This is a genomic window from Acidovorax temperans (assembly GCF_028596105.1).
Classification (GTDB): Bacteria; Pseudomonadota; Gammaproteobacteria; order Burkholderiales; family Burkholderiaceae_C; genus Acidovorax; species Acidovorax temperans.
Genome location: NZ_CP117193.1, coordinates 3,556,005 through 3,611,914, shown reverse-complemented (window position 1 = coordinate 3,611,914; position 55,910 = coordinate 3,556,005). Strand labels below are relative to the sequence as shown.

Annotated in this window: 50 protein-coding genes and 1 pseudogene (1 of these 51 only partly in view); 25 read left to right on the top strand and 26 right to left on the bottom strand. The window is 64.2% G+C overall.

The genetic code is table 11. The features are described from left to right. Positions 1–29 precede the first annotated feature (29 nt). Positions 30–635: a DUF1569 domain-containing protein gene (locus tag PQV96_RS16895; RefSeq protein ID WP_273623666.1), complete on the top strand. Its 606-nt coding sequence runs from the start codon at positions 30–32 to the stop codon at positions 633–635. 90 nt (positions 636–725) lie between these two features. Here PQV96_RS16895 and zwf read toward each other — a convergent pair whose 3' ends face one another. Further along, positions 726–2,180: a glucose-6-phosphate dehydrogenase gene (gene zwf / locus PQV96_RS16890; RefSeq protein ID WP_066788521.1), complete on the bottom strand. Its 1,455-nt coding sequence runs from the start codon at positions 2,178–2,180 to the stop codon at positions 726–728. A gap of 174 nt (positions 2,181–2,354) precedes the next feature. On the opposite strand from zwf, the gene pgi reads away from it, so the two are divergent. Then, a complete protein-coding gene (gene pgi / locus PQV96_RS16885) occupies positions 2,355–3,926 on the top strand; it encodes a glucose-6-phosphate isomerase (protein ID WP_273623665.1) in 1,572 nt (523 codons plus the stop codon). Between the two features lie 17 nt (positions 3,927–3,943). Here pgi and PQV96_RS16880 read toward each other — a convergent pair whose 3' ends face one another. Next, entirely contained in the window at positions 3,944–4,873 is a 930-nt protein-coding gene (locus tag PQV96_RS16880; RefSeq protein ID WP_142081987.1) for an SMP-30/gluconolactonase/LRE family protein, read from the bottom strand. Between the two features lie 99 nt (positions 4,874–4,972). Here PQV96_RS16880 and edd point away from each other — a divergent pair, with 99 nt between their 5' ends. Then, positions 4,973–6,742 (top strand): phosphogluconate dehydratase, encoded by a 1,770-nt coding sequence (gene edd, locus PQV96_RS16875; RefSeq protein WP_273623664.1) that lies wholly within the window; start codon positions 4,973–4,975, stop codon positions 6,740–6,742. A 173-nt stretch (positions 6,743–6,915) separates the two neighbouring features. After that, the gene (eda, locus tag PQV96_RS16870) at positions 6,916–7,545 is read left to right on the top strand and encodes a bifunctional 4-hydroxy-2-oxoglutarate aldolase/2-dehydro-3-deoxy-phosphogluconate aldolase (protein WP_273623663.1); all 630 of its coding nucleotides are present in this window, start codon (positions 6,916–6,918) and stop codon (positions 7,543–7,545) included. Positions 7,546–7,573: 28 nt separating this feature from the next. Here eda and PQV96_RS16865 read toward each other — a convergent pair whose 3' ends face one another. The 8 genes and pseudogenes from PQV96_RS16865 to argC all read right to left on the bottom strand — a co-directional run bounded on the left by PQV96_RS16865 (position 7,574) and on the right by argC (position 14,479). Beyond that, entirely contained in the window at positions 7,574–8,926 is a 1,353-nt protein-coding gene (locus PQV96_RS16865) for an ATP-binding protein (RefSeq protein WP_273623662.1), read from the bottom strand. After that, positions 8,923–9,588 (bottom strand): winged helix-turn-helix domain-containing protein, encoded by a 666-nt coding sequence (locus tag PQV96_RS16860; RefSeq protein ID WP_066696793.1) that lies wholly within the window; start codon positions 9,586–9,588, stop codon positions 8,923–8,925. Before PQV96_RS16860 ends, PQV96_RS16865 begins: the two co-directional genes overlap by 4 nt. A 13-nt stretch (positions 9,589–9,601) precedes the next feature. Continuing rightward, complete coding sequence (locus PQV96_RS16855) at positions 9,602–10,378, bottom strand: cytochrome b/b6 domain-containing protein (RefSeq protein ID WP_273623661.1); 777 nt, start codon at positions 10,376–10,378, stop codon at positions 9,602–9,604. Between the two features lie 8 nt (positions 10,379–10,386). Then, positions 10,387–10,674: a hypothetical protein gene (locus PQV96_RS16850; RefSeq protein WP_420482156.1), complete on the bottom strand. Its 288-nt coding sequence runs from the start codon at positions 10,672–10,674 to the stop codon at positions 10,387–10,389. A gap of 67 nt (positions 10,675–10,741) precedes the next feature. Then, positions 10,742–10,825: pseudogene (locus PQV96_RS16845) on the bottom strand (DUF1924 domain-containing protein); the annotation flags it as partial. 406 nt (positions 10,826–11,231) lie between these two features. Next, positions 11,232–12,878 (bottom strand): chaperonin GroEL, encoded by a 1,647-nt coding sequence (gene groL / locus PQV96_RS16840; RefSeq protein WP_273623660.1) that lies wholly within the window; start codon positions 12,876–12,878, stop codon positions 11,232–11,234. Positions 12,879–13,048: 170 nt separating this feature from the next. Then, positions 13,049–13,339: a co-chaperone GroES gene (locus tag PQV96_RS16835; protein ID WP_015012625.1), complete on the bottom strand. Its 291-nt coding sequence runs from the start codon at positions 13,337–13,339 to the stop codon at positions 13,049–13,051. Between the two features lie 204 nt (positions 13,340–13,543). Further along, positions 13,544–14,479: an N-acetyl-gamma-glutamyl-phosphate reductase gene (gene argC, locus PQV96_RS16830; protein WP_207374781.1), complete on the bottom strand. Its 936-nt coding sequence runs from the start codon at positions 14,477–14,479 to the stop codon at positions 13,544–13,546. Positions 14,480–14,580: 101 nt separating this feature from the next. Between argC and PQV96_RS16825 the strand changes: the two genes are divergently transcribed. After that, positions 14,581–15,468 (top strand): LysR family transcriptional regulator, encoded by an 888-nt coding sequence (locus PQV96_RS16825; RefSeq protein ID WP_207374780.1) that lies wholly within the window; start codon positions 14,581–14,583, stop codon positions 15,466–15,468. Between the two features lie 46 nt (positions 15,469–15,514). Here the strand turns inward: PQV96_RS16825 and petA are convergent, their stop codons facing one another. Then, entirely contained in the window at positions 15,515–16,141 is a 627-nt protein-coding gene (petA, locus tag PQV96_RS16820; RefSeq protein WP_273623656.1) for a ubiquinol-cytochrome c reductase iron-sulfur subunit, read from the bottom strand. Between the two features lie 361 nt (positions 16,142–16,502). On the opposite strand from petA, the gene PQV96_RS16815 reads away from it, so the two are divergent. Then, the gene (locus tag PQV96_RS16815) at positions 16,503–17,882 is read left to right on the top strand and encodes a sigma-54 interaction domain-containing protein (RefSeq protein ID WP_273623655.1); all 1,380 of its coding nucleotides are present in this window, start codon (positions 16,503–16,505) and stop codon (positions 17,880–17,882) included. An 89-nt stretch (positions 17,883–17,971) separates the two neighbouring features. Here PQV96_RS16815 and PQV96_RS16810 read toward each other — a convergent pair whose 3' ends face one another. Beyond that, positions 17,972–18,679, bottom strand: a complete 708-nt coding sequence (locus tag PQV96_RS16810; protein ID WP_207374777.1) for a TetR/AcrR family transcriptional regulator — start codon at positions 18,677–18,679, stop codon at positions 17,972–17,974. A 182-nt stretch (positions 18,680–18,861) separates the two neighbouring features. On the opposite strand from PQV96_RS16810, the gene PQV96_RS16805 reads away from it, so the two are divergent. From PQV96_RS16805 to PQV96_RS16780, 6 genes are all read left to right on the top strand, one after another. Continuing rightward, on the top strand, positions 18,862–19,011 hold the full coding sequence (locus tag PQV96_RS16805; protein WP_207374776.1) for a hypothetical protein: 150 nt from the start codon (positions 18,862–18,864) through the stop codon (positions 19,009–19,011). Further along, entirely contained in the window at positions 19,011–20,360 is a 1,350-nt protein-coding gene (locus PQV96_RS16800) for an NAD(P)-dependent oxidoreductase (protein ID WP_207374775.1), read from the top strand. Before PQV96_RS16805 ends, PQV96_RS16800 begins: the two co-directional genes overlap by 1 nt. A gap of 33 nt (positions 20,361–20,393) precedes the next feature. Then, complete coding sequence (gene preA / locus PQV96_RS16795) at positions 20,394–21,707, top strand: NAD-dependent dihydropyrimidine dehydrogenase subunit PreA (protein WP_273623653.1); 1,314 nt, start codon at positions 20,394–20,396, stop codon at positions 21,705–21,707. A 220-nt stretch (positions 21,708–21,927) separates the two neighbouring features. After that, positions 21,928–23,385 (top strand): NCS1 family nucleobase:cation symporter-1, encoded by a 1,458-nt coding sequence (locus tag PQV96_RS16790; protein ID WP_273623651.1) that lies wholly within the window; start codon positions 21,928–21,930, stop codon positions 23,383–23,385. A gap of 80 nt (positions 23,386–23,465) precedes the next feature. Beyond that, positions 23,466–24,917 carry a dihydropyrimidinase gene (hydA, locus tag PQV96_RS16785; RefSeq protein WP_273623649.1) on the top strand — a complete coding sequence of 484 codons (1,452 nt, stop codon included), beginning with the start codon at positions 23,466–23,468 and terminating at the stop codon, positions 24,915–24,917. A gap of 19 nt (positions 24,918–24,936) precedes the next feature. Beyond that, entirely contained in the window at positions 24,937–26,193 is a 1,257-nt protein-coding gene (locus PQV96_RS16780) for a Zn-dependent hydrolase (protein WP_207374167.1), read from the top strand. A 77-nt stretch (positions 26,194–26,270) separates the two neighbouring features. On the opposite strand, the gene PQV96_RS16775 is transcribed toward PQV96_RS16780, so the two are convergent. The 4 genes from PQV96_RS16775 to metK all read right to left on the bottom strand — a co-directional run bounded on the left by PQV96_RS16775 (position 26,271) and on the right by metK (position 29,691). Next, positions 26,271–27,308: a bifunctional nicotinamide-nucleotide adenylyltransferase/Nudix hydroxylase gene (locus PQV96_RS16775; RefSeq protein ID WP_207374166.1), complete on the bottom strand. Its 1,038-nt coding sequence runs from the start codon at positions 27,306–27,308 to the stop codon at positions 26,271–26,273. A 194-nt stretch (positions 27,309–27,502) separates the two neighbouring features. Further along, positions 27,503–27,988 carry a hemerythrin domain-containing protein gene (locus PQV96_RS16770; RefSeq protein WP_207374165.1) on the bottom strand — a complete coding sequence of 162 codons (486 nt, stop codon included), beginning with the start codon at positions 27,986–27,988 and terminating at the stop codon, positions 27,503–27,505. Next, positions 27,988–28,173 (bottom strand): DUF1328 domain-containing protein, encoded by a 186-nt coding sequence (locus PQV96_RS16765; protein WP_060987675.1) that lies wholly within the window; start codon positions 28,171–28,173, stop codon positions 27,988–27,990. The genes PQV96_RS16770 and PQV96_RS16765 overlap by 1 nt, the downstream gene beginning before the upstream one ends. A gap of 336 nt (positions 28,174–28,509) precedes the next feature. Beyond that, positions 28,510–29,691, bottom strand: a complete 1,182-nt coding sequence (gene metK / locus PQV96_RS16760; protein ID WP_066698278.1) for a methionine adenosyltransferase — start codon at positions 29,689–29,691, stop codon at positions 28,510–28,512. A gap of 131 nt (positions 29,692–29,822) precedes the next feature. Here metK and PQV96_RS16755 point away from each other — a divergent pair, with 131 nt between their 5' ends. Together PQV96_RS16755 and PQV96_RS16750 are read left to right on the top strand one after the other, a co-directional pair. Further along, positions 29,823–30,674, top strand: a complete 852-nt coding sequence (locus PQV96_RS16755) for a lysophospholipid acyltransferase family protein (protein ID WP_273623648.1) — start codon at positions 29,823–29,825, stop codon at positions 30,672–30,674. Then, positions 30,671–31,540: a lysophospholipid acyltransferase family protein gene (locus PQV96_RS16750; RefSeq protein WP_207374163.1), complete on the top strand. Its 870-nt coding sequence runs from the start codon at positions 30,671–30,673 to the stop codon at positions 31,538–31,540. Before PQV96_RS16755 ends, PQV96_RS16750 begins: the two co-directional genes overlap by 4 nt. Positions 31,541–31,623: 83 nt before the next feature. On the opposite strand, the gene PQV96_RS16745 is transcribed toward PQV96_RS16750, so the two are convergent. Both PQV96_RS16745 and yihA read right to left on the bottom strand, forming a co-directional pair. After that, the gene (locus PQV96_RS16745; protein WP_207374162.1) at positions 31,624–32,529 is read right to left on the bottom strand and encodes an alpha/beta fold hydrolase; all 906 of its coding nucleotides are present in this window, start codon (positions 32,527–32,529) and stop codon (positions 31,624–31,626) included. 57 nt (positions 32,530–32,586) lie between these two features. Further along, positions 32,587–33,348 carry a ribosome biogenesis GTP-binding protein YihA/YsxC gene (gene yihA, locus PQV96_RS16740; RefSeq protein WP_242638156.1) on the bottom strand — a complete coding sequence of 254 codons (762 nt, stop codon included), beginning with the start codon at positions 33,346–33,348 and terminating at the stop codon, positions 32,587–32,589. A gap of 73 nt (positions 33,349–33,421) precedes the next feature. On the opposite strand from yihA, the gene PQV96_RS16735 reads away from it, so the two are divergent. From PQV96_RS16735 to hisA, 11 genes are all read left to right on the top strand, one after another. Continuing rightward, the gene (locus tag PQV96_RS16735) at positions 33,422–34,051 is read left to right on the top strand and encodes a c-type cytochrome (protein ID WP_142081953.1); all 630 of its coding nucleotides are present in this window, start codon (positions 33,422–33,424) and stop codon (positions 34,049–34,051) included. Between the two features lie 133 nt (positions 34,052–34,184). Next, positions 34,185–36,338 carry a cytochrome c biogenesis protein ResB gene (locus tag PQV96_RS16730; RefSeq protein ID WP_207374161.1) on the top strand — a complete coding sequence of 718 codons (2,154 nt, stop codon included), beginning with the start codon at positions 34,185–34,187 and terminating at the stop codon, positions 36,336–36,338. Beyond that, positions 36,335–37,669 (top strand): c-type cytochrome biogenesis protein CcsB, encoded by a 1,335-nt coding sequence (gene ccsB / locus PQV96_RS16725; protein WP_207374160.1) that lies wholly within the window; start codon positions 36,335–36,337, stop codon positions 37,667–37,669. The genes PQV96_RS16730 and ccsB overlap by 4 nt, the downstream gene beginning before the upstream one ends. Before the next feature lie 151 nt (positions 37,670–37,820). Further along, positions 37,821–38,819 carry a protein-methionine-sulfoxide reductase catalytic subunit MsrP gene (msrP, locus tag PQV96_RS16720; RefSeq protein WP_207374159.1) on the top strand — a complete coding sequence of 333 codons (999 nt, stop codon included), beginning with the start codon at positions 37,821–37,823 and terminating at the stop codon, positions 38,817–38,819. A 1-nt stretch (position 38,820) separates the two neighbouring features. After that, positions 38,821–39,465, top strand: coding sequence for a protein-methionine-sulfoxide reductase heme-binding subunit MsrQ (locus tag PQV96_RS16715; protein ID WP_273623645.1), 645 nt, complete (start codon positions 38,821–38,823; stop codon positions 39,463–39,465). Between the two features lie 194 nt (positions 39,466–39,659). Further along, positions 39,660–39,884, top strand: a complete 225-nt coding sequence (locus PQV96_RS16710) for a CopG family transcriptional regulator (protein ID WP_273623641.1) — start codon at positions 39,660–39,662, stop codon at positions 39,882–39,884. After that, complete coding sequence (locus PQV96_RS16705; protein WP_273623640.1) at positions 39,881–40,333, top strand: PIN domain-containing protein; 453 nt, start codon at positions 39,881–39,883, stop codon at positions 40,331–40,333. Before PQV96_RS16710 ends, PQV96_RS16705 begins: the two co-directional genes overlap by 4 nt. After that, on the top strand, positions 40,330–41,460 hold the full coding sequence (hisC, locus tag PQV96_RS16700; RefSeq protein ID WP_273623639.1) for a histidinol-phosphate transaminase: 1,131 nt from the start codon (positions 40,330–40,332) through the stop codon (positions 41,458–41,460). The genes PQV96_RS16705 and hisC overlap by 4 nt, the downstream gene beginning before the upstream one ends. Next, positions 41,457–42,092: an imidazoleglycerol-phosphate dehydratase HisB gene (hisB, locus tag PQV96_RS16695; RefSeq protein ID WP_273623638.1), complete on the top strand. Its 636-nt coding sequence runs from the start codon at positions 41,457–41,459 to the stop codon at positions 42,090–42,092. The genes hisC and hisB overlap by 4 nt, the downstream gene beginning before the upstream one ends. A gap of 50 nt (positions 42,093–42,142) precedes the next feature. Next, the gene (hisH, locus tag PQV96_RS16690) at positions 42,143–42,811 is read left to right on the top strand and encodes an imidazole glycerol phosphate synthase subunit HisH (RefSeq protein WP_273623636.1); all 669 of its coding nucleotides are present in this window, start codon (positions 42,143–42,145) and stop codon (positions 42,809–42,811) included. A 56-nt stretch (positions 42,812–42,867) separates the two neighbouring features. Next, a complete protein-coding gene (gene hisA / locus PQV96_RS16685) occupies positions 42,868–43,611 on the top strand; it encodes a 1-(5-phosphoribosyl)-5-[(5-phosphoribosylamino)methylideneamino]imidazole-4-carboxamide isomerase (protein WP_044400271.1) in 744 nt (247 codons plus the stop codon). Between the two features lie 90 nt (positions 43,612–43,701). On the opposite strand, the gene PQV96_RS16680 is transcribed toward hisA, so the two are convergent. From PQV96_RS16680 to PQV96_RS16645, 8 genes are all read right to left on the bottom strand, one after another. Then, the gene (locus tag PQV96_RS16680; RefSeq protein ID WP_337930819.1) at positions 43,702–44,763 is read right to left on the bottom strand and encodes a spherulation-specific family 4 protein; all 1,062 of its coding nucleotides are present in this window, start codon (positions 44,761–44,763) and stop codon (positions 43,702–43,704) included. Positions 44,764–44,990: 227 nt separating this feature from the next. Beyond that, positions 44,991–46,364, bottom strand: coding sequence for an exopolysaccharide Pel transporter PelG (pelG, locus tag PQV96_RS16675; RefSeq protein ID WP_273623632.1), 1,374 nt, complete (start codon positions 46,362–46,364; stop codon positions 44,991–44,993). A 1-nt stretch (position 46,365) separates the two neighbouring features. After that, positions 46,366–47,907: a GT4 family glycosyltransferase PelF gene (gene pelF, locus PQV96_RS16670; protein ID WP_207374153.1), complete on the bottom strand. Its 1,542-nt coding sequence runs from the start codon at positions 47,905–47,907 to the stop codon at positions 46,366–46,368. Continuing rightward, positions 47,904–48,920 carry a tetratricopeptide repeat protein gene (locus tag PQV96_RS16665; protein WP_207374152.1) on the bottom strand — a complete coding sequence of 339 codons (1,017 nt, stop codon included), beginning with the start codon at positions 48,918–48,920 and terminating at the stop codon, positions 47,904–47,906. The genes pelF and PQV96_RS16665 overlap by 4 nt, the downstream gene beginning before the upstream one ends. Beyond that, positions 48,913–50,289 (bottom strand): PelD GGDEF domain-containing protein, encoded by a 1,377-nt coding sequence (locus PQV96_RS16660; RefSeq protein ID WP_273623631.1) that lies wholly within the window; start codon positions 50,287–50,289, stop codon positions 48,913–48,915. Before PQV96_RS16660 ends, PQV96_RS16665 begins: the two co-directional genes overlap by 8 nt. Before the next feature lie 14 nt (positions 50,290–50,303). Continuing rightward, positions 50,304–50,852 carry a penicillin-binding protein activator LpoB gene (locus PQV96_RS16655; protein ID WP_273623630.1) on the bottom strand — a complete coding sequence of 183 codons (549 nt, stop codon included), beginning with the start codon at positions 50,850–50,852 and terminating at the stop codon, positions 50,304–50,306. A gap of 35 nt (positions 50,853–50,887) precedes the next feature. Continuing rightward, positions 50,888–54,787: a tetratricopeptide repeat protein gene (locus PQV96_RS16650; RefSeq protein WP_273623628.1), complete on the bottom strand. Its 3,900-nt coding sequence runs from the start codon at positions 54,785–54,787 to the stop codon at positions 50,888–50,890. Then, positions 54,747–55,910: the 3' end of a bifunctional glycoside hydrolase/polysaccharide deacetylase family protein gene (locus tag PQV96_RS16645; RefSeq protein ID WP_273623626.1), read on the bottom strand. Its footprint extends 1,680 nt past the window's final position; the window shows 1,164 of its 2,844 coding nt (coding positions 1,681–2,844); its start codon lies off the right edge, out of view; its stop codon occupies positions 54,747–54,749. The genes PQV96_RS16650 and PQV96_RS16645 overlap by 41 nt, the downstream gene beginning before the upstream one ends.

Sequence of the window (55,910 nt, the reverse complement as noted above, 5' to 3'; positions counted from 1 at the left end):
CGCCAGTTGCCATCACCGCGACTGCGCCCATGTCTCACCAGCCTGCACCCTCCAGCTCTGCCTCCAACCCACGCCCCAGCCCAGCCCGCTGGCGGCGGAGATCCGTGCTGGTGGCTTCAGCGGGCGGCGCCGCTGCCATCGGGTGGGGCGTGTCCCGCTTGACGGCAGGCCAACATCCACCACCATGGCATTCACTGGAGCAGGCCCTGGAAGGCATGCGGCAGTTGCAGGCGCATTCCCAAGTGCAGCCGTCGTCGGCCGCTGCGCGGTGGTCGTGGTCCCAAACGCTGGAGCACTGTGCGCAGAGCATTGAATATTCGCTGCAGGGCTATCCGCAGCTGTATTCACCTCTGTTCCAGCACACGGCCGGTGCGGCTGCGTTTGCTGTGTTCCGTGCGCGCGGCTACATGCAGCACGACATCAACGAGCCCATTCCATCGGCCGCCCCGCTGCCGGCGCCAGCGCAGGACCCAGCCTCTGCACTTCAGCGCCTGGAAGCCGCAGTTCAGGCTTTTCTGCAGCATTCCGGCCCGCTGCGTCCGCACTTCGCTTACGGTGCCTTGGAGCGCCGCGACTATGAGCAGGCCCACGCGATGCATCTGGCGGAGCATGCGCTGGCGTTTACTTCAGCCTGAGTTCAATATGCTTGCAGTCGTGCGCTGCAGCTGACAATCGCAGGCCTTGTGGATTGGACGAGGCGATGCTTGCGTCGCCTCTGCCCCGAATCACATCTCTTCGCTCCAGCAATTCCCATCGCGCGCAATCATCGCGCTGGCGGCCCGTGGGCCCCAGCTGCCTGCGGCATAGGGGCGGGGGCCTGCAGGATCGTTCTTCCAGTACTGCAGGATGGGTTCGACCCAGCGCCAGGCTTCTTCCTGCTCGTCGCTGCGCACGAACAGATTCAGGCGGCCGGCAATCACGTCCAGCAGCAGGCGTTCGTACGCGCCCACGCGCTCTGCGCCGAAGCGCTGGTCAAAGTCCAGGTTCAGGTGTACCTGCGAGAGGGCTGGCTCGGTCTGGTGCTGTGCTGCGCCTTGCGCCATCAGGTGCAACTCCAGGCCGTCCTTGGGTTGCAGGTTGATCACCAGGCGGTTGGCTGCGCCAATGGGCGTCTTGAAAATCGGGTGGGGCACAGGGCGGAAGTTGATGACGATGTGCGCATCGCGCCCTGCCAGCCGCTTGCCGGTGCGAATGTAAAAAGGCACGCCCGCCCAGCGCCAGTTCAGGATCTCGGTGCGCAGTGCAACAAAGGTTTCCGTGGTGCTGTCGGGGGCTACCCCTTTTTCCTGCGCGTATCCGGGCACGGCCTGGCCCTGGTGGGTACCTGCCGCGTACTGGCCGCGGATGACATGCTGGCCGATGCTCTCCAGCGTCCAGGGCTTGAGCGACTGCAGCACCTTGAGCTTTTCGTCGCGAATCGCGTTGGCGCTGGAGTTGATGGGTGGCTCCATGCCGATGGCGCACAGCAATTGCAGCGCATGGTTCTGCACCATGTCACGCAGCGCGCCGGTCTGGTCGTAGAAGGCACCGCGCGACTCGACGCCGAGTTCTTCGGCGATGGTGATCTGGATGTTGGCAATCGTCTCGCGGCGCCACAGGGGCTCGAACAGGGCGTTGCCAAAGCGCAGCGCAAACAGGTTCTGGACGGATGGCTTGCCCAGGTAGTGATCGATGCGGAAAACCTGTTCTTCCTTGAGCACGCGGCGCAGCGTGTCGTTGATGGCCTGGTTCGACTGCAGGTCATGTCCCAGGGGTTTTTCCAGCACCACGCGGGTGGTGGGGCCGTTGAGGCCCACGGCGGCGATCTGTTCGCACACGTTGGTGAACAGGCTGGGGGCCGTGGCCACATACATCACCACCGAGTCCGCTCCACGCGCGTTCAGCAACTCGGCCAGGCGCTGGTAATCTTCGGTCTTGGAAAGATCCATGCGCAGGTACTGCAGCAGCGCTGCAAACTGTGCAAATTCTTCTGCACTGGGGCGTTTGGCCAGGTCCACACTGTCAAAGCGTGACTGGATCAGGCTGCGGTACTGTTCGTCGCTCAGGTCATCCCGCGCCACGGCAATGATGCGCCCTCCTGTGGGCAGCGTTCCATGCCGAAAGGCCTGAAACAATGCGGGCATGAGCTTGCGCCAGGCAAGGTCGCCAGTGCCGCCGAACAGGACGAGGTCAAAACTCATGGTGTCTCCGTGAAGTGTGGATCGTTTTGTGGTGAAAATTGTAATCTCGTTACATGAAAATTCCTCTTTGAATTGAGATTTGCAGTGTTTTGTAACCAGAAAGAATCCAGGTATTCGTTGTTGTTTGTGTAATCAAGTTACGATTTCAGCCGATTGAGAACCCTGTCCATCCAAATGTTCATGCCCCTCCGTTGCGACCAAACTACCCCCTGGCCCTTGCTGCAGGCGCACTATGCAGACCGGGGCCGTCACCTGGACATGCGGCGGGCGTTTGAGCAGGATGCGGACCGCTTTGCGCATTTCAGCCAGTCGGCCCCCCATGTGTTCGCTGATCTGTCCAAGAATCTGTGGGATCGCGACTCGGAAGCGCTGCTGCTGGATCTGGCCCGCGCCACGGGCCTGGAAGCGCACCGCAACGCCATGTTTGCGGGCGAGGCCATCAACACCACAGAGAACCGTGCCGTGCTGCACACCTTGCTGCGCAGGCCTGCGAATGTGGCTCTGCCCGGCGATGTGCCCGAAACAGCTCAGCGCCTGGCCGATGTACACAGCACACTGAACGCGATGCTGGCCTTTGCTGAAGAGGTGCGCAGCGATACCGCCATCACCGATGTGGTGAACATTGGTATTGGTGGTTCAGATCTTGGCCCCCACATGGCGGTGCGGGCATTGGAAGAGTTCCGCATTCCTTCCAAGCGTTTCCATTTCGTCTCGAACGTCGATGGCCATGAACTGCACCATGTGCTTCAAGGGCTCAAGGCCGAGAGCACCTTGTTCATCATTGCGTCCAAGACGTTCACCACGGCCGAGACCATGATGAACGCGCGCTCAGCGCTGGCCTGGTTTGCTGCGCAGGGTGGTCAGGATGTGGCGGGGCACTTCGTGGCCTTGTCCACCAACCTCGAAGCCACGCGCGCACTGGGCATCACCACCACCTTTGGTTTTTGGGACTGGGTGGGTGGGCGCTATTCGCTGTGGTCGGCCATTGGTTTGCCGATGGCCATCGCCATTGGCGAGCAAGGCTTCCGTGAGTTCCTGGCCGGTGGCCATGCCATGGACGAGCACTTTCGCACCGCACCGCTGGCGCAGAACCTGCCTGTGCGCCTGGGGCTGCTGGATGTGTGGTACCGCAACTTTTACGGCTTTACCAGCCGCTGCGTGGCGCCGTACCACGCATCCATGTGCCGCTACGCGGCCTACCTGCAGCAGTTGGAGATGGAGAGCAACGGCAAGCGCGTGGCGCTGGATGGCAGCACACTGACTTGCGCCACGTCGCCTGCCATCTGGGGCGAGCCCGGCACCAATGGCCAGCATGCGTTCTTTCAGATGCTGCACCAGGGCGCAGATGTGCTTCCGCTGGAGATCGTGGCCGTGCGCAAGGCATCGCACCCGCTGCCGGGCCACCAGCAAAAGCTGCTGGCCAACGCGCTGGCGCAGACGCAGGCGCTGATGGTGGGCAAGGCCAGCGACGACGGGCACCGGCACTTTCCGGGCAACCGCCCCAGCACGCTGATGCTGCTGGACGCCCTGACACCCACCACGTTGGGTGCCTTGATTGCGCTGCAAGAGCACCGTGTGTTTGTCAGCGGCAGCCTGTGGGGTATCAACAGCTTTGACCAGTGGGGGGTGGAACTGGGCAAGGTACTGGCCAAGGACCTGGAAACGCGCTGGGAGAGCGGCGACCTGGCAGGCCTCGACGGTTCAACCGCCGGGCTGCTGCAAATGTTGCGCACCCCTGCGGGGTGAGGCAACGCGCTGCCCAGTCAGCAGCGAAAGAAGTTCACCGGTAACCCTGGCACGCCCACTTCGATGCTGAACAAGCTGCCTGCGGGCACGAGGGCTTCGCACTCCTGCTGGGGTCGTCCGGCGCGTGCAGAGGTGATGTAGAGCGTGCGCAAATCGTCACCGCCGAAGCACACCATCGTCGGGCACTGTACTGGCACTGCAATGCGCTGCAGGACCTTGCCCGCTGGTGAGAGCTGTAGCACACACGCCCCCTCATACATCGCGACCCAGTAGTTCCCCTCCACATCCACTGCCGCGCCATCGGGTCGGCCGCCATAAGGCTGGCCGTCCACCTTGCGGTCAAACTGCACCCAGGGGCGACGGTTGGTGATTGCGCCCGTGGTCACATCAAAGTCAAACTGGTCAATGCGGTGTTCCGGCGTGTTCGACCAATACAGGGTGCAGTTGTCAGGGCTGAAGGCCAGGCCGTTGGCGGTGAAGTTATCGCCCGCCATGTGGCGCACGCTGTAGCCGGTGGCGCTGCTGGCATCGGCCTGCAGGCACCACAGTGCGGCATTGGGTGCCGTGCGGGGCGTGATGACTGAGCCCGCCCAAAAGCGGCCCGCGGTATCGCAGCGGCCATCGTTCAGGCGCAGCACGGCGGTGTCGTGCTGCTCCGGCGGTAGCAGGGCCAGGCAGGTGAGGGCGGTGGGGTCGGCGCTGTCCTTGGCCGTGTCCAGAAGATAGAAACCGTTTCGTAACCCGATTACCAATCGACCCGCCGCCACTGGCGCGCAGCAACCGGGCTCGCTGGGCATGCGCCACTGCCGGTGTTTGCCGCTCTGAGGATGCCACGCATGCACCGCTTGTCCCTGAATGTCACACCAGTAAAGGGATTTTTCCGTGGGGTGCCAGAAGGGCGATTCGCCCAGTTCGGACGGCGGCAAGGGCAAGGTTTGCAGGGGCATGGGTTGAATCGGGGTGGTTATCGAGTTACATTCTAGGGCCTCATACAACGGGCCCCGTCACCCTGCACGGGGCCTTGCCACCCACCGATGGAGACTTCCATGCACCCAGTTGTAGCGCGCGTGACCCAGCGCATTGTCCAGCGCAGCGCAGACACCCGCGGCGCCTACCTTGCAGGCATCGATGCCATGATCGCTCGCAAGCCCGCCCAAGACCGCATGGGCTGCGCCAACCTGGCCCATGCCTATGCGGCGCTGCCAGGTTCCGACAAGTTCAAGGTCACCGTCGAGAAGGCGCCCAACATCGGTATCGTCACGGCCTACAACGACATGCTCTCGGCCCACCAGCCGTACCAAAGCTACCCCGCCGTTTTGCGGGACGAAGCCGCCAAGCTGGGCGCCACAGTGCAAGTGGCGGGCGGTGTGCCCGCGATGTGCGACGGTGTGACGCAGGGCACGCCCGGCATGGAGCTGTCGCTGTTCTCCCGCGATGCCATTGCCATGGCCACTGCGGTAGCGCTGTCCCACGATGTGTTTGACGGTGCGCTGCTGCTGGGTGTGTGCGACAAGATCGTGCCGGGCTTGCTGATCGGTGCGCTGCACTATGGCCACTTGCCCTGTGTATTTGTGCCCGCAGGCCCCATGGGCACGGGCTTGTCGAACAAAGACAAGGCCAAGGTGCGCGAGCAGTACGCACAAGGCCTGGTGGGGCGCGACGAGCTGCTCAAGGCCGAGTCCGCTGCGTACCACAGCCCTGGCACCTGCACGTTTTACGGCACGGCCAACAGCAACCAGATGCTGCTGGAAGCCATGGGCCTGCATGTGCCCGGCGCGGCGTTTGAAGCGCCTGGCACCGAGGCGCGCGAGGCCTTCACCCGCCAGGCGCTGCGCACCGTGCTCGACATCGGCAAGCGCGGCAACCGCTTCACCCCCATCGGCAAGCTGGTGGACGAGCGCTGCATCGTCAACGCCATGGTGGCCCTGCTGGCCACGGGCGGCTCCACCAACCACCTAATCCACTGGGTGGCGATTGCGCGCAGCGCGGGCATTCTGATCGACTGGTCGGACTTTGATGAACTCTCGTCCGCCGTGCCGTTGCTGGCTCGCGTGTACCCCAATGGCGATGCCGATGTGAACCAGTTCCAGGCCGCAGGCGGCCCCGCGTGGATCTTGCGCGAGCTGCTGGCCGGTGGCTTCATGCACGCCGATGTGATGAGCGTGAATGCGGGCGGCATTGCCGCAGGCGGGCAAGATGCACCGGCCCAGTCGGGCGACGAAAGCGTGCTGCGCCCCGTGTCCAACCCCTTCTCCCCCACGGGCGGCCTGCGCCTGCTGCAAGGCCGCCTGGGCCGTGCGGTGATCAAGGTGTCTGCCGTGCCTGAAGACCGCCACATCATCGAGGCCCCGGCCCGCGTCTTTGATTCGCAAGAGGCCTTGCTCGCCGCCTTCAGTGCGGGCGAGGTCAACCAGGACATGGTCGCTGTGGTGCGCTTTCAGGGCCCGCAGGCCAATGGCATGCCCGAGCTGCACAAGCTCACGCCCCCGCTGGCCGTGCTGCAAAACCAGGGCTTCAAAGTTGCGTTGGTCACCGATGGCCGCATGAGCGGCGCATCGGGCAAGGTGCCTGCTGCCATCCACGTTACGCCCGAGGCACTGGCCGGTGGCCCGTTGGCCAAGGTGCGCGATGGCGACATGGTGCGGGTCGATGCCGTGGCAGGCACGCTGGATGTGCTGGTCGATGAAGCCACTTGGGCTGCCCGCACCCCCGCGCCTTACAACGCCCCCGCGCAAACCGGCTTTGGCCGCGAACTCTTCACCAACTTTCGCCGCCACGCTGGCGGTGCTGAACAAGGAGCCTGCACATGGCTGTAGCAGGAAGCTCCCCCTGAGTCGCTTCGCGCCTTCCCCCTCTCTCGCTGCGCGGGAGGGGAACGCACCCAGTGGCCTGGCAAAGCCAGCTCCACGGGTGCACTGGTATGGCGTCTCGCCAGTTTTGTAGGCCGCTTGCGGCATCCGACACCCAACAAATCAAGGAGCACCAACTTATGAATCCCCTCGACATCGCCAGCCACGGCCCTGTCATCCCCGTCATCGTGATCGACCGCGTGGAAGACGCGCTGCCTTTGGCTGAAGCGCTGTTGGCCGGTGGTGTGAAGGTGCTGGAGGTGACGCTGCGCACTGCTGCTGCGCTGCCGGCCATTGAAGCCATCGCGCGCCATTTGCCCGAAGCTTTGGTCGGCGTGGGCACCGTGCTCAATGCCGATGATGCCCGCCGCGCCAGCGAGGCTGGTGCACGTTTTGCCGTCAGCCCGGGCTACACCTCAGACGTGGGCAATGCCTGCAAGGGGCTTGGCCTGCCGCTGCTGCCGGGCGTGGCAACGTCCGGCGAGATCATGGCCGCGCTGGCCGATGGCTTCTCGTTCCTCAAGCTGTTTCCGGCCGAGGCTGCTGGTGGCATCCCCTTGCTCAAGGCCTGGGCCAGTCCGTTTGGGCAGGTGAGCTTCTGCCCCACGGGCGGCATCAGCCAAGCCACCGCCCCCAACTACCTGGCTTTGCCCAATGTGCGTTGCGTGGGCGGCTCGTGGTTGACGCCTGCAGACGCCATGCGCCAGGGCGACTGGGCGCGCATCACCCAGTTGGCACGCGACACACACGCTTTGCGCACGCCAGTCTGAGGGCTCGGTGGGGGAGGGGCCTGCCCCCTTACCAGCGCACCTTCACGCGCAGGCCCCCCAGCTCTGGGCTGGTGTCGGTGCTGATCTGCAGCCGGTGAATGCGCGCGATGCGCTGCACGATGGACCATCCCAGGCCGCTGCCCGTCTGGCCTGTGCCCAGCACGCGGAAGAACCGCTCGCCCAGCCTTGCCTGTTGTTCCGGTGCCAGGCCGGGGCCGCTGTCTTCCACGGTCAACTCCGTAAAGCCCTGGGCCTGGGCCACCTGCAGCCGCACCTGCGCGCCATCGGGGCTGTAGCGCACGGCGTTGTCCAGCAAATTGCGCAACAGCACACGGGCCAAGGGCTCGGGGAGCGGAATATGGAGGGCTGCGGGCAAAGGCTCGGTGATTGCCACTTCCTGTTGCCGGCGCTGTGCGGTCGGGCTGCATTCCGCCACCAGGGGACGGATCACGTCTGCCAGCGGCGTGCTCTGGGCGTTACCCGTGGCTGGCTCTGCATCCAGCCGCGCCAGTTGCAGCAGCTGTTCCACCAGGCGTGTGGCGCGGTCGCAGCCTTGCACGGTAGCCTCCAGCGCGCGTGCGCGTTCCTGTGAATCTGCCGCGCCCTGTGCCACTTGGGCTTGCATGCGAATCCCGGCGATGGGGGTGCGCAGTTCGTGGGCGGCATCAGCAGTGAACTGCTGTTCAGTGGCCAGCAGCCGGGCTGTGCGTTCAAACAAATCATTCAACGCGGTCACCAGCGGCAACACCTCGGGTGGCACGCCTTGGGTGGGTAGCGGCTCCAGCGATTGGGGCTGGCGGGTAGCCACCGCGCGGCTCAGCTGCTCCAGCGGGCGCACCGAGCCACGCACGGCCCACCAGATGCCCAGTGCCAGCAGAGGCAAGGCCCAGGCCAGCGGCTTGAGGATGCTGGTGAGGCTGGCCAGGATGATTTCTTCGCGCACCGATTGCAGCTCGCCCACCAGAATACGCACATCGCTCTCGCGCCCCTGGGTCACAAACACGCGCCAGGCCTTGCCGTCCACAGTGCTGTCGGCAAAGCCCCGTTTGCGCCGCTGCGTCAGGGGCTCTTGCGGCGCACTGGCTGATCGGGCCAGCAGCTGCCCCTCATGCCACAGCTGGAACACCACGCGGGGCTGGTGCTTGTCCAGCTCGGGTGCCTCGTTCAGGCGGTCTTCGTCCAGTTCGTCCAGCGGCTGCAGGCGCAGCAGGGCGGCGGTCTGGGCCAGGTGCGCGTCCAGCAGGTCGCTGACTTCGTCATCGGTCTCCTGCCATGCCAGGGCTGCCGCAGCCGCCCAGGCCACGACCACCAGCGCCAGCACAGTCATCAACAGGCGCGCTTGCAAAGAGCGCGGCGTGCGCGTTGATATGGTGGCGCTCATGCCTGCTCCCGTGGAATGCGGTAGCCCACGCCGCGCACGGTTTCGATCAAACCGGCGCCCAGCTTGCGGCGCAGGTGGTAGATGTGCACTTCCACCGCATTGCTGTTGATCTCACTGCCCCATTCGTACAGGCGTTGCTCCAGCTGTTCGCGGCTGAGCACGCGGCCCGCGTTCAGCATCAGGGCGTGCAGCAGGTCGTATTCGCGATTGGAGAGTTCCACAGGCTGGCCGTGGGCCAGCACCTGGTGTGCAGCAGGGTCCAGCACCACATCGCCCGCAGCCAGGCAGGTGTCGCTTTGCCCATGGGCGCGGCGCACCAGGGCGCGCAGGCGGGCGGCCAGCTCGTGCAGGTCGATGGGTTTGATGAGGTAATCGTCGGCCCCCGCGTCCAGCCCTTCGATGCGGGCGGGCACGGCGTCGCGGGCGGTAAGCACCAGCACGGGCGTGGTGTTGCGGCGTGCCCGCGTTTGGCGCAGCACCTCCATGCCGTCCTGGCGGGGCAAGCCCAGGTCGAGCACTGCGGCTTGGTAGGCGCCGGTGGCCAGTTCCCGCTCTGCCGCTACGCCGTCGCGCACCCAGTCCACCTGAAAGCCGTGCTGCGCCAAGCCCGCACGGATGCCAGAGCCCAGGAGTTCATCGTCTTCTGCCAGCAGGATGCGCATGGAGTGCCTTCAGTCAATCGTCGTCATCGTCGTGATTCTCGCTCCAGCCCCAGCTGGTGGCCGCGGGTTGCACCGGTGCGTTGTTCCACTGCCAGGCCCAGAACCCCAGCACGCAGGCCAGCACCAGGGCGGCCAAGGCGCGGTGGTTGTGTTTGGCCAAGTCGGGGCCAGGACCGGGCACACGGCCTGTCAGCATGGGCAGCGCCTGGTTCTTGCGGCGCAGCGCGCTCAATAGCGCGATCAGCCCCACATGCACCAGCACCACCATCAGCATCGCGTTGCCGAAGAACTCGTGCACCTCTTCCAGCCATTCGCCGCCCCATTCGTCCCACACGGCGTAGCCGCTGAGGGTGAGCGGGACGATGGACACCAAAATCATCCCCACGGCCAGTGCCATCAACAGGTTTTGCCCTGGCCGCCAGGCGGCCTGCATTTCCGATGGCGAGCGCACAGCGACTAGGGACTGCAGCCAGGCGGGCAACCCCTGTAGCTTGCGCCACAGCGCGGACAGCCGCACCTGCCGGGGGCCAAACAGCCCCCACAGCACCCGCGCCACCAGCAGCCCCGCCAGGGTGTAGCCCAGCGTGACGTGCACCAGCCGCCAGCGTTCACCATCGGCGGTGATGTAGGCACCGGTGAAGCTCAGCGCCATCAGCCAGTGCAGCGTGCGTGTGGCGGCATCCACCACGCGGCGGGTGGCGGGGCGGAGCGTGGCGGCCGATGAGGGCACAGATGGGGCCGACCCGGACGGTGCGGGCGGCGCGTTGTGGGGAAGGCTGTTGCTGGTCATGCGGATGCTCACTTGGGAATGCGGACGCGGTCGTCGTCAAAGTCACCCTGGTCGGCCCGGGTGTGGCACGCCATACAGTTGGCGCGGCTGCCGATGGAAGCGCGCTTCCACACGGCGGGTTCGATGTCGCGGTGCTTGCGTTCAAACCATGCAGACTGGGTGATGCGATCTTGCGGAGGTGCCTCGCGCACGCGCTTGAAGGTGCCGGCATGGGCTTCCAGCCACACGCTGATCTGTCGCACCATGGCGGGGTCCAGCGATGCGTCGGTGCCGTAGTGCTGATCCAGGCCCTTCATCATCCGGCTCCAGGAGCTGGCGCGCAGGCGTGGTGGGCGGGTTGCCGTGGCATGACGCACACGACCATTCACCACCGTGGCGGCTGTTGAAGAAAACGCGCCCCCGTTCGGCATTGACCGCGGTGCCAGCGGCATCGCTGAAGCGCTGCATTTGCGAGGCGGCCGTGGTGTCGCCAGCGTGTGCAATGGGCGCCAACGCAGCCACCAACAGAGGGGCTGCGATGCGTGCAAAGAGGGGGCGGTGTGCTGTTGTCATGCCGCTATGGTGCGGCGCGGGCATGAAGAATGGCTTAACAACCCGTTCATGCGGCGTTCAGCTTGGCCCCATGGCTATTGCTCGGGCTGTTTGGCATGGTTGATGCCAAAAATGGCTCTAGCGCCCGTGTGGTAAGCGCTACCTGCTATGAAATTTGATGTGATCTGGCGCAGGCTTATCGTCACAGGGCAGAGCAGCCCATCGTTGGGCGCAGCACATCCGGCACCGCCATAAAAAAAGCCTGCAGGCCGTGAGACCTGCAGGCTTTGGGCTAGGGCACCGTGAAATGCCCGCCAGGCAATTACATGCCCATGCCGCCCATACCACCCATGCCGCCCATGTCGGGCATGCCAGCAGCAGGTGCGTCGTCCTTTGGAGCCTCAGCCACCATGGCTTCGGTCGTCAGCAGCAGCGATGCCACGGAAGCGGCGTTCTGCAGGGCTGTACGGGTCACCTTGGTGGGGTCCAGGATACCCATTTCGATCATGTCGCCGTAGGTGTCGTTGGCAGCGTTGAAGCCGTAGTTGCCCTTGCCGTTCAGCACGGCGTTCACCACCACCGATGGCTCGCCACCAGCGTTGTAAACGATCTCGCGCAGAGGCGCTTCGATGGCCTTCAGGATCAGCTTCACGCCGGCGTCTTGGTCAGGGTTGTCGCCCTTGATCTCGCCAGCCGCTTGGCGTGCGCGCAGCAGAGCCACGCCACCACCGGCCACGATGCCTTCTTCCACAGCAGCGCGGGTAGCGTGCAGGGCGTCTTCCACGCGGGCCTTCTTTTCCTTCATTTCGACTTCGGTCGCAGCGCCGACCTTGATCACTGCCACGCCGCCAGCCAGCTTGGCCACGCGCTCTTGCAGCTTTTCACGGTCGTAGTCGCTGGTCGCTTCTTCGATCTGGATGCGGATTTGCTTCACGCGGGCTTCGATGTCGGCAGCGGCACCAGCACCGTCGATGATGATGGTGTTTTCCTTGCCCACTTCGATCCGCTTGGCTTGGCCCAGGTCGGCCAGAGTCACCTTCTCCAGGCTCAGGCCCACTTCTTCAGCGATGACCTTGCCGCCCGTCAGGATGGCGATGTCTTCCAGCATGGCCTTGCGGCGGTCGCCGAAGCCAGGAGCCTTCACAGCCACAACCTTCAGGATGCCGCGGATGGTGTTCACCACCAGCGTAGCCAGGGCTTCGCCTTCGACGTCTTCGGCAATGATCAGCAGGGGACGGCCAGCCTTGGCAACTTGCTCGAGCGTGGGCAGCAGGTCGCGGATGTTGCTGATCTTCTTGTCGTACAGCAGCACGAAGGGGTTGTCCAGCAGGGCAGCTTGCTTTTCTGGGTTGTTGATGAAGTAGGGCGACAGGTAGCCGCGGTCAAACTGCATGCCTTCCACAACGTCGAGCTCGTTGTTCAGGGACTTGCCGTCTTCCACGGTGATCACGCCTTCCTTGCCGACCTTGTCCATGGCGTCAGCAATGATCTGGCCGATGGAAGCGTCAGAGTTGGCGGAGATCGAACCCACCTGGGCGATTTCCTTGGAAGTGGTGGTGGGCTTGGAAGCCTTCTTCAGCTCTTCCACCAGGGCTGTGACAGCCTTGTCGATGCCGCGCTTCAGGTCCATGGGGTTCAGGCCAGCGGCCACGTACTTGGAGCCTTCGCGCACGATGGCTTGGGCCAGCACAGTAGCAGTGGTGGTGCCATCACCAGCGTTGTCGCTGGTCTTGGAAGCCACTTCCTTCACGAGCTGGGCGCCCATGTTCTGCAGCTTGTCCTTCAGTTCGATTTCCTTGGCCACGGACACACCGTCCTTGGTCACCGTAGGGGCGCCGAACGAGCGCTCCAGCACCACGTTGCGACCCTTGGGGCCCAGAGTCACCTTGACCGCGTTGGCCAGGATGTTCACGCCTTCAACCATGCGAGCGCGGGCTTCGCCGCCGAAAACTACGTCTTTTGCTGCCATTTTTGGCTCCTAAATTCTGAAAATCGTTAAACGGATAACGGTTTGTGGTGAAAGTAAGCGTAGCGAGCAGGTGTCAGGCTAGGCGCACGGAGCGCAGCAACCGGAACGTACTTCCTGTACGTGAGGATTGCGAGCACCGAGTAACGACGCCTGGCGCCTGCGCAGTAGCTTTATTTCTCTACAACGGCGAACAGGTCGTCTTCCTTCATCACCAGCAGCTCGTCGCCGTTGACCTTGACGGTCTGGCCCGAGTACTTGCCGAACAGAACGCGGTCACCGACCTTCACGTTCAGGGCGATCACTTCACCCTTGTCGTTCTTCTTGCCGGGGCCCACAGCCAACACTTCACCTTGATCAGGCTTTTCGGCGGCGTTGTCAGGGATCACGATGCCGGAGGCCGTCGTGGTTTCGCTTTCAATACGCTTGACGATCACGCGATCGTGCAGAGGGCGAAGGTTCATTGCATTGCTCCTGTTTTCAGTAAAAAAAGCTGATGGATTCAATCAGCCCCGGCCATCCGGGGCCACCAAACTGCCAGCAGGGAGCGCGGTGTTAGCACTCGTCTGCGGTGAGTGCTAATGATACGGGCATTTGTGGCCATTTCAAGACACCCCCCCAGAACATGGGGGAAGAAGGCTTCTCCTCTCCGGTTCCGCCCGCGCCCGTCAGGTCGTGCCGCCCAGCATCAGAGCCAGGTTCTGCACCGCCGCCCCCGAGGCGCCCTTGCCCAGGTTGTCAAACACGGCGGTCAGCAGCACCTGGCCGTGGCGGGCGTTGCTGAACACCCCCAGCCGCAGCTGGTTGGTGCCGTTCAGGGCCTGTGGGTCCAGGTGCTCGGCCGCTTCGGTGGTGGCGGGAGGCATCACCTCGACAAAGGGGGCGTCGGCATAGTGCTGCTGCAGGCAGGCGTGCAGATGTTCGCCTTGTGTGCCCGGCGCGAGCAGCCGCAGATGCAGCCCGATGGTCAGCACGATGCCCTGGCGGAAGGCACCGTACGAGGGCAAGAAAAACGGGCGCTGCGACAGCCCGGCGTATTGTGCGATTTCGGGCGTGTGTTTGTGCTCCAGCTGCAGCCCATAGACCTGGAAGGCGGGCGCATGGGCTGCCTCGGGGCCTTCGTGGGCTTGCACGCGGGCACGTCCGCCGCCGGAGTAGCCCGACACCGCATGGATGTTGAGTGCATGGTCGGCAGGCAGCAAGCCGGCCTGCACCAGGGGCCGCAGCAGGGCGATAGCACCTGTGGGGTAACAGCCGGGGTTGCTGACGCGTTGCGCGTTGGCGATGCGCGCGGCCTGCGCCGCATCCATGTCGGGAAAGCCGTAAACCCATTGCGCGTCCGTGCGGTGGGCCGAGCTGGCGTCGATCACGCGCACGGCGGGGTTGTGGATGGCGGCGACTGCTTCACGGGCGGCAGCGTCGGGCAGACACAGGATGGCGATGTCGCAGCTGTTGATGGCTTCGGCGCGGCGGGTGGGGTTCTTGCGGTCGGACTCGGGCAGCGTCAGCAACTGCAGGTCGGTGCGGCCGTGCAGGCGCTGGTGGATTTGCAGGCCGGTGGTGCCTTGGTCGCCGTCAATAAAAACAAGGGGCTGGGTGGTCATGGTGCAGATTCCTGGCATGGGGGGATGTGGAATCTTCGGCGCCGGTCCAAACTTTGAAAAGTTGAATTTCACAAACTTCAAGATCAGTTCTGCTGAACGTCATGCGCGAACTCAATCTCGACCGGCTGCGCACCCTGGTCACCATCGCTGACCTCGGGTCTTTTGCCGAAGCGGCCCGCACGCTACACCTGGCGCCGCCCACGGTCAGCCTGCACATTGCCGACCTGGAGGCGTCGATTGGTGCGCCGTTGCTGGTGCGCAAGCGGGGCGAGGTGCGGCCGTCCGGCGCGGGCGAGGTGCTGGTGGAGCGGGCCCGGCGCCTGCTGGCCGATGCCGACGAGGCCATGGACCTGGTGCGGCGCCAGGTGCAGGGGCTGGAGGGGCGGGTGCGCCTGGGCGCATCCACCGGCGCCATCGCGCACCTGCTGCCCCAGGCGCTGGAGGTGCTGGGCAAGCACCACCCCGGCATCGATGTGCAGGTGGTGGTGCTCACGTCACAGGAGACCGTGTCGCGGCTGGGGCTGGGCACGCTGGACGTGGGCCTGGTGGCCTTGCCTATGGCCGCGGTGCGCGGGGTGACGGTGATGCCCTGGCGGCGCGACCCGGTGATGGCGTTCGTCCCCTCCGCTTGGGCGGCACCCCGCAGGGTCACGCCCCAGTGGCTGGCGGGGCAGCCGTTGATCCTTAATGACGACGGCACCAGCCTGCCGCGCCTGACGAGCGAATGGCTGGCCCTGGCGGGCGAGCAACCCAAGGCGCGCATACAGCTCAACTACAACGATGCCATCAAGAGCCTGGTGGCTGCGGGCTATGGAGCCACGCTGCTACCGCACGAGGCATCCACCGCCACGCCGCTGGACCCGCGCATCCGCATGCTGCCGGTGCAACCCCGGCTGTGGCGCCCCCTGGGCATCGCCCACCGCGCGGGCCCTGTGGAGCGCGCCACCCAGCATGTGCTGGATGTGCTGTGGCAGCAGAAGCAGGTGTGACGCAAAGCTGAACCGGCAATGCGCCGCCCCACGCGGCTGCCATCGCTCAGGCGGTGTCGTCTCCGATGAGCAACCGGGTGTCAGACACGTAGCGGTGCGGCGGGACCTCCAGGTTGGTGGGCGCGGGCTTGTTCTTGAAGACGCGGCCCGCCAGGTCGAAGGTGGAGCCGTGGCAGGGGCAAAAGAAACCCCCCTGCCATTGGTCGCCCACGCTGGGGTTGCTGATGCCTGCGGGCACGGCGGTGGGAGAGCAGCCGAGGTGCGTGCAGATACCCACCGTGACAAACACCTCTGGGCGGATGGAGCGTTGCGGGTTGCGGGCGTACTCGGGTTGCTGGTCCTTGCGCGAGGCCGGGTCGGCCAGCGCGGCGTCTTGCTGGGGCAGGGCGGCCAGCATTTCGGGCGTACGCCGCATGATCCACACGGGCTTGCCGCGCCATTCCACCGTCTTCACGCCACCGGGCGGCAGGTCGCCGATGTCCACCTCCACACCGGCGCCCATGGCCCGTGCGCGTTCGCTGGGGGCCAGGCTGGACACCAGGGGCACGGCAACCCCTGCCGCCGCCACGCAGCCCGTGGCCGCTGTCAGCAGCACCAGCTGCCGACGCTCTGCGAAGGGATCGCCGTCGGTGCCTAGAAGGGAACCATTCTGTGTAGCGGGGAGGAGGGCCATGGGGCGCTTTCAGAGAGAGGTAGGACTGGCCGTGGCGCCGAGAGGGGGCTCGACGGGGTGACGGCCACCGCCCGCAACGCTGCGGGCGGCAATGCTTTACCGCAAACGACGTGTCATCACTCGCAAGACCGGCCTGCCATGGCGCGCTCTGCATGAAAAGCCTGTGAATTCAACAGGTTGCGCGCGCGATATCGGGTTGACGGGCGCGCCGCAGGCCCGGCCCCAGCCGGATGGACTGCCACTCCGTCTGTCAAATTAACTGCCAACTGCCATCCATTGCAGTCCCCATGGCATAGATCAAAGGCCCGTCGGCGAAACCGGTGCACCGTCAGGGCCTTTGCCTGTACCGAGGTTTTTTGCCATGCCCCGTCTCCCCGCGCCGCCCGCCGAACTGGTGTCTTTTCTGGAAGGGCTGCCCGATCCACACATCCTGCTGGACGACCGCTATCGCATCCTGGCGGCCAATGGGGCCTATCGCCGCCAGTTCGGTGCAGCGGGCGGTACGGAAGGCGGTGCGGAGGGCAGCGTGGTGGGGCGCACCTGCCACGCCGTGTCCCACCACGCCAGCGTGCCCTGTGACCAAGCGGGCGAGTCCTGCCCACTCGCGCAGGCGCGCGCCTCGGGGCAACGCGAACGGGTGCTGCACGTGCACCACACCGCCCAGGGCGAGGAATATGTACAGATTGAGCTGGCGCCCGTGGTGGGGGCGGACTGCACTACGGGGTTCTTCGTCGAAAAGATGGTGCCTTTGCCGGTGGCGGCGCAGCCGGTGCCGTCGGCGCAGGGGCTCATCGGGCGTTCGCCCGCTTTCCAGAAGATGCTGGGCCTGGTGGCGCGGGTGGCACCTTCGCGGGCTGCGGTGTTGTTGCTGGGCGAGTCAGGCACGGGCAAGGAGCTGGTGGCCCATGCCGTGCACCAGGGCAGCCTGCGCGCGCGGCGTGCGCTGGTGCCCGTAGACTGCTCCAGCCTGCCCGAGGCGCTGTTTGAGTCCGAGCTGTTCGGGCATGAGAAAGGGGCGTTCACCGGCGCGGCCCAGGCCCGGCCGGGGCTGGTGGAGGCGGCCGACGGCGGCACGCTGTTTCTGGACGAGGTGGGCGACATCCCCCTGCCGCTGCAGGTCAAGCTGCTGCGCCTGCTGGAGACTGTTACCTACCGCCGCGTAGGCAGCACCGAGCTGCGGCATGCCGACCTGCGCGTGGTGTCTGCCACGCACCGCAATCTGCCGCACATGGTGGCCGCAGGGCGCTTTCGTGAAGACCTGTATTACCGCCTAAGCACTTTTCCCATCCACCTGCCACCGCTGCGCGAACGCCAGGGCGACATTGCCCTGCTGGCACGCGCGCTGCTGGAGCGTGTGGCGCCCCCGCGCCGCGCGCTGCAGCTGTCTGGCGCTGCGCTGGCCTTGCTGGAGGCACAGCCTTACCCCGGCAATGTGCGGGAGCTGCGCAACCTGCTGGAGCGCACCGCCTTGCTGTGTGATAGCGACACCATCAGCGCGGAGCATGTGCAGCAAGCGCTTGCCTGCGGCCTGCCGCCGCTCGCGGGTGCTGTGGAGGAGGGGGCAGGGGAGCCGCGTGCATCGGCGGCGTTGGCCGGGTCGTCACGCCAACGACGCTTGCTGGACGACGAGGCCCTGCGAGAGGCACTCGCCGTTCACCAGGGCAGTCGCGCAGCGCTGGCGCAGCAGCTGGACATCAGCGAGCGATCGCTGTATCGGCGGCTGAAAGCCTTGGGCGCTTGACGCCCATATGTAAAGAAATCGGCCTCAGGCGCATACGTTGATTGCGCCAGCAGCTATTGTTTATATAGCGTCTGGTGTGCCGTGCCTGCCTAGACCACCGCATCGGGCGCCAGCGCGCTCAGCACCATGCGCACGATCAGCTCTTCGGCCTTTTCGTAGTCGCGCTCGGTCAGGGCGGGCTTGCCCAGCAGCAGGGCGAACTGGGCCTCCTGCTCCGCATACGCCTGGGTCACGGACCAGATGATGAACATGAGGTGCGTGAAGCTGACCTTGGCAATGCGGCCCTCGCGCGCCCAGCGCTCGAAGGTGCGCACCTCGGTCTTGAGCAGCGGCGCCACCCGTTCGGTGATGGCCGTGCCATACCGTGGTGCACCCGCAATCACCTCTTTGGTGAACACCTTGGCGCCCTGGGGGCGCGTGCGCGAGTAGTGCAGCTTGGCGCGGATGTAACGCCGCAGCGCTTGCTGCGGGTCGTCGCTGTGCGACAGGTCTTCCATGCCCGCCAGCCACTGGGTGAGCACGTCATCCAGCACCCGCTGGTACAGCGCCTCCTTGCTCGGGAAGTAGTACAGCAGGTTGTGGCGGCTGATGCCGATGGCGGCGGCAATACTCTCCAGCGAGGCGCCCTCAAAACCGAATTGCGCAAACTGGTTCTCCGCCTCGGTGAGGATGCCTTGCTCCTTGAGCAAGCGCGACGCCGTGGGTGCGCGGGGCGCGGACTCGTCAAGTGCGGGCGGGCGGGCCACCTTGCGGGGGCGGGGGGCGGGGTTGGCAGGGGACGGGCGGGCTGCAGTCATTGCACCATTGTGGAACAAGCCGGGGCCTGAAAACTGGCAATTGGCTGGCTGGAGGTTGGCACGCTGTTTGCTGTAGGGATTTTACCAATTGGTAAATTTTTACGGGTTGGTAAATTGACCCACAACGCAGGGCACCGCCGCACCAAAGCAGCGGGCACCTGCACCCCACAGCGAGGACCACGATGAAACCTCCGAAGTTTGCGGGCACCAGCACCCACGCTGGTGCCGCATTGGTTGGCGCCACTGGCTGGCGCTCCAACGCTGCGCGGCGTGCGCTTGCACGCCCCCTGGGCGCCCAGACCCCCACCCTCACCCTCTCGGAGGAAACCTGATGGACACACCCGCAAGCCGTGCCTGCGGCATTCATGCCGCACGTCTGAACCTGGCCGACTACGCCGTCAACTTCGGCGACGCGCACCCGCCGCTCACCCGGGCGCAGGCGCTGATCGAGGCCGAGCGCTGCTACTACTGCCACGACGCCCCCTGCGCCACGGCCTGCCCCACGGGCATCGACATCCCATCGTTCATCCACCGCATTGCGCAGGACAACAACCGGGGCGCCGCCCGCGTCATCCTGGAGGCCAACCCCCTGGGCGGCATGTGCGCCCGCGTGTGCCCCACCGAGGTGCTGTGCGAGCAGGCCTGCGTGCGCAATACCAACGAAGACAAGCCCGTGGAGATCGGCTCGCTGCAGCGCTACGCCACGGACGCATTTTTTGAAAAGCCCGGTGCACCGCTGTTCCAGCGTGCAGCCGCTACTGGCAAACGCGTGGCCGTGGTGGGCGCAGGGCCTGCGGGCCTGGCCTGCGCACATGGCCTGGCCGTGCGCGGGCATGACGTGGTGCTGTTCGAGGCACGCCCCAAGCTCGGAGGCCTCAATGAATATGGCCTGGCCAGCTACAAGACCACGAACAACTTCGCACAGAAGGAAGTGGAGTGGCTGCTGTCCATCGGTGGCATTGAGGTGCGCACCGGCCAGCAACTGGGCCGTGACATCACGCTCGACGGCCTGCTGGGCGCGTTCGACGCCGTGTTCCTGGGCCTGGGCCTGCAGGGCGTGAACGCGCTGGGCGTGGCCGAGCCCACGGCCACCGGCTTGCGCAATGCAGTGGATTTCATTGCCGAGCTGCGCCAGAGCACTGACCTCTCCGCCCTGCCCGTGGGCCGCCGCGTGGTGGTGATTGGCGGCGGCATGACGGCGGTGGACGCCGCCGTGCAGTCGCGCAAGCTGGGCGCGGAAGAAGTGACCATCGTCTACCGCCGGGGCGCCGAGGCCTTGTCGGCATCGGCCGTGGAACAACAATGGGCGCAGACGAACGGCGTGACCATTCGCCACTGGGCCGCACCGAAAGAGGTGCTGAGCGAAGGCGGCGCGGTGAAGGGTGTGCGTTTTGCCGCCACGGCACTGAGCGGCGGCAAGCTGGTGGAAACCGGCGAGACCTTCACGCTCGAAGCCGACATGGTGCTCAAGGCCATTGGCCAGACCTTTGTGGCCGAGCCCGTGGGCAGCCGCATTGCGCTGGAGGGCGGGCGCATCGCCACCGATGCCGAAGGCCAGACCAGCCTGCCACGTGTGTGGGCCGGTGGCGACTGCCGCGTGGGCGGCCGCGACCTCACGGTGGAGGCGGTGGAGCACGGCAAGGTCGCCGCTGTCTCCATCCACACCGCATTGATGGCTTGAACTCCTTCCACCCAGTTTTCACGGGAGCACCCCATGGCAGACATTCGCAGCAATTTTCTGGGCATCCAAAGTCCCAACCCCTTCTGGCTGGCCTCCGCACCACCCACCGACAAAGAGATCAACGTCACCCGCGCCTTCGAGGCGGGCTGGGGCGGTGTGGTATGGAAGACGCTGGGCGAAGACCCACCGGTGGTCAACGTCAACGGCCCGCGCTACTCCACGCTGATGTCGCAAGACCGCCGCGTGATCGGCCTGAACAACATTGAGCTGATCACCGACCGGCCCCTGCACACCAACCTGGAAGAGATCAAACGCGTCAAACGCAACTGGCCTGACCGGGCCATGATCGTCTCGCTGATGGTGCCCTGCGTGGAGGAGAGCTGGAAGAACATCCTGCCGCTGGTGGAAGACACCGGTGCCGACGGCATTGAACTCAACTTCGGCTGCCCGCACGGCATGAGCGAGCGTGGCATGGGCGCAGCCGTGGGCCAAGTGCCTGAATACATCCAGATGGTCACGGCCTGGTGCAAGCACTACAGCAAGCTGCCGGTGATTGTGAAGCTCACGCCCAACATCACCGATGTGCGTCACCCGGCGCGCGCGGCCAAGGCGGGCGGGGCCGATGCCGTGTCGCTCATCAACACCATCAACTCCATCATGGGCGTGGACCTGGACCGCATGGTGATGAGCCCGAGTACCGACGGCTGGGGATCGCACGGCGGCTACTGCGGCCCGGCCGTCAAGCCCATTGCGCTGAACATGGTGGCCGAGATTGCGCGCGACGCACAGACCGCCGGTCTGCCCATCAGCGGCATTGGCGGCATCACCACCTGGCGCGATGCGGCCGAGTACATCGCGCTGGGCTGCGGCACGGTGCAGGTGTGCACCGCCGCCATGGTCTATGGCTTCAAGATCGTGCAGGACATGTGCGATGGCCTGTCCAACTTCATGGATGAGCACGGCTACGCCACGCTCGACGACTTCAAGGGCCAGGCCGTGCCCACGGTAAAGGACTGGAAGAACCTCAACCTCAACCACATCGAAAAAGCCGTCATCAACCAGGACGCCTGCATCCAGTGTGGCCGCTGCCATGTGGTGTGCGAAGACACCTCGCACCAGGCCATCACCTTCACCAAGGAAGGCGGCGTGCGCAAGTTCGAAATCAACGAGGCCGAGTGCGTGGGTTGCAACCTGTGCGTGTCGATCTGCCCCGTGCCCGAGTGCATCACCATGCGCGCGCTGGAGCCGGGCGAGGTGGATGTGCGCACGGGCAAAAAGGTGACGGGCGAATACGCCAACTGGACCACGCACCCCAGCAACCCGCAGCGCGCGTCTGCAGCCGCTTGATATGTGCCCCTGCGTGCGTGTGCCACAGACCCTGCAAGGCGTTGTGACAGCACCCGTTGTGGTGCCGATTTGCAACGCATGCTGCACTGCATCTGGTGCAGTTCTTGCGTGATCTCTAGCATCGCTCGCTTCCTTTGCCCGCCATCTGCCAGCGTGAGGGCGCTGGAACAGACAGCGGGTTGTGTGCAACCCCAACGACGTCTTTGACAGGAGTACAGGCATGACCAACAGTACCGGCAGCGCGGCCCATGTGGCGGGGCTGATGCCCCGCGATGCATCCAACACGCTCGCCAATGAAGATCTGCTCCCCACCACCGCCGCGCAGCGACACTGGACGTGGAAGGACTTTGCCGCACTCTGGGTGGGCATGGTCGTGTGTGTGCCCACCTACACCATGGCCAGTTCCATGCTGGACCAGGGCTTCACCTGGCAGATGGCGGTGTGGCTGGTGTTCCTGGCCAACTGCATCGTGCTGGTGCCCATGGTGCTCATCGGGCGCGTGGGGCCCCGGTACGGCGTGCCGTTCCCGGTGCTGGCGCGGGCATCGTTTGGCGTGAAAGGCGCCAACCTGCCCGCTGTGCTGCGCGGGCTGGTGGCCTGTGGCTGGTTCTCCATCAACTGCTACTTTGGCGCGCTGGCGCTGCATGGGTTTCTCAACATCCTGGGTATGAATCTGGCGGGACCGGCCGATGGGCAGACCATCAGCACCTCGCAGTTCATGTGCTTTCTGGCGTTCTGGGCGGTGCACATCTGGTTCATCTGGAAGGGCCCGGAGTCCATCCGCATGCTGGAGGTGATTGCGGCGCCGCTGATGATCATTGCGTCCATCGCGCTGGTGGTGGTGCTGGTGATGAAGGTGCCCTCGGGCCAGTTGTTTAACCTGCCCGCCAAGGTGGTCGAAGGCGGCCCCAAGACCTGGGCAGCGCTCACGGGCCTGGTGGGCTTCTGGGCCACGCTGGCGCTCAACATTCCGGACTTCACCCGCTTTGCCAAATCGCAGAAGGACCAGGTGGTGGGCCAGGCCATCGGCCTGCCGATTCCCATGGCGCTTTTCTCCATGGTGGGCGTGATCGGCTTCTCTGCCTCGGCCATCCTGTACGGCAAGGCCCAGCTGTTCCCTGATGGTCTGCTCACGCAGATGGGCAGCGTGGCCGCAGGCCTGGGTCTGCTGGTGATCTTGCTCGCCAACCTCACGACCAACGTTGCCGCCAATCTGGTGTCGCCGTCGTATGACTTCAGCCAGTGCGCGCCGTCCAAGATCAGCTTCCGCATGGGCGGCCTGATCGCTGCGGGCATCGGCCTGCTGTTCATGCCCTGGAAGCTGCTGGCCACCTCGGGCGGCTACCTGTTCACCTGGCTGGGCGGCTACGGCACGCTGCTGGGCGCCATCGCGGGCATTCTGCTGGTGGACTACTACCTGGTGCGCAAGAGCGAGCTGAAGGTGGACGACCTGTACCGCCGTGGCGGTGAATATGAGTACAGCAACGGCTGGAACCTGCAAGCCCTGATCGCGTTTGCACTGGGCGTGCTGCCCTGCCTGCCGGGCTACCTGGCCGTGTCGGGTGTGGTGGACAAGGCGGGCATGCCTGCCATCTGGCTGTCGTTGTTCGACTCGGGCTGGTTTTTCAGCCTGGCAGTGGCCGGCACCTACTACTACCTGACGGCCAAGAAGAAGTGATGCCCCGGACCCTGCCTGGGTCTGGTGCCAGTGCAGGGTCCCTTTCTTTGAATTGATCTGTATCCCTGAAGGAGACCCCCATGAGCCAAGCCCTTGTGATCCGCGGTGGCACCGTGGTCAACGCCGACCGTGAACAGCGCGCCGATGTGTTGTGCGTCAATGGCCGCATCGTGGCCGTGGGGGAGGACGCTGCGGCGCAGGCCCCTGCGCGTGCGCAGACGCTGGACGCCAGCGGCCAGTACGTGCTGCCCGGCGGCATTGACCCGCACACGCACATGCAATTGCCGTTCATGGGCACCGTCACCATGGACGACTTTTTCACCGGTACCGCTGCCGCGCTGGCGGGCGGCACCACGAGCATCATCGACTTCGTGATCCCCGACCCGCAGGAGCCGCTGATGGACGCCTACCGCAAGTGGCGCAGCTGGGCCGAAAAATCTGCGGCCGACTATTCTTTCCACGTCGCCGTCACCTGGTGGAGCGAGCAGGTGCGCGCCGACATGGGTACGTTGGTGCAGCAGGAGGGGGTGAACAGCTTCAAGCACTTCATGGCCTACAAGAACGCCATCATGTGCGACGACGAAACCCTGGTGAACAGCTTCAAGCGCGCGCTCGAACTCGGCGCCATGCCCACGGTGCACGCCGAGAACGGTGAGCTGGTGTACCTGCTGCAGCAGGAGGTCGCCAAGATGGGCATCACCGGCCCCGAGGGTCACCCGCTTTCGCGCCCCCCCATGGTCGAGGCCGAGGCCGCCAACCGCGCCATCGCCATTGCCGACGTGCTGGGCGTGCCCATCTACGTGGTGCACGTGAGCTGCATGGAGTCGGCCGACGCCATTGCCCGCGCCCGCGCGCGCGGCCAGCGCGTCTACGGCGAGGTGCTGGCCGGCCACCTGCTGGTGGACGACAGCGTGTACCGCGACCCCGACTTTGCCAAGGCCGCCGCCTATGTGATGAGCCCGCCCTTCCGCCCCAAGGGCCACCAGGAGGCGCTGTGGCGCGGCCTGCAGTCCGGCCAGCTGCACACTACGGCCACAGACCACTGCACCTTCTGCGCTGCGCAAAAAGCCATGGGCAAAGAAAACTTCGCCAAGATCCCCAACGGCACCGGCGGCGTGGAAGAGCGCATGGCCACGCTGTGGGATGGCGGCGTGAACACCGGGCGCCTCACCCCCAGTGAGTTCGTGGCCATTACCTCGGCCAACGCGGCCAAGCTGTTCAACATCTACCCGCGCAAGGGCTACATCGGCGAAGGTGCCGACGCCGACCTGGTGCTGTGGGACCCGCAAGGCACCAAGACCTTCTCGGCCAAGACCCAGTTCAGCAAGGGTGACTTCAACATCTTTGAAGGCCGCACCGTGCGCGGCATCCCAAGCCACACCGTGACCCAGGGCCGCGTGGTGTTTGCCAACGGCGACCTGCGCGCCGAGCAGGGCAAGGGCCGCTACATCAAGCGCCCGGCGTTTGGCGCCAACTTCCAGGCCGTGCAGAAGCGCGCGCAGGACCTTGCCCCCACAGCGGTTACCCGCTGAACCGACGGAGAACAACACCATGGACACCAAAGTCAAACCCAACATCGAAAACCTGCGCATCAACGGCCAGCGCCTGTGGGCTTCGCTCATGGAGCTGGCGCAGATCGGCGCCACCCCCAAGGGCGGCGTGTGCCGCCTGACCCTCACCGACCTGGACAAGCAGGGCCGCGACCTCGTCACCCGCTGGGCGCGCGAAGCGGGCATGACGGTCACCATCGACAAAATCGGCAACGGCTTCATGCGCCGCCCCGGCCGCAACAACAGCCTGCCGCCCATCATGACCGGCAGCCACATCGACACCCAGCCCACGGGCGGCAAGTTCGACGGCAACTACGGCGTGCTCGCGGGCATCGAAGTGGTGCGCACCCTCAACGACCACGGCATCGAAACCGAAGCCCCCATCGAAGTCGCGTTCTGGACCAACGAGGAAGGCAGCCGTTTTGTTCCGGTGATGATGGGCTCCGGCGTATTCGCCAAGGCCTTCACGCTGGAACACGCCTACGCCGCCACCGACACCGAAGGCAAGACCGTGAAGGGCGAGCTGGAACGCATCGGCTACATCGGCGACCAGGACCCGGGCGACCACCCCATCGGCGCCTACTTCGAGACCCACATCGAACAAGGCCCCGTGCTGGAAGACAACGACAAGACCATTGGCGTCGTCAGCGGCGTGCTGGGCATCCGCTGGTTTGACTGCACCGTCACCGGCATGGAAGCCCACGCAGGCCCCACCCCCATGGCCCTGCGCAAGGACGCCATGCTGGCCGCCACGCGCATCATGCAGGACGTGGTGGCAGCAGCCCACCGCCACCCGCCGCATGGCCGGGGCACCGTGGGCATGGTGCAGGTGTTCCCCAACAGCCGCAACGTGATTCCAGGCCGGGTCAAGTTCAGCATCGACCTGCGCAACAGCACGGACGAACTGGTCGACGCCATGGCCGCCGAGGTCAAGGCGTTTGCCGACCAGGTCGCCAAGGAACACGGCGTGCAGGTGCACATCGAGATGGTGTCCAGCTACCCCGCGCAATTGTTCCAGCCCGAGTGCGTGGAGGCCGTAGGACGCGCCGCGGCCAAGCTGGGCTACAGCCACATGCCTGCCGTCTCGGGTGCCGGGCACGACGCCGTCTACATGGCCAAGCTCGCGCCCAGCGGCATGATCTTCATCCCCTGCAAGGACGGCATCAGCCACAATGAGATCGAGGACGCGAAACCCGAGCACATCGAGGCGGGGTGCAATGTGCTGCTGCATGCCATGCTGGAGCGGGCGGGGACTTAGTGCTATAGAAAATATAGCTGTTTGGGCATGATTCTGTAGCGCTTGCACCCGTTTTTCTACCAAACGGGTGAAGCGGTTCAGTCCAGCTTCGTCAGCCCCAGAAAGTGGTCCAGCATGTGGAAGTGGTCTTCAAAGAACTCTTCTTCCATGCCTGCCAGCTGGTCGATGCGTGTCCACTGCACCAGCATCGCGTCGTCATCGGCCTGCACCAGCGGAAACGGCGCGTCCCCCAGGTCGAAGTAGTGCGCATGCGTGATAGTGCGGCCGCGCTGGCTGCGGTCGGGGTGGTCAAACACGGCCACCGATTGCAGTGCGGCGTGCAGGGCGGCTTCGGGCACGTCGCAGTGGGTTTCTTCTGCTAATTCGCGCAGGCACGATTGCCACACGGTTTCTCGCTGCTCAATGAAGCCGCCGGGGACTGCCAGCTGGCCTTTGCCGGGCGCGTGGGCGCGTCGAATCAGCAGCACATGGTCCTGGCAGCGCAGCACGGCGTCCACCGTCACAAACACCGGCGGGTAGGGCGCTGCGGCCCAAGCGTTGCGGTAGTTGCGCAGCATGCGCCATTCTTCCTGCAGCGCGGGGTAGTGCTCGGTGTGGGCGAACTGCTGCAGCGTGGCGATGGTGCTGGCGGGAATCTCGGCAGCCAAGGGCGCGAGGGCTTGGCCCACGGTGTCGGGTGTGGCGCTGAAGTACGCGTCGCGGATGGTGGTGGCGTCCATCTGGCCCTGGCGGGGCAGATCGATGAGAGACCAGCCCGGGAAGGCGCGCAGGTAGCTGCTGGTGGCGTCTTTGAAGTGGCCCACCAGCGCGATGCGCGCACCGGGCGGCGTGTGTTGTGCCACGCCTGCCCGCACCGCTTGCACCCAAACGGCTTGGTTGTAATAGTCGCGCACTGGCAGCACCTGCACGCGGGCGCGGTCTGGCGCTGGCAGTGCTTCGCGCAGCATGGCCTCGCGCTCTTGCCAGGTGAAGGGGTTTTTGGGGGAGCGGGGTTGCCAGGCAGAGCCCACCACCACGATGACCTGAGGGGCCTGGCGCAGGGCCTCTTGCAGCAGAGCAAGGTGGCCACTGTGCACGGGTTCAAAGCGGCCGATCAGAAGGGCGGTATCGTGCATGGGTCTCCAGCATTTTTATAAAAAAGAGCCTCGCGCGCTTGATTTATGAGCGCAAGCAGCTATGTTTTTTATAGTGATTTTACCGAGTGACTACGGGCCGCTTCTTCGCGAGTGCAGGCGGGGCGTGGCGCCAGGCGCATACGCATCGGTGCGATGCGTACGTTGAACCAAAACCGCAGGCCTGTAATGTGCGTTCACTCCGCCGTCGTGCAGTCTTCGGGCCGCACGGCCAATTCGGCTTTGGCAGTGTCGTATTCGTTGAGGTAGTCGCGTGCCAATGCGCTTTTTTGAGCGTCGGTCAGCAGCTTGCCTGCCATCTGAAAAAAGCGCTGCTCCTCTTCACGCAGGTGGTGTTCCACTTTTTCTGTCAAACTGCGCGCAAGGGGCAACCAGGCGGGGCTGGACGCTTCGGTGGTCTCCAGCGCCTCCACCAGTTCATCGATCTGGTGGTGCTCTGCGATCGCGTGGCGTGACAGGTCGATGCCCGCATCATGCTGCATGAGCGGGATGTAGAAGTGCCTGTCTTCCGCCAGTGCATGCACTGCCAGTTCGCCCTTGAGGGCCTGGAACAGGGTGTGTCGCTCAGCCGTGTCGCCATGGGTCTTGAGCAGCAGGGCAGACAGCTGCCGCTGAACCGTGTGGCTTTGGCGCAAGGCCTCAAAGATGTTCGTGCGCTGCATCACTTGATCGCCCGGCTGACGGCACCAGCGGCCTTGAAGGCCAGGACCACAAAAATCAAGGTCAGTATCAGAAACACGACAAACAGCACCTTGGCAATGCCTGCCGCTCCTGCTGCCACCCCGGTGAAGCCCAGGGCGCCGGCGACCAGTGAAATCAGTGCAAAGACGATGGCGTACTTCAGCATGGCGTTCTCCTCGTTCTGGGGCTGCGACGCGCGGCCCGTTGGGTAGCACGATAGGGGAATGGGCATTGGGGTGCTGTAGGCGCAGCCGGTGAGCAGATGTAGGAGGCGAGGGCGATATGCCCATGCGGACAGGGCCAAAAATCCAAAGAAAAAGGGGCCTGGAGGCCCCTGGTTTTGTTGCTTGCAGCCAGGCCCATGCGCCTAGCTGCGGCGGGCTTACAGCCCCGCAGCAGCGCGCAGCGCAGCTGCCTTGTCCGTACTTTGGTCTACGTTCACATCGCTGGCGCGATATGAACTTCGCCCGAAGACCGATACCGCGCTGTCAGCGCGGCGGGCTTACAGCCCGGCTGCTGCGCGCAGCGCAGCAGCTTTATCGGTCTTCTCCCAAGTGAACTCGGGTTCTTCGCGGCCAAAGTGCCCGTAGGCGGCGGTCTTGCTGTAGATGGGGCGCAGCAGGTCCAGCATCTGGATGATGCCCTTGGGGCGCAGGTCGAAGTGGGCTTCCACCAGCTTGGCGATTTCATGGTCGGGGATCACGCCAGTGCCTTCGGTGTACACGGTGATGTTCATCGGGCGTGCCACGCCAATCGCATACGCCACCTGGATCTGGCACTGGCGTGCCAGACCTGCGGCCACGATGTTCTTGGCCACGTAGCGGGCTGCGTAGGCGGCAGAGCGGTCTACCTTGCTGGGGTCCTTGCCGCTGAATGCGCCGCCGCCGTGGGGGCATGCACCGCCGTAGGTGTCCACAATGATCTTGCGGCCCGTGAGGCCACAGTCACCCTGCGGACCGCCGATGACGAAGCGGCCTGTGGGGTTGATCAGGTACTTGGTGTCCTGCAGCCATTCCTTGGGTAGCACCGGTTTGATGATTTCTTCGATGCAAGCCTCGTAGAAGCTGGCCTTCATCTTGGTGGCGGTTTCGCTCTGGTCGGGGCTGTGCTGGGTGGAGAGCACCACGGTGTCGATGCTGTGGGGCTTGCCGTCCACATAGCGCATCGTGATCTGGCTTTTGGCATCAGGGCGCAGGAAGGGCAGGCGGCCGTCCTTGCGCAGCTGGGCCTGGCGCTCGACCACGCGGTGCGCGTAGTAGATGGGCGCGGGCATCAGCTCAGGCGTTTCGTCGCAGGCGTAGCCAAACATCAGACCTTGGTCTCCCGCGCCGATGTTCAGGTGGTCGTCGGACGCATGGTCCACACCCTGGGCGATGTCGTTGGATTGCTTGTCGTAGGCCACCAGCACTGCGCAGCCACGATAGTCGATGCCGTATTCGGTGTTGTCGTAACCAATGCGCTTGATGGTGTCGCGTGCGACCTGGATGTAGTCCACATGGGCGTTGGTGGTGATCTCACCGGCCAGCACCACGAGGCCGGTGTTGGTCAGCGTTTCGGCGGCCACACGGCTCTTGGGGTCCTGTTCGAAGATTGCGTCGAGGATCGCGTCAGAGATCTGGTCTGCCACCTTGTCGGGGTGGCCTTCAGAGACGGATTCCGAGGTAAAAAGAAAGTCGTTCGCCATTTGAATATACTCCTGTGTTCCGGCATTTTGGGCGTCGCCCGCAGCCTAGGTAGCTTTGGCGAACGCTTTAGCAGATTTTTTTTACGTCGCCCTGCAAGTTGCTCATTTAACTCAGCGACCCTCACATTTTAATGCCTGCTGTCTTTCGATTCTTTTCCGTATTTCCGTTGTGGTTGCTCCACATCATCGGATGTGTTCTGGGCTGGGTGGCTTTTGCTGCCTCGGGCGTGTATCGCCAACGCTTTCTGGCCAATGCGGCGCTGGCGGGCTATTCGTTTGCGCAGGTGCGTGCCGCCGTAGGCCACGCCGGGCGCATGGTGGCGGAGTTGCCCCGGCTGTGGTTGGGCGCGCCCGTGCCGGTTCGCATTGAGGGCGAACCCTGCGTGGAGCAGGCCTGGGCTGCCGGGCGCGGTGTGATTTTTCTCACCCCGCACCTCGGGTGCTTCGAGATGTCGGCCCAGGCCATTGCTACGCGCTGGAGTGCCCAGCAAGGCCCAATCACCGTGCTGTACCGCCCCGCGCGCCAAGCCTGGTTGGCCAAGGTGATGGAGACCGCACGCAACCGCCCAGGCATGCAGGCCGTGCCCACCACGCTGGCGGGGGTGCGCCAGATGATCAAGGCGCTGCGCCGTGGCGAAGCCGTGGGCCTGTTGCCTGACCAGGTACCGCCCGAAGGGCTGGGAGTCTGGTCGCCCGTGTTTGGCAAACCGGCCTACACCATGACGCTGGCCGCCCGCCTAGCGCTGCAGACCGGCGCCACCGTGCTGCTGGTGCGCTGCGAGCGCGAACCGATGGGGCGCGGCTTTGTGATGTATGCCGAGCCCTTGCCGCAGCCGCTCGACGCTGACCTGGAGACCGCCGTGCGCCAGGTCAACGAGGCCATGGAGCATGTGATTCGCCAGTGTCCTGGCCAGTACCTGTGGGGCTATGGCCGCTACAAGCAGCCCCGAGCCGAAGCCCCAGCGGTGGAGGCCTCGTCATGATGAGTCGGCTGGGTGTGTGGTTCATGGGCGTGCTGGCCCGAGTGCCTTTGCCGGTGTTGCGCGCCATGGGGGCCGCGTTGGGGCGGGTGTTGTTTGTGCTCGTGGTGCCACGGCGCAAGATTGCTCTGCGTAATCTTGAGCTGTGCTTTCCGCAGGCATCGGTTGAGCAGCGCACGCAGTGGGCGCGCGAGAGCTTTATCGTCTTTTGCCAGACCTGGCTGGACCGCAGCTGGCTGTGGTCAGCTCCTCAGTCGGTGGTGGAGCAGCGCGTGAAGCTCCGGGGCGCCGTGCAGGAGCTGGATGGCGATGTGCCCACCATCATCTTCGCACCGCATTTCTACGGCATGGACGCAGGCGGGCTGGTGCTGCCGTTGCGCACTTCCCGGGCGTTCACGTCCATTTTTTCTACCCATCCCGACCCGGTCATTGACGCCTGGTTCATGGCGGGCCGCCAGCGTTTTGGCGACGTGCGCATGCTCAACCGCGCAGACGGGGTCAAGCCCATCATTTCCAACCTGCGCAAGGGTGGGCTGCTCTACCTGCTGTCCGACATGGATTTCGGAGCCGGTGAGTCGATCTTCGTGCCCTTTTACGGCGTTCCAGCGGCCACGGTGCCGTCGCTGTCGCGCTTTGCGCGCCTGGGCCGCGCCAAGGTGATTGGCATGTACACGCGACTGACTCCCGATGGCTACGTGGCTGAGCTGACGCCCGCGTGGGACCACTATCCCACCGACGATGTCGAGGCTGACACCGCCCGCATGAACCGCGAGCTGGAGCGCTACATCAACACCATGCCCGGCCAGTACTACTGGGTGCACAAGCGCTTCAAGACGCGGCCGGAGGGGCTGCCGTCCTTGTACAAATAAAGCGTGGAGCGGGCGCGTAGCCGCGCGTGGCGCTTGATAAGGAAAAGGCCTTGTAAGGCTTGCCGGTAAAGCGCTAAAAGCTACTATTTCAGTAGCAAAAAATGCCCCAATTCCTGCGCGAAGCGCTCGGGGTGTTCATGCACCACCCAGTGCGATGCGTGCTCGATCTGGCGCAGCCGCAGGCGGTGTACCCAGTCGGGCAGGCCCTGCAGCAGCCCCGGCAGCAAGGCCGGGTCGTCCATGGCCCACAGCACCAGCGTGGGAACATCCACGCTCAGCATCGATGCCGGCAATTCCAGGTCGAGTGCGGCGCGGTCGCCTTCGCGCGGAGGGCGCAACGGGCTGGCGCGGTAGTAGTTGCAGGCTCCGGTCAGCCCCTGGCTCCACAGCGCCCGGTATTGGGCACGCACGGCCTCAGTCAACCATGCGGGCGCGTGGCCTTCCGGGGTGTTGAAGAAAGCGAACAGCCGCTGAAAGTCGTTTTCGGCCAGGAGCGATTCTGCGTCTGGTCTGCACAAAAAGTGCATGTACTGGCTGGCGGCCTGCTGGGCTGCGTTGGTTTGCAGTTCGCGCAAAAACGCGCCGGGGTGGGGCGAGTTGATGACCGCCAGGCGCTTGAGCCATTGCGGCTGCTGGTTGGCCAGGTTCCAGGCCACGGCACCACCCCAGTCGTGCGCGACCAGGCACTCCACGGTCCCCGTGGTGCACACCGCCGAGATCAGCGCGACCAGGTCTTGCACCAGGTGTTTGGCGCGGTAGGCTTCGGTGGCTTGGGGTTGGCTGGATTCGCCAAAGCCACGCAGGTAGGGCGCCACGCAGTGGTAGCCACCGTTTTCGGGGCGGGCAAAGTGCAGCAGCAACTCATCCCAGATGAACGCGCCTTCCGGGAAGCCGTGCAGAAACATCAGCACCGGGCGTCCACGCGAGCCACTTTCGCGGCATTGCAATGAAATCCCGTGGGGCAGGGTGACAGTGCGGGTCTGGATCATGGCGCGATTTGCTATAAGTTATATAGCTGCTCGCGCTTTATCTATAAGCGCTGGCGGCTATTCGGTTGATGGGTTCTCGTCGGCGGCCTGCGGGCTGGCTGGGAGGGATTGGGCACCTCCCTCTGCCGCAGGCTCCGTCCCTTGCGGACGCACGGGGTGCGCCCATTGCCACAGCAATTGCGCTACTTCGTCCACCCCTTGCTTCTTCAGGGCCGAGAACATCTTCACCTCGCCACCGCCAGCCTGCAGTCGCGTAATGGACAGCACCTTGGCTTGCTCCGAGCGGGTGAGCTTGTCGGCTTTGGTCAGCACGATGAGGAACTTCAGTCCCTCTTCCACGCGGGGGCGCACCGCTTCGAGCAGGGCCTCATCCAGCTCCGTCAGGCCCAGGCGCGGGTCACACAGCAGCACGATACCCGTGAGGCCGGGGCGGCTGACCAGATAGTTCACCATCACCTGCTGCCAGCGCAGCTTGTCGGAGCGCGACACCGCCGCGTAGCCGTAGCCGGGCAAGTCGGCCAGCACGGCGTCGGTCACGCCCTGCTTGCCCAGGGCGAACAGGTTGATGTGCTGGGTGCGCCCTGGCTTTTTGGAGGCAAAGGCCAGTTGCTTTTGCTGGGTGAGGGTGTTGATGCAGGTGGATTTGCCTGCGTTGGAGCGGCCCACGAAGGCGATTTCCGGCACATCGATGGGGGGCAGGTGGTGCAGCTGGGCAGCGGTGGTCAGAAAGCGTGCCGTGTGCATCCAGCCCATGGCGATCTTGGCGTCGGGTGCGGGCGGAAGGCTGCCAGCAACTGGCGCAGAAAGATGGGTTGTCATGGAAAGTTGGGATGCTCTGGAGCCTCATTGTAGAATCGAGCGGCTTTTGCGCACATAAACACACACCCTCGATATGAAGTTGCTCGCCTCCTTGTTGACGGCTGCCGTACTGGCAGCACCTGTTTTCTCGGCCTTTGCAGCGGGTGATGCACCCAAAGTGGCCAAGCCGGATCTCGTCAAGGGCGAGGCCAGCTACACCGCTGTGTGCGCGGCATGCCACGGAGCTGACGGCAATTCAGCCATCGCTGCCAACCCCAAGCTGTCACAGCAGCACCCCGAATACCTCGTCAAGCAACTGCAGGAGTTCAAGTCCGGCAAGCGCAACAACGCGGTCATGAAGGGGTTTGCCACCATGCTGACCGACGAAGACATGAAGAACATCGCCTACTGGGTGGCTTCCAAGCCAGCCAAGGCAGGTTTCGCCAAGGACAAAGACCTGGTGACCCTGGGCGAGCGCATCTACCGCGGCGGCATTGCAGACCGCAACATTGCCGCCTGCGCTGGCTGCCACAGCCCCAACGGTGCTGGCATCCCAGCCCAATACCCACGCCTGTCCGGCCAGCATGCTGACTACACCGTGGCGCAACTGAATACCTTCCGCGACGGCTCGCGCGCCAACAGCCAGCAAATGACCCAGGTCGCAGCCAAGCTGAACGACAAGGAAATCAAGGCGGTTGCCGACTACATTGCCGGCCTGCGCTGAGTTGCGCTGATGCATTGGGTGGCTTCTGTTGGGGGCCACACGGAACCAACCGCCAATAAACAAACCCAAAAAGGGCGGGCCCATCCAGACGATGGCCCCGCCCTTTTTCTTCGCCTCCTGCCCTTTTATCTCCATGTCTGAAACCACCCAAGGCGTTCGCGTCCAGTCGGGCTCACGGGCTCTGCGCGCAGGGGTCGAACTGCTGTCGTCCATGCGGTTTGCCATTTCGCTGCTGACGGTGATCTGCATTGCCTCGGTCATTGGCACCGTGCTCAAGCAGCATGAGCCGGCCGTCAATTACGTGAACCAATTTGGACCCTTCTGGGCAGAGCTTTTTGGTGCTTTGCAGCTCAATGCGGTGTACAGCGCGTGGTGGTTTTTGCTGATCCTGGCCTTTTTGGTGGTCAGCACGTCCCTTTGCATCGCTCGCAACACCCCCAAATTTTTGAGCGATATCAAATCTTATAAAGAAAATGTGCGCGAGCAGAGCCTGCGCGCGTTCCACCACAAGGCCGAAGCGGCCCTGGCAGAAGGCACGGAAGCCGAGGCCCGGCGCATTGGCGGCATGCTGGCCAGCGGGGGCTGGAAGGTGCGTCTGCAGCAGCGTGACACCGCCGCAGGCCCCGGTACCGGCTGGATGGTGGCCGCCAAGGCAGGGGCTGCGAACAAGATCGGCTACATCGCCGCGCACAGCGCCATCGTGCTGGTGTGTGTGGGTGGTTTGCTCGACGGCGATTTGATCGTGCGCGCCCAGATGTTGCTGGGCGGCAAGACCCCTTACGCGGGCAGCGGGCTGATTGCCGATGTGAAGCCAGAGCACCGCTTGTCCGAGCGCAACCCGACCTTCCGTGGCAACCTGGTGGTGGCCGAAGGCACGCAGTCGGGCACGGCGATCCTGAACCAGTCGGACGGCGTGCTGCTGCAGGAGCTGCCGTTTGCGGTGGAACTCAAGAAGTTCATCGTGGAGCACTACTCCACCGGCATGCCCAAGCTGTTTGCCAGCGAAATCATCATCCACGACAAAGCCACGGGCGAGAAAACACCGGCCCGTGTGGAGGTGAACCACCCCGCCAGCTACAAGGGCATCGAGATTTACCAATCCAGCTTTGACGATGGGGGCTCCCAGCTCAAGCTGCGTGCGGTGCCCATGGCGCCTGGAGCCCAGCCGTTTGATGTGGAAGGCGTGGTGGGTGGCTCCATCCAGCTCACCAACAAGGGCGGAGCCGCGGGCGGCGACACCATGACCCTGGAGTTCACGGCGCTGCGCACCATCAACGTGGAAAACTTCGCGGGGGCGCCCAACATGTCGGGCGCCGATGTGCGCAAGGTGGATTTGCGCGAGTCCGTCGAGTCCCGCCTGGGCGCTGCCAACAAGACCGTGACCAAGAAAGAGTTGCGCAACGTGGGCCCCAGTGTGAGCTACAAGTTGCGCGATGCCGCAGGCCAGGCCCGCGAGTACCACAACTACATGCTGCCCGTGGACACGGGCGATGGCACGCCAGTGTTCCTGCTGGGCGTGCGCGAAGCGCCTTCCGAACCCTTCCGCTACCTGCGTGTGCCTGCCGATGACCAGGGCAGCATGGATGGCTTTGTGCGCATGCGTGCAGCGCTGGCAGACCCCGCCGCTCGCGACAAGGCTGTGCGCCGCTATGTGGCGCAGGCCATCGAGCCTTCGCGGCGTGAACTGGCCGAGCAGTTGTCCCAATCCGCCTCCCGGGCCCTGGCGGTGTTCGCGGGTGCGATGCCAGCTGCTCCAGGCAAGCCAGCCGGTGGGCTGCAAGCCATTTCTGATTTCATGGAAGCCAACGTGCCAGAGGCCGAGCGCTCTCGCGCGGGTGAGGTGCTGATCCGCATCCTGAACGGCACTTTGTTTGAGCTGGTGCAACTGACGCGCGAAAATGCGGGCCTCAAGCCCCTGGAGCAGGACGATCGCACCCGCGCCTTCATGACGCAGGCGGTGCTGTCGCTCAGCGACGCCGTGATGTACCCCGCCCCGATGGCTTTCGAACTGAAGGACTTCACCCAAGTGCAGGCCAGCGTGTTCCAGGTGGCCCGTGCCCCCGGCAAGAACATTGTCTATCTGGGTTGCGCCTTGCTCATCCTGGGCGTTTTTGCCATGCTTTACATCCGTGAACGCCGTGTTTGGGTGTGGTTATCGCCCCAGGAACAGGGCTCTCATGCTCTGATGGCGCTTTCCACCAACCGCAAAACGATGGACGGCGACAAGGAATTTGTCCAGCTCGCTCAAAAATTGATCGGGGCGCAGCCCCACACAGGCCACGCATGAACACCGCAACCACCACCATCACCCTGAACGAAGGCTTCTTCTCGCGCCGCAACTGGCTGGACTGGCTGTTTGCCGTCCTGGTCACCGTGGGCGGTCTCTACGCCTTTCAGCGCTACAGCGCCTACATGGACGTGTATGAAAAAGGCATCCTGATCGGCGCGGTGCCCAGCGTGATCTGGCTGGGCTGGTTCTGGCGCCCTTTGCGGGTGCTGATGCTGGTGGTGGCGGCCCTGGCGCTGATGGCCATCGGCCTGTATCAGCAAGATGGTACGGGCAGCCTGGCGCGTGCAGAGACGGTGTTTGGCCTCAAGTACTTCCTGTCCAGCCAGTCGGCCATTCTGTGGATGAGCATGCTGTTCTTCATGAGCACTGCGTTCTACTGGATCGGCATGTTCTCGCGCGGGGAGGGGAACACCATGAGCATGATCGGCTCACGCATCGCGTGGGTGGCGGTGGCCATGGCCCTCATCGGCACGCTGGTGCGCTGGTACGAAAGCTACCTCATCGGCCCTGATGTGGGGCACATCCCGGTCAGCAGCCTCTACGAGGTGTTCGTGATGTTCTGCTGGATGACCGCAGCGTTCTACCTGTACTACGAAGAGCAGTACGAAACCCGCTCGCTCGGTGCCTTCGTCATGCTGGTGGTGAGTGCGGCTGTGGGCTTTTTGCTCTGGTACACCGTGGTGCGCGAGGCGCATGAGATCCAGCCCCTGGTGCCCGCCCTCAAGAGCTGGTGGATGAAGCTGCATGTGCCTGCCAACTTCATTGGCTACGGCACGTTTGCGCTGGCCGCCATGGTGGCCTTTGCCTACCTCATCAAGATGCAGGCCAGCGAAACACGCTGGTACAAGCTGGCGCCCCTGTGGCTGCTGGGCGTGGTGTTGTGCTTTGAACCCATCGTGTTCCGCCAGAACGCCACCGAAGGCGGCAGCAGCTACTGGATGGTGTATTTCGGCGTGTCAGCGCTGATCGTGGCGAGCATCTTGTTTGGCCGCAAACGCATTGCGGAGCGCCTGCCCAGCTTTGAGGTCCTGGACGACGTCATGTACAAGTCCATCGCCGTGGGCTTTGCCTTCTTCACCATCGCCACCGTGCTGGGCGCGCTGTGGGCCGCCGAGGCCTGGGGCGGCTACTGGAGCTGGGACCCCAAGGAAACTTGGGCGCTGATCGTGTGGCTGAACTATGCATCCTGGCTGCACATGCGCCTGATGAAGGGCTTGCGCGGCGCCGTTTCGGCCTGGTGGGCGTTGGTGGGGCTGGCGGTCACCACCTTTGCCTTCCTGGGTGTGAACATGTTCCTGAGCGGCTTGCACAGCTACGGCACCCTGTAACTTTTACGCGCAGCGCCCCTGCTACAGGGGCGCTTCTCCCCTGGTCGGCAACTGTTCCGTCTTCGGTGTAACCTGACTGGTCTGCAAAGCGAACTAAGCGTCGCTTTTGTGCTCATACAGCGCGGCAGTCACCATTCCACCGGAGAAACTCATGCGGACACCTCCTCGCAACACGGGCTTTCAACACCCGTATTCCAGCGAAATCACCCCCAAGGCCGTTTACGAAGACCGCCGTCAGATGCTCAAGCGGATGGCGGGTGGCGCTGCGGGTGTTGCCATCGCCGCATGGGCGGGGCGCCAAGCCATGGCCCAGCAGGTCACGCGCCCTGGCAAGCTCGCAGCCCTGGCCAGCACCAAGTCGGCCGTGGCAGGTGCGGTGACGATGGAGAAGCTCACCGATTACAAGGACGCGAGCACCTACAACAATTTCTATGAGTTCGGCACCGACAAGGCCGACCCCGCGCGCAACGCGCACACGCTCAAGACCACGCCCTGGACGGTGGAGGTGGAGGGGCTCATCAAGAAGCCGGGCAAATACGGCATTGAAGATCTGCTCAAGCTCAGTGCGCAGGAAGAGCGCATCTACCGCCTGCGCTGCGTGGAAGGCTGGTCGATGGTCATCCCCTGGGTGGGCTATTCGCTGGCCGAGCTGATCAAGCGTGTGGAGCCCATGGGCAGTGCAAAGTATGTGGAGTTTGTGACGCTGGCCGACAAGGCCACCATGCCCTATGTGGGCTCGCGCGTGCTCGACTGGCCCTATGTGGAAGGCCTGCGCATGGACGAAGCCATGCACCCGCTGACCCTGCTGGCGTTTGGCATGTACGGCGAGGTGCTGCCCAACCAGAACGGCGCGCCAGTGCGCTTGGTGGTGCCATGGAAGTACGGCTTCAAGAGTGCCAAGAGCATCGTCAAGATCCGCTTCGTCGAGAAGGAACCGGGCACCGCCTGGAACAAGGCCGCGCAGCAGGAATACGGCTTTTATTCCAATGTGAACCCCAATGTGGATCACCCCCGCTGGAGCCAGGCCACCGAGCGCCGCATTGGCGAAGACGGCCTGTTTGCCAAGAAGCGCAAGACGCTGATGTTCAATGGCTACGAGGCCCAGGTAGGTCAGCTGTATACGGGCATGGACCTCAAGAAGTTCTACTGATATGCGGGCTGATACGAGCCCGCAGCGCCCCCCCGGCACGCAGGGCGACTGGCGCAAGGCGCTGCTGCACCCCGCCATCAAGCCACTGCTGTTTTGCGCGGCGCTGCTGCCCGCGGTGTGGCTGATGGTGGCTGCGGCTACCAACCAGTTGGGCGCCAACCCGGCCGAGGCGTTGATCCGCTCCACCGGCGACTGGGCCTTGCGCGCGTTGTGCGTGGTGCTGGCCTTGACCCCACTGCGTGTGACGTTTGCCGTGCCCGCGCTGGCGCGGTGGCGGCGCATGTTGGGGCTGTTTGCGTTTTTCTACGCTTTCTTGCATGTGCTCAGCTACAGCTGGCTGGACATGGGGCTGGCCTTGCCCGACATCCTGGCTGACATTGCCAAACGGCCCTTTATCCTGGTGGGCACGCTGACCTTTGTGGTGCTGTTGGCGTTGGCGGCCACCTCGTTCCAGCGGGCTATCCGGGCGCTGGGGGGCAAGCGCTGGCAGGCGCTGCACCGCACGGTGTACGCCGCCGCATTGCTGGCGGTGCTGCATTTCTTCTGGATGCGCGCTGGTAAAAACAACTTTGCCGAAGTGGCGGTGTACGCCGCCATCATCGCGGCGCTGCTAGGCTGGCGGCTGTGGCGCAGGCTGAAGGGCTGACCCGGGTGGCGCTGCGTTCCTTGGGGTGAGATTGCTATATTTTTAGTAGCTGCTTGCGCTTATGGATAGAGCGCTATAGGCCAATTTCTCTCTGTATTTCAAGGGTTGATGGTGCCCTTGTCTTGCGGTGGGTGCGCTGAGGTGTTTGGTTGCACGAACTTCGTGGGCCACGAAGTTCGTGTAAACTGGGCCGTATGAAAAACGTCACCATCACGATGGACGACACCGTGGCCGAATGGGTTCGCGTCGAGGCCGCCAAGCGCGGCAGCAGTGTGTCGCGGCTCATGGGTGAATGGCTGGCCGAAAAAATGCGCCAGGAAGACGCCTACGCCCAGGCCATGCGCGAGGCCCTGGCGTTTGAATCCTGGGGCGCATCATCAGGCCCCTACGTGCCCCGCGAGACCTTGTTCCAGCGATGAGCACCACCTCCATTTTTGTAGACACCGAAGTGCTGCTCGCCAGCGTGGACGAGCGTGACCCAGTGCGCCAGGCACGTGCGCGCGAGTGGCTCACTTTTTGCTGGCAAACGCGCAGCGGGCGCATCAGTTCGCAGGTGCTCAACGAGTTGTACAACCAAGCCATCCAGCGCTTTTCCGGCCCCCACGTGCTGCAGCAAGTGCGTGCCCAGGTGCGCCGCCTGCGCGTGTGGCTGCCGCCGCACCTGGACGCCTACACCGTCGATGGCGCCTGGGACCTGCAAGACCGTTATGGCCTGGGCTATTGGGATGCGCTCATTGTTTCGTCCGCCCACCAGCAGGGCTGCCGCTACCTGCTGACCGAAGCCTTGCCGCACGACCAGGTGCTGGACGCCGTGCGCGCCATCAACCCCTTTGTTTTGGCCCCCAACGAACTGGACACTGCCGAATGACCTCTGCCGCCACGCCTACCGACACGCTCGCCAACGCTTTGAACCGCATCCGCCCCGATGTGCGCGCCATGCACTCGTACGTGGTGCAGCCGTCCACCGGCATGCTGAAGATGGACGCGATGGAGAACCCCTTCACCTTGCCTGAGGCGCTGCAGGCTGCGCTGGGCCAGCGTCTGGGGGCGCTGCCGTTGAACCGCTACCCAGGGGCACGGCAGAACGATCTGCGGGCTGCTTTGAAAGCCTATGCGGGCGCACCCACGGATTACGACGTGGTGCTGGGCAACGGGTCTGACGAACTCATCACCCTGCTGGCACTGGCCTGCGCACAGCCCGGCACCGGCCACCGCGCCACCATGCTGGCCCCCATGCCGGGCTTTGTGATGTATCCCATGAGCGCGCAACTGCAGGGGCTCGACTTTGTGGGCGTGCCGCTGACGCCCGACTTTGAGCTGGACGAGCCCGCCATGCTGGCCGCCATTGCGCAGCACCAACCCGCCATCACCTACATCGCCTACCCCAACAACCCCACGGCCACGCTGTGGGACGAGGGCGCGGTGCAGCGCATCATCGACGCCGTGGGCGCGCAAGGCGGCATCGTGGCGGTGGATGAGGCCTACCAGCCGTTCGCCAGCCGCACCTGGCTCACCCGCATGCAGGCCGAGCCTGCGCGCAACGCCCACGTGCTGCTCATGCGCACGCTCAGCAAGTTTGGCCTGGCCGGTGTGCGCCTGGGCTACATGCTGGGCCAGCCCGCGCTGGTGGCCGAGATCGACAAGGTGCGCCCGCCCTACAACGTGAGCGTGCTCAACTGCGAAGCCGCCCTGTTTGCGCTGGAGCATGCCGATGTATTTGCCGCCCAGGCGGCCGAGCTGCGGGCCCAGCGCACGGTGCTTATCGATGCCCTGCGGGCCATGCCCGGCATCGAGAAGGTGTGGGACAGCGAAGCCAACATGGTGCTGGTGCGCGTGGCCGACGCGGGCAAGACCTATGAGGGCATGAAAACCCGCAAGGTCCTGATCAAGAACGTTTCTACAATGCATCCATTGCTGCACAACTGTTTGCGTCTGACCGTGGGCAACGCCCAGGACAACGCCACCATGCTGGCCGCACTCCAAGCCTCCCTATGACTTCCTCCGCACTCGTCACATCCACCGCCACCGATCCCGCCGCTGACCGCATCGCCGAAGTCAGCCGCAACACCGCCGAGACGCGCATCACCGTGCGCATCAACCTCGACGGCACGGGCCAGTCCAAACTGCACACGGGCATCGGCTTCTTTGACCACATGCTCGAACAGATCGCCCGCCACGGCCTGATCGACCTGGACATCGACTGCGCAGGCGACCTGCACATCGACGGCCACCACACGGTGGAAGACGTGGGCATTACCCTGGGCCAGGCGTTTGCACGGGCCGTGGGCGACAAGAAGGGCATCTCGCGCTACGGCCACGCTTACGTGCCGCTGGACGAGGCGCTGAGCCGCGTGGTGGTCGACTTCTCGGGCCGCCCCGGCCTGCACCTGCACATCCCTTTCACAGCAGGCAGCATTGGCGGTTTTGACACCCAGCTCACCTACGAATTCTTCCAGGGCTTCGTGAACCACGCGGGCGTGACGCTGCACATTGATAACCTCAAGGGCATCAATGCCCACCACCAGTGCGAGACAGTGTTCAAGGCCTTTGCCCGTGCGCTGCGCTCTGCGCTCACGCGCGACCCGCGTGCCGCGGGCACCATTCCGTCCACCAAGGGTAGTCTCTGATTTTTAAGCCAAAAAGGCCTCTAGCGCCCATCCAGTAAGCGCTAACAGCTATGAATACAGAAGCAAAAACAGTCGCCGTGGTGGACTACGGCATGGGCAATCTGCGGTCGGTCTCGCAGGCCGTGCAGGCGGCAGCGCAAGGTTCGGGCTGGACGGTAATCGTCACCTCGCGCCCCGATGAAGTGCGCGCCGCCCAGCGCGTGGTGCTGCCAGGGCAGGGCGCCATGCCCGACTGCATGCGCGAACTGCGTGAGTCGGGCCTGCAAGAGTCCGTGCTGGAAGCCGCCGCGTCCAAGCCGCTGTTTGGCGTGTGCGTGGGCATGCAGATGCTGCTGGACCACAGCGCCGAGGGCGACACACCGGGCCTGGGCTTAATCCCTGGGGAGGTCATCAAGTTTGATCTGGCAGGCCGCACCCAGGCCGATGGCAGCCGTTTCAAGGTGCCGCAGATGGGCTGGAACCAGGTGCGCCAGGTGCCCCACGGTGGTGCGGTACACCCAGTGTGGGCAGGCATTCCTGACAACAGTTACTTTTACTTCGTGCACAGTTTCTACGCCCGCCCCCAAAGCGCCGCGCACTGTGCCGGAGAGGCAGACTACGGCGGAGTATTCGCCGCAGCCATTGCGCGCGATAATATTTTTGCCGCGCAATTTCACCCCGAGAAGAGCGCGGAACATGGCTTGGCCCTGTACCGCAACTTTCTGCACTGGAACCCCTGAATCTTTCAACCCGTTCGGGCCGAGCTTGAACTCGCCCTTTTCCTCCCGAACCCATCATGCTGCTCATCCCCGCCATCGATCTCAAAGACGGCCACTGCGTTCGCCTCAAGCAAGGCGATATGGACCAATCCACCACCTTTGGTGAAGACCCCGCGGCCATGGCCCGCAAGTGGGTGGATGCCGGTGCACGTCGCCTGCATCTGGTGGATTTGAACGGTGCTTTTGCGGGTACGCCCAAGAATTACAGCGCCATCAAGTCCATCCTCAAAGAGGTGGGTGACGACATTCCGGTGCAGCTGGGCGGCGGCATTCGCGACCTGGACACTATCGAGAAATACATCGACGGCGGCCTGCGCTACGTCATCATCGGCACCGCTGCGGTGAAGAACCCCGGCTTCCTGAAGGACGCCTGCAGCGCCTTCGGTGGCCACATCATCGTGGGCCTGGACGCCAAGGACGGCAAGGTGGCCACCGATGGCTGGAGCAAGCTCACCGGCCACGAGGTGGTGGATCTGGCCAAGAAGTTTGAAGACTGGGGCGTCGAGTCCATCATCTACACCGACATCGGCCGCGACGGCATGCTCTCGGGCATCAACATCGACGCGACCGTGAAACTGGCCCAGGCTTTGAGCATCCCCGTGATCGCCTCGGGTGGCCTGTCGAACATGGCCGACATCGAGCAACTGTGCGCTGTGGAGTCTGAAGGCGTGGAAGGCGTGATCTGCGGCCGCGCCATCTACAGTGGTGATCTGGACTTTGCCGCTGCGCAGGCGCGTGCGGACGAGCTGGGCGAAGCCTGAGATTGTGCGGGCTGCGGTGAGCGCAGCCGTTGAAACCAACAAAAAGCCCTGCCCGGAGTTACTCTTCGGGCGGGGCTTTTTGTTGGCTGGTCAGCAGGCGGGAAGGACGGTGGCGGTGTTGAGGGCGCGCACTGTACCCACCAGCGAACTCCAGTAGCTGGGCAGGCTGGCCCAGGGGTTGCCGACCTGTGTGGTGGGGTTGTATTGCAGGTTGGTGGCGTACACCAGACCGTGGTTGTAGCGCGCTGACGCGGCAGCTTGAACGGCGGTTTGCATGGCAGCGCAGTTGTCGGCGTTGTGCACCAGCATGGCATGGCGGCTGTTGGTCAGCGTGTAAAGCCACGGGGTGCTGGTACGTGGGTCAAAGTTCTGGAACGTGGTGGCTGCGCCTTCAAAGCTGACGATGGCGTCTGTCACTCCGGCATACGCGGCGGCAGGCACCAGCCCTGGGTTGCCCACCACGCGCAGCGTGGCGCCCCGGGCCTTGATGTGGCCGTAAATCTCGCGGTAGAACGGAATGTGTGTTTCGTTGGCAGACATCTCGTCCAGGAAGATGCCGCTGATCACCGAGCTGCCATACAAGTCCAGGTAGCGGTCGATGTTGGTCTTGATGTCCGCCAGGCTGCGCGAGCCCGTACCGTAGCGGGTGTACACGTAGCCGATGACCTTGCCCCCTGCTGCGACGAGGTTGCGGGCTGCCTGCAGCGTTGCGGCGTCGGCGGTGGTGAAGATGCCGTTGGAGGGGTTCAGGATGGCGGTGATGCCGGCGGCGGGGTTGGCGCTGGCCGATGCCGCCATCTGGGACCAGCCGGTGTTGGTGGTGGGGTGGAAATAGGCGGGCACCAAAATCTCCAGTGCCGCGGGCTGTGGCCGCAGGTAGATGGTTTGCGTACCGGTGCCGGTGGCCCCGTTCACCGTGCTGCGTGCCGTGAGGGTGTGAGCCCCCGCGGTGGTGCCGGTGAGTGATGTGGACGCCAGCCCCGAGCGGGTTTGGGGTGCCACGGGTGAGAAGCTGCCGCCAGGCATCGAGAACGACACTGCCGTTCCATCGGCGGCAGCGCTGCCGCTCACAGAGACCTGTGCCTGCACGGCGACCGGCGTCTGAGCGGTTAGCACACTGCCTGCGGCTGGCGCTGTGATCGTGACTTGCACGGTGCTGGGGGGCGTAGGCGTATCTGAGCCACCGCTACCGCCGCCACAGGAGGCGACGAGCGCGGCGATGGGAAGCAGGCTGGCTGGGCGCCGCAAGGAATTCAAAAGAAAGGACATGGCATGGTTGAAACGCAGGGGGGTAAAAAAAAGTTACACGACCCGGGTCGCCGCGTTCCACGGACTTTTGTAAAGACGCTGCTGGGGGAACGCACCCCTGCAGCGCTGCCTTACTGCAGCATGAAGGTTTCGTATTCCAGCCGGTTGAGCTGGCGCGTCAGCAGCACCATGCCTGTGCACAGTGTGACCAACATCGAGCCTGCAAAGCCATATCCGTAAAAGGCGGCCCCCAGGTGCAGCGTCAGCGCGGTGAAAACGATGTTGAGCACCACCATCTCCACACACAGCACCAGCACAATGCGGCGCTGGTCCAGGTAGAAGAACACGTTGAGAATCGCCATCAAGCCCACCTGCAGGCCCGCCCCCACCACCTGCACATGCAGCAAAGGCAGGTACAGGCTGGAGATGCCCAAGGCATCCAGCAGCGCCGGACCCGCCACAAAGGTCACCAGCACAGCCAGGGTCTGGATCTTGGCGATCTCGCCCAGCCCTTGCTGGATGGCATAGACCATTTCATCACGCATCGACTCGATGTATTCAAGCGAGCCGCCGCTGCGCACCGCGTCGTAGAACTTGTCGTAATACTCCACGAAGTCGGTCTCGATGCGCACCAGGAACACCGCCATGCCGGGGATGATCGAAAGGTACGAGAGGAACACCGGCAGGTCATAGATCAGCGAGGCACGCAGGCCGGCGATGATGGGCTCCGACGTGGGCGGGAAATACCAGAACATGAACTTGTCTGCCCAGATGGCCACGTTGTAGAGCAGGCCCACCAGCACGAGCGACGGGTACAGCAGCTTGCGTTCGGCAAAGTCAAATGCGATCAGCCGGCCCTTGGGGCTGAAGTCGCGCACCACCATCACCCACATGCCGGCCAGCAGCACGAAATTGCCCAGCACGAAGCCGCCCAGCAGCCCCTCCAGCCCCCAGGGGCGCATCAACAGGGATGCCACCACGATCAGCGCATAGGCGCCGCCGAACAAGACCGTGATGGCCTGGTAGCGCTTCATGCCCGACAGCAAGATGGCCAGCACCCACACGCCGCACATGACGCAAAAGCCGGCCAGCATCAGCAGCCGGTACAGCAGCCGCTCGCCCGGGAAGACGACGAACAGCGCCAGGGTGCCCAGCACGGCCGCCACCGCAATCACGCCCAGCAGCAGCCCGTGCAGGTTGGGCAAGATCAGATCCCGCTTCTTTTCAAACAGCCGGTCCGACACGAACCGGGTGAAGGCCAGCTGCACAAACCCGGTCAGGATCAGGCTGCAGGCCACCAGGTAGGTGACGGAAGTCTGGAACTGGGTAACCAGAAAATTGGGTACCACCACGCTGGCGCTGAAGATCCCCACCAGCAAGATGCCGATGATGGAGAACACCCAGGGGCCGGAGCCAATGACACCCGCATAGGCGTAGGCCTGCAGCAGGCCCGTCAGCGTGTTCTTGCGCAGCATGCGGCGGAGTTCAAAGCCAATGCCTGCCATGTCAGCGTGCCTCGTCGGTTGCAGGCCCGCCCAGGGCCTTTTGGTACACCTTGCGGTAGCTGCCAAACATCATGCTGTCGGTGTAGTAGCGTTCCACGCGGGCAATGGCCGCCTGGCTGGCGCGATTCCACTCGGCCGGGTCGTTCAGCAAGGCGATGGCGGCGTCTGCCAGCGCCTGCGGGTCGGCAATGCCCACCACGCTGCCGCTGCTGCCCAAGGCGCGGTCTTCTTCTCCCAGGCCCTCGATCAGTTGGCGGCACGAGCCCACATCGGTGGATACGGTGGGCACGCCCGCTGCATAGCCTTCCAGAATCACCAGCGGCAGGGCTTCGCTGATGGAGGACAGCACGATCAGCCCGATCTTGGGCATGAGGTCTTCCACCTTCTGAAAGCCCAGGAACTTCACGTGATTTTCCAGCCCCAGGCTGCGCACCAGGTTCTCACATTCCTGTGCGTAGGATGCGTCCTCATCGGTGGGGCCGGCAATCCATCCTTCGGCCTGCGGCATCTGGTTCACCACGCGGCGCATGGCGCGGATGAAGGTCTTCACGTCCTTGATGGGCACCACGCGGCCAATGAGGCAGAGCACCGGCGGCACCTGCGCCGGGCGCTTGTCGCGCATGGGCGCGAAGCGGGCGAGCTGGATGCCGTTGGGGATGTTGAATGTGCGCGCCGGGTCGGCGCCGTCTTGCACCTGGCGCAGGCGGTTGGTTTCATACAGCGCGATGATGGGGTCGGCCGCCGCATAGCAGTAGCGCCCCATCCATTCAAACAGCCGGATCCACATTTGCCGGAAGTACGACAGCTCGGTGGGGTCGCGCTGGAAGACGTTGCGGTTGTCGCGAATCCACTCGCTCTTGAGCAGATCGATCTGCCGCTCCTTGGTGTAAATGCCGTGCTCCGACAGGGCAAACGGTATGTTGCGTGTGTCGTGCAGCACGGCTCCCAAAAAGCCTGCATAGCCCGTGGACGCGCTGTGCAGCATTCGCACCGGGATCAGGTTTTGCGCCACGCTGGCCAGCGTCCACAGGGGCTTGAACATGATGCGCACCGTCCAGAAATAATCCACGAACGAGGGGTCGGTGCAGTACTCGCGATAGGTGTCGCGGATCAGTTCCCAGGAGCGCTCGCTGTACAGAAAATCTTCCAGCGGAAAGTTGCCGCCGGGCGCCATCTCGCGGGTCACAGCGCGCAGCATCTGCAAGGTTTGCTCGGTGCCTGCGCTGCCTTCGCGCAGGGTGTTCACGATGCCGCGCAGCACCTCGAACGTGGCTTCATTACCCGGGCGGGCGTGCGGCAGGTTTTGTGCTGCCAAACCGTCGTACAGAAAGTGCTCTTCAAAGTGCACCACGTTGGCTGGCAGCTTGTATTTGAACTGGCTGTAGTCCGAACGCTGGCTGCCCAGAAACACCAGCGCAAAGCGGTACTCTGGGAAGGCCTGGATGATCTGGTTGATCCAGCTGGAAACGCCCCCGCTCACATAGGGAAAGGTGCCTTCCAGCAGCAGGGCAATGTCAGCCTCGGCGGCTTTGGGGTGGCTCATCGCGCGCTCCAGTAGTCGATAACGGGGCGCAGGCGGGGCAAGGCGCTCCATTCGTCGAGTTGCTGCATCAGCTGCCGCGTTTTGGCGAAGTCGCGTTGCTCAAAGCTCAGCTCGGCAAGGTAAGGTAACACCCGTGTCGCGGGCAAGCCAAGCTGCTGGGCGCGGGCGTAGGCCTGCTCGGCTTCGTCCATGCGGCCCAGCGCGTGCAGCAGCAAACCGCGGCGCAGGTTGTGCTGGGGGTGCTGCGGTTGCTGCGCCAGCACCCGCTCGCAGTAGCGCAGGGATTCACTGATGGCGTAGTTGCGCATGTCGCCCTGCGCCAGGTTCTGGTACACCAGTTCCCAGTACAGCGCCGACAGTTTTTCTGCGGCCTGCAAGCCGGTGGGACCCAGGGGGTCGGCCCCCTCTTTTTCTTCGGCCTCGCGCAAAGTGTCCAGCTCTTTGTCGATGGAACGGCTGATGTTGCGCTCCAGCGCATCCAGCATGCCGTAGGCGAGCAGACGCAGGTCTTCGCTCGAGTCGTTGAGCACATTGCGCAGCAGCGGGGACGAGATACGCCCAGACATGTGCTGCAGTGCCACCATGGCCCGCATGCGGGAACGGGCAGGGACTTCGCTGTTGCCCAGCACAGCGCGCAGGCCGGTTTGCCGGAAGCCGCTCTGGATGCGCTGGTGCAGGTCGAACTCTGGCAGGTGCACAGACTGGAAGTCTTCGATGGGGCGGGCGGCACGGTACAGCCGCAGCACCAGCGTGCCCAGAAAGACGCCGATGAAGCCTGCCAGCGGTACGGCATAGCTGCACACCGCCATCAGGGCCAGCATGGGCATCCTGGGGCGCGATTGCTCGGCTGACAGCAGTGGCAAGGTAAACACCGCCAGCAGTACGCAGGCCGCCGCATGGGCCAGCAGATAGCTCAGCAGTGCGGCGTCCGAATAGCCGTCCAGCAGCACCGGGCCCGCCCACGCCGTGAGCTCCATCACAATGGCCCACAGCCCCCACTTGGTACTAAGCATGGGCGAGTTGCAGAAGTTTTTGCAGCATGGGCAGTGGCCCGCCCGAATCTGCGAGCGGCAGCGGGTGTGGGAAGATGCCCGCTTGGGCGAGGCCAGTGTTTTGCTTGCGCCGGATCCACTCCTCCAGCCGGGCAATGAAGCCTTCGGCAGTAGATGCTTCGCCCAGCGGCATCAAGATGGCGAGGACATGCCGGTTCGGTCCAGCAATGGCCCAGCTCTCATCCATCATCCGTTTGAGCCGCAAGAATTGTTGCGGCAGATCCCGATCCACGGCGTCCTGGTTGAATTCCAGCGCCACCACGATGCTGGGGACCTGCGTGCTTTCATACATGCGCCACAGGCGTTGCAACTCAAAGGCAAACTCAGGCGGGCAGTCAGGAACCTGCTCCACCAGCGGCGCTGACAGCGCTTGGGTTGACAGACCATCGGTGTAGTAACCCAGCAGCAAATTGATGGTTTGCAGGTTCTCGTCCTGCAGCGCAAAAAATGGCAGCTCGTCGATGAGCAGCATGGCGTACACATCTCCCCCAATATCCAGCAGAGGGGCTGCCACCAGGTAGCGGGTGGCTTCCTGGCGCACCGTGGCTTGAACCACATGGCACAGGGTGCGTGTTTCCAGGGCTTGGGTGAGCAACGGGTCTTTGGGGTCTACCGCCACGGGTGAGCCAATGGTGGCTATCGCGGTTTTCTCCAGCTTGTGATCGTGCACAGGGTGCAGGGCCGCAGAGCTGATCTGGCAATACTGCGCCAGCAGTCGCAGCAGAATCTGTGCCTCATCATCGCTGCCGCTGAGTCCGCGCAGCGTTTTGAGCGCGTCGCGCATCGACATGGGGCGGCCTATCAGTTCCTGTTCCAGCCGGTCATGCGACAGGCGCAGCAGGTAGTACTGGCGTATCAGGTGCTCCAGGCGCTGGTCCAGGTAGTACTGCACGGCTTCGGCGCGGCGGGTGCGCGCTCTCCACAAGCTGGAGAACTCGCCCACCAGCATCACGGTAATCAGCCCGCCCAGAAAGAAGATCTGCGGGAATTGGTCCATGTGGCCCACATGCAAGGCGACCCATGCCAACAGCAGCACGGCGCCAGCGCCCAGCCCGGCCAGCGGGCCATAGCGCAAGGCCACGATGACGGGCGCCAGCCAGGCCCAGTGGAACTCCGCGTGCACCCCGAGCGGATCCTCGGGATTGAATGCCACGCCCACGGCCACGGCGATGCCAGGCACGAGCAGGGATTCCAGCGTCACCAGCCATGGGCGGTCGCCGGCTGCGCCCAGCTTGCCCAGCGGTGCACCGGAAAAGCCGGGCTTGCGCTGCGCAGCAGGCGCTGCTGCGTCGTCGGATCGGGCGGTCGTTGCCTGGTCGTCAGCTTGCATGCGAATGCGAAGGCTTAACGTGCACCGGACAGACCGGCTTGGAGTAGTTCGCGGATCAGCTTCTGGGCCACGGCCGACAGCGCTTCACGGCTCCAGCCGGACTTGCCGCCTGCGCCACTCCAGAGAATGTCGCCGCTTTGCACGTCAATGATTTGCAGCGTGATGCCAGCGGCCGGTTCCCCGTCCACGCCCACCTTGTAGCGCCACTCGTCCACGGTACCTGCCAGCGCATAGCGCACGCCTTGTTCACGGGCCCATGCCAGCGCCTGTTCCTGGCGTTTGGTATCGCCTGCGTCGAATAGTGCCTCTTGCTGCGCCGTGCTCGTATAGCGCTTGACCTTGCCCACGCCCCGCGCATGCAGCAGAGCCTCTGCGACGCTTTCGGCGCGGTTGCCAGCCATGGGGGTCTCGGTGTGGTTGGCAAAAGGCAGCACGGTCCATTCGGCATTGGCCTGCAGGGCGGGGGCTCGGCCACGGTCTACCGTAGAGCAGGCTGTCAGTGCGCAAAGCACCAAGGCGCTGGCAGCAACTTTCAAGGTGTGCAGGATTTTGGTATTGCTCATCATCGGGCTTGTCTTTCCATCAACATCGGGTGGGTTCAAAAGTGCTTGCGGTAGCGCAGCTGTATCTCGCGGGTGAGCCCCTGGGTGAGGGTGCCGCCCTTGCCCAGGCTCCAGCCCAGGTTCAGGTGGTCACCGCCCAGCACGCTGCCAGCCAGGCCCAGTCGCAGACTGTAGCCCGGGCCCTGGCGGCTGTGCCAGGTGCGGGCAATGCTGCCAAAGGGTTGCAGCGTGCGCGTGTAGTCGCGCTCAAAGCGGGTATTGGTCGAGATCTGCAGACCGTAGAAACTGAAGTTCTCGGGCAGGAAGTAAGTGTCGCCGACACGGTCCACGCTGGGGGGCAGGTACTGGGTGAAAGCCAGGTCGCTGCCCGAAAGCTCTCCGGGGTCACGCCGGTTGTACGCGTGCTGCGACCAGAAGGCGCCGAACTCCAGGCTTGGGGCCTCCACGCGGTAAGTGTGCGTGTAGGTCAACGAGGAATGGCGACCTGTGCCCAGTGCACCACCGGTCTGCAGCTTGTAGTTGTCGCGCCAGTGCTCCATGGTGATCTGGTCAAGCCGCGAGATCTGATAACGCAAGCTGATGCCGGCACGGTCTTTCATGCCTGCCATGCGCAGCACAGTGCTTTCCTGGGTCGGCAGTTGCATGCCGATGTCCATGCGCAGCGTCAGGCGGTTGTCCAGACGCCATTCGTGTTCGAGCTGAACGGGGGTGTAGCTGGTCAGGCTCTCGCGCCGGGCCAAGTGCAGGGTGGTGGTGGTGTCCCGTTCCTGCCAGCGCAGATCCACCTTGACACCTCGTTCCTGCGAGGGGTTGCTCAGCTGCGTGGAAAGCCCGGCAGTGCGGTGAATGCGGGTCAGGCTCAGGTCCATCGACAGGCGCGGGCTCAACGCCATGTGCCATTGCGCGGTGGCTTCGGTTTCTTCAAGGTCGCCGAGCTTTCTCGCCTCTACTTGAGGGCCTGCGTGGTCACTGAACGCCAGAAGGTTTTCGGTGAGCTGCAGATGCAGCGGTGCGTCGTCGGGCTGGTCGTTCTGCGATTCAAACGCAGTGGTCTGTGCCAAGCGCACATCCTGCACGGCAGCAGCGGCGTTGATGCGGTCGTAACGGGGCAGGCGCTCACCAAAAGTTTCCAGCAGGGCTCCGGTGGATGCAGTGTCTTGCTCCGCCAGGGCCACAGTGATGTCGGCCCAGAGCGGCCGGTTGGCGCGCAGGCTTTGGCTGCGTGCGTACTGCTGCCACAGCAGGCCGCGCTCTGCGGAATACTGGCCTGCATCCTGCAGCCAGCCAATGGCAGTTTCTGCCGCAGCGTTGGACAGGTTGCCAGCTGCGTCTCGGTCCAGGCGCATGAGTTCACGCAGCGTCTCGAACGCCGGGTCGCCGGGCTTGTGTGTCAGCAGCAGGCGTGCGCGGGCCAGGCGGCGGGTGGTGTCCAGCCCCTCTTCGGTGAGCCAGTGCGCGCGCGCTTGTGTGCGGGTCATGGGGCGGCCCTGTTGTGCCTGAGCCCATTCCGAGGACAGCAGATGCCGGCGCAGGCGCCATGACTTGTCGGGCTCCTGGTTCTGGTCCAGCGCATCGGCGTAGTTCATCATCCACAGGAAATCGCTCTGCCGTTCTGCCAGCTGGGGGGTGAAATACCGAGCCAGTGCGACGGAGGGCAGGGACAGGGCCTGGTACGCAGAGCCCAGGGCATCGTGCATCTCCTTGTCGCGGCTCCACTCGGCTTCATGGGTAGCCAGCAGTTTGCGCAGAGAGATGTTGTCGTTGCTGTCGATGAACAGCCACACGATGGCCTGACGCATCTCGGCCGAATCAGGCGCCAGACGCAAGGCCGCATCAAACAGCTGGGCTGCGCGGGTGAGGTTGCCCGTGTTCTGGTGGTACAGACCCACAATGCGCAAAAACTGCGCGTCTTTCCACAGGGGGGCAATCGCTTCGTGTGCGGTGCCGGTGGTGGGGCTCACCTTGTCCAGCAGATGCTTGACCTGCGTCCACTGGCTGCGGCTGACATAGGTCGTCAGGGCCAGGATCAAGTGGCGCGGCTGGAAGAAGCGGTCCCAGGCCTGCACAGCCACATCTGCCGCCTGTAATGGGTAGTCCACTTGCAGCAGCCGGATGGCGGAATCAAAGTCTGGCAGCTTGGCATCGGGTGTGGTCAGCAGCTGGCGATACGCATCCAGCGCCACTGCGTCACGCTGCTGGCGCTCAGCCAGCTGCCCGGTCATGCGCAAGAAGTCGGTGGTGATCTCTGCGCCGGGGAGAACGGCATGGCGCGCGGCCTCCAGCCAGGCCATGGCCAGTTCCGGCTTGCCACGCACCACCGCCAGGGTGGCTGCGCGCATGGCGCGCTCGGGTGTGGCCTGAGCGGGATCGGCCAAAAGCTGCTCCCATGCCTGTAGCGCCACGTCCATTTGCCCGGCACGGGTAGCAATGTCCGCCAGCAGCTCCAGGTTGGCGGGCAGGCGCGGCTGTTGCTGCAGGAACTCGATGGCGGGCAGCGGGGTGCCCACCCGTTCGTACGCCAGGATGAGTTCTTTGGCCAGGGGGGCGTTGTCCGGTTTGCGCCGCAACTCGTAGCGCAGGCCTTCGATGAGTGCCGCATCGTCAAACAATCCGGGAGCAAGCCTCAGGACCGATTGCCAGGCCCGGTCTTGCTGGGTTGCCCGAGCGATCACCAACCAGTTCTGCAGTGCAGCGTCGCTGCGCTGCGTCCACTCGGCCACCTGCGCCAGCCGCTCACGCCACGCCAGATCATTCGGTGCCTGTTGCACAGCCGATTTGGCTACCAGCCAGGCGTCTTCGAGGTTGCGGTTTTCCAAAAATACCTGGTAGCCCAGGGTGTAGATCTTGTCGTCAAACGGCAAGCCTGGGCCTGCCTTTTCAGTACCAGTGCGGTTGCCAGCTTGCGCTGTGACTACCTGCTGCATCCCTGCGACGCTGGGGTGGTGCAGCATGCGGGCGTCCAGCAAGTAGGCGCGGTCTTCATAGCGCAAGGTGGCTGGTGCCGGCGGCGTTGCATCGCCCGACATGGGGAGCATCACCGGCGCTGCGGTGGCCACGGCTGTCTCGCGCCACTGTTGCAGCAGGGCCAGGCGAAGCAGCCGCTTCATGTATTGCTCGGCAATCGCGGGTTTGCCAGCGGCGCGTGCCAGTTCCACCAGCATGCGCAACACTTCTGGATCTGCTTCAAGCCCGCCCACCTCGCGCTGGGCCAGAGCCAGCGCCAGGGCAGGCTTACCAGATGCCTGCATGGCAGCAATGGCGCGCAGGTAGAAGGCTTTGGCTTGGTCCGGTTTGGTACTGGCGTGGCGTGCCTTCAGGAACAGGTCGGCTGCCTCTTGGTGGGCAGAGACGCCCAGTGCTTCGCGCGCTGCACGTTCATAGAGTGCCACTGCGCTGCCCTCGGCGCTGGCTTCGTCGCCCATCCGCCGGTACATCTGAATGCCCAGCAGGGGCTCACCCAAATGGAAAGCGTCTTCCGCCAATGCGGGCAGCATTTCGTCGGGCACCTCTTGGGTCATCAGCTCATGCAGCTGCACCACAAGGTCAGCGCGCAGGGCGCGGCGTTGTTCTGTGGCCTCGAGAGGAAGGGCGTGATAGCCATCCATGGCGTCACGCCAGCGTGTCCATGGCGAAGGCTGCCGGTTGGCCAGGTCGGCTTCCCTTTGCTTGCGGGCTTCGTCTTCGGCAACCCGCTGCGCCTGCAATTGCTGCAGCCGAGGGTTGTTCGGATCACTGCGCAGCAGGTTCTTCAAGTATGCAAGCGACAGGCTGGAGTCGCTGCTGGACGAGAGCAGGCGCCGCTCCAGATCCTGGCGCGGATACATGAGCCACAGCGCACCACCGACCAAGCCGGCCAGCAGTGCAGTGAGCCAATAGCTGGCGAGTACGGGCCGTTCAGCGTCCGGCGCAGACAACTTGGATTTGCGCGGACGCATCGGCTAGCTTGTAGGTGCGCACGTCGGTGCGCAGGTTGTTGGAGGGCTTGGCGGCCACCACAGGTTGCCCGTTGGCGCTCAGCTTGCAGGCGGGGGCCATGCCGGCCACGCTGAATTGCAGGGGCACATGGCCTTGCAGGGTGAAGTCCGTGCGTTGCCCTTGCTGTGTGCGTTGCCACTGCGTCACGCGGGCATTCGCGGTGTGCAGCCAGACGGTGGGGGCGTTTGCAGTATCGGCGGCGGCAGATCCGCCCGGCCGCGCAATCCATGCAAGGTCACTGGTCAGGTGGAGGTAGCTGCCTTCCGCCCCTTCGCTCACGCCTGCCACGCCAACACCTTGGGCGAGTGTGGGGGTGATGTCATTCACCGAGTAGGGCATGCGCAGCGTGCGCAACTGGCCCGCGCCACGAACGCGCCAGCCGTCACCTTCGCGGGCGATGGCGTAGGTGTGGAAGTCTTGCACCTTGCGGATGAATTCGGAGGTGCGAACCGGGTGCAGTGGCTGCGATAGCGCCCAGTCATACACCTTCTTCAGCGCCTTCAGGCCCGCCGCCTTGGAGGCCGAGTACGTGTGGTAATAGATGCCCACAGGCTTGATACGACGGGGCTTGTCGGTCATCTCAAAGGTTTCGAGCACGCGCTCGAAACCGTAATAGGGCCCCTGCCACAAGTTGGTGTAGTTGTTCTCGTTGGTGATGGGGGCGTAGACCTGCAGGTAATTGCCTTTGGTAATGCCCAGGGCGCCAATCGCCGTCAGCGTGGGTTGTGCCTTGGAGATGGATGTGTCTCCACCGTTGATGTTCACCAGACCCGCTTCGTAAGACGCCTTGAGGGCCGCTTCATTGGGGGCTGTGTCACCCGACCATTGGAGTATTTCCACCGATTTGCCTGCAGGTACAAGTTGCTTGCGAATGTATTCGGCAGAGCCTGCCGTCTCGCGCTCGAAGTCCATTTTGTAGCCAGGAATATTCAGGGACTGCTGGGCTTCAGCGTTTTCTGAGAACACCCCGTGTTTGACCGAGGAGTCCCACGAGAAGGGATGCGTGAAGGTATGGCTGGCCGCTTCGATGTGGGGCAGTTTGAACATCTTGCGTGCGATGTCTTCCATCTGCTGGCTCTGGTC

Bases quoted from the DNA above. Each gene is read 5' to 3' on its own strand.
- PQV96_RS16895 (WP_273623666.1), top strand. From the start codon at position 30: ATGTCTCACCAGCCTGCACCCTCCAGCTCTGCCTCCAACCCACGCCCC.
- zwf (WP_066788521.1), bottom strand. From the start codon at position 2,180: ATGAGTTTTGACCTCGTCCTGTTCGGCGGCACTGGCGACCTTGCCTGG.
- pgi (WP_273623665.1), top strand. From the start codon at position 2,355: ATGTTCATGCCCCTCCGTTGCGACCAAACTACCCCCTGGCCCTTGCTG.
- PQV96_RS16880 (WP_142081987.1), bottom strand. From the start codon at position 4,873: ATGCCCCTGCAAACCTTGCCCTTGCCGCCGTCCGAACTGGGCGAATCG.
- edd (WP_273623664.1), top strand. From the start codon at position 4,973: ATGCACCCAGTTGTAGCGCGCGTGACCCAGCGCATTGTCCAGCGCAGC.
- eda (WP_273623663.1), top strand. From the start codon at position 6,916: ATGAATCCCCTCGACATCGCCAGCCACGGCCCTGTCATCCCCGTCATC.
- PQV96_RS16865 (WP_273623662.1), bottom strand. From the start codon at position 8,926: ATGAGCGCCACCATATCAACGCGCACGCCGCGCTCTTTGCAAGCGCGC.
- PQV96_RS16860 (WP_066696793.1), bottom strand. From the start codon at position 9,588: ATGCGCATCCTGCTGGCAGAAGACGATGAACTCCTGGGCTCTGGCATC.
- PQV96_RS16855 (WP_273623661.1), bottom strand. From the start codon at position 10,378: ATGACCAGCAACAGCCTTCCCCACAACGCGCCGCCCGCACCGTCCGGG.
- PQV96_RS16850 (WP_420482156.1), bottom strand. From the start codon at position 10,674: ATGAAGGGCCTGGATCAGCACTACGGCACCGACGCATCGCTGGACCCC.
- groL (WP_273623660.1), bottom strand. From the start codon at position 12,878: ATGGCAGCAAAAGACGTAGTTTTCGGCGGCGAAGCCCGCGCTCGCATG.
- PQV96_RS16835 (WP_015012625.1), bottom strand. From the start codon at position 13,339: ATGAACCTTCGCCCTCTGCACGATCGCGTGATCGTCAAGCGTATTGAA.
- argC (WP_207374781.1), bottom strand. From the start codon at position 14,479: ATGACCACCCAGCCCCTTGTTTTTATTGACGGCGACCAAGGCACCACC.
- PQV96_RS16825 (WP_207374780.1), top strand. From the start codon at position 14,581: ATGCGCGAACTCAATCTCGACCGGCTGCGCACCCTGGTCACCATCGCT.
- petA (WP_273623656.1), bottom strand. From the start codon at position 16,141: ATGGCCCTCCTCCCCGCTACACAGAATGGTTCCCTTCTAGGCACCGAC.
- PQV96_RS16815 (WP_273623655.1), top strand. From the start codon at position 16,503: ATGCCCCGTCTCCCCGCGCCGCCCGCCGAACTGGTGTCTTTTCTGGAA.
- PQV96_RS16810 (WP_207374777.1), bottom strand. From the start codon at position 18,679: ATGACTGCAGCCCGCCCGTCCCCTGCCAACCCCGCCCCCCGCCCCCGC.
- PQV96_RS16805 (WP_207374776.1), top strand. From the start codon at position 18,862: ATGAAACCTCCGAAGTTTGCGGGCACCAGCACCCACGCTGGTGCCGCA.
- PQV96_RS16800 (WP_207374775.1), top strand. From the start codon at position 19,011: ATGGACACACCCGCAAGCCGTGCCTGCGGCATTCATGCCGCACGTCTG.
- preA (WP_273623653.1), top strand. From the start codon at position 20,394: ATGGCAGACATTCGCAGCAATTTTCTGGGCATCCAAAGTCCCAACCCC.
- PQV96_RS16790 (WP_273623651.1), top strand. From the start codon at position 21,928: ATGACCAACAGTACCGGCAGCGCGGCCCATGTGGCGGGGCTGATGCCC.
- hydA (WP_273623649.1), top strand. From the start codon at position 23,466: ATGAGCCAAGCCCTTGTGATCCGCGGTGGCACCGTGGTCAACGCCGAC.
- PQV96_RS16780 (WP_207374167.1), top strand. From the start codon at position 24,937: ATGGACACCAAAGTCAAACCCAACATCGAAAACCTGCGCATCAACGGC.
- PQV96_RS16775 (WP_207374166.1), bottom strand. From the start codon at position 27,308: ATGCACGATACCGCCCTTCTGATCGGCCGCTTTGAACCCGTGCACAGT.
- PQV96_RS16770 (WP_207374165.1), bottom strand. From the start codon at position 27,988: ATGCAGCGCACGAACATCTTTGAGGCCTTGCGCCAAAGCCACACGGTT.
- PQV96_RS16765 (WP_060987675.1), bottom strand. From the start codon at position 28,173: ATGCTGAAGTACGCCATCGTCTTTGCACTGATTTCACTGGTCGCCGGC.
- metK (WP_066698278.1), bottom strand. From the start codon at position 29,691: ATGGCGAACGACTTTCTTTTTACCTCGGAATCCGTCTCTGAAGGCCAC.
- PQV96_RS16755 (WP_273623648.1), top strand. From the start codon at position 29,823: ATGCCTGCTGTCTTTCGATTCTTTTCCGTATTTCCGTTGTGGTTGCTC.
- PQV96_RS16750 (WP_207374163.1), top strand. From the start codon at position 30,671: ATGATGAGTCGGCTGGGTGTGTGGTTCATGGGCGTGCTGGCCCGAGTG.
- PQV96_RS16745 (WP_207374162.1), bottom strand. From the start codon at position 32,529: ATGATCCAGACCCGCACTGTCACCCTGCCCCACGGGATTTCATTGCAA.
- yihA (WP_242638156.1), bottom strand. From the start codon at position 33,348: ATGACAACCCATCTTTCTGCGCCAGTTGCTGGCAGCCTTCCGCCCGCA.
- PQV96_RS16735 (WP_142081953.1), top strand. From the start codon at position 33,422: ATGAAGTTGCTCGCCTCCTTGTTGACGGCTGCCGTACTGGCAGCACCT.
- PQV96_RS16730 (WP_207374161.1), top strand. From the start codon at position 34,185: ATGTCTGAAACCACCCAAGGCGTTCGCGTCCAGTCGGGCTCACGGGCT.
- ccsB (WP_207374160.1), top strand. From the start codon at position 36,335: ATGAACACCGCAACCACCACCATCACCCTGAACGAAGGCTTCTTCTCG.
- msrP (WP_207374159.1), top strand. From the start codon at position 37,821: ATGCGGACACCTCCTCGCAACACGGGCTTTCAACACCCGTATTCCAGC.
- PQV96_RS16715 (WP_273623645.1), top strand. From the start codon at position 38,821: ATGCGGGCTGATACGAGCCCGCAGCGCCCCCCCGGCACGCAGGGCGAC.
- PQV96_RS16710 (WP_273623641.1), top strand. From the start codon at position 39,660: ATGAAAAACGTCACCATCACGATGGACGACACCGTGGCCGAATGGGTT.
- PQV96_RS16705 (WP_273623640.1), top strand. From the start codon at position 39,881: ATGAGCACCACCTCCATTTTTGTAGACACCGAAGTGCTGCTCGCCAGC.
- hisC (WP_273623639.1), top strand. From the start codon at position 40,330: ATGACCTCTGCCGCCACGCCTACCGACACGCTCGCCAACGCTTTGAAC.
- hisB (WP_273623638.1), top strand. From the start codon at position 41,457: ATGACTTCCTCCGCACTCGTCACATCCACCGCCACCGATCCCGCCGCT.
- hisH (WP_273623636.1), top strand. From the start codon at position 42,143: ATGAATACAGAAGCAAAAACAGTCGCCGTGGTGGACTACGGCATGGGC.
- hisA (WP_044400271.1), top strand. From the start codon at position 42,868: ATGCTGCTCATCCCCGCCATCGATCTCAAAGACGGCCACTGCGTTCGC.
- pelG (WP_273623632.1), bottom strand. From the start codon at position 46,364: ATGGCAGGCATTGGCTTTGAACTCCGCCGCATGCTGCGCAAGAACACG.
- pelF (WP_207374153.1), bottom strand. From the start codon at position 47,907: ATGAGCCACCCCAAAGCCGCCGAGGCTGACATTGCCCTGCTGCTGGAA.
- PQV96_RS16665 (WP_207374152.1), bottom strand. From the start codon at position 48,920: ATGCTTAGTACCAAGTGGGGGCTGTGGGCCATTGTGATGGAGCTCACG.
- PQV96_RS16660 (WP_273623631.1), bottom strand. From the start codon at position 50,289: ATGCAAGCTGACGACCAGGCAACGACCGCCCGATCCGACGACGCAGCA.
- PQV96_RS16655 (WP_273623630.1), bottom strand. From the start codon at position 50,852: ATGAGCAATACCAAAATCCTGCACACCTTGAAAGTTGCTGCCAGCGCC.
- PQV96_RS16650 (WP_273623628.1), bottom strand. From the start codon at position 54,787: ATGCGTCCGCGCAAATCCAAGTTGTCTGCGCCGGACGCTGAACGGCCC.